This window comes from Nocardia sp. NPDC051787 (assembly GCF_040681325.1).
GTDB lineage: Bacteria > Actinomycetota > Actinomycetes > Mycobacteriales > Mycobacteriaceae > Nocardia.
In genome coordinates, this window is the sequence record NZ_JBFAYO010000003.1 from 1 (window position 1) to 57,671 (window position 57,671).

General features: G+C 67.3%; 49 protein-coding genes (1 of these 49 running past the window's edge). 24 read left to right on the forward strand and 25 right to left on the reverse strand.

Annotated features, from left to right (window positions below; all coding sequences use genetic code 11):
- On the reverse strand, positions 1-2,105 hold a 2,105-nt coding region (locus AB0M45_RS03825; protein ID WP_364323050.1), incomplete at its 3' end, for a DNA-directed RNA polymerase subunit beta.
- Positions 2,106-2,648: 543 nt separating this feature from the next.
- Positions 2,649-3,884, reverse strand: coding sequence for a hypothetical protein (locus AB0M45_RS03830; protein WP_364322606.1), 1,236 nt, complete (start codon positions 3,882-3,884; stop codon positions 2,649-2,651).
- A 233-nt stretch (positions 3,885-4,117) separates the two neighbouring features.
- Here AB0M45_RS03830 and AB0M45_RS03835 point away from each other — a divergent pair, with 233 nt between their 5' ends.
- The 5 genes from AB0M45_RS03835 (at position 4,118) to AB0M45_RS03855 (ending at position 9,050) form a co-directional block, all read left to right on the forward strand.
- Positions 4,118-5,035 (forward strand): DMT family transporter, encoded by a 918-nt coding sequence (locus AB0M45_RS03835; RefSeq protein WP_364322608.1) that lies wholly within the window; start codon positions 4,118-4,120, stop codon positions 5,033-5,035.
- Between the two features lie 77 nt (positions 5,036-5,112).
- Positions 5,113-5,550, forward strand: coding sequence for a nuclear transport factor 2 family protein (locus AB0M45_RS03840; protein ID WP_364322610.1), 438 nt, complete (start codon positions 5,113-5,115; stop codon positions 5,548-5,550).
- A gap of 13 nt (positions 5,551-5,563) precedes the next feature.
- Positions 5,564-6,229 (forward strand): class I SAM-dependent methyltransferase, encoded by a 666-nt coding sequence (locus AB0M45_RS03845; protein WP_364322611.1) that lies wholly within the window; start codon positions 5,564-5,566, stop codon positions 6,227-6,229.
- Between the two features lie 137 nt (positions 6,230-6,366).
- Entirely contained in the window at positions 6,367-7,704 is a 1,338-nt protein-coding gene (locus AB0M45_RS03850; protein ID WP_364322613.1) for a wax ester/triacylglycerol synthase family O-acyltransferase, read from the forward strand.
- A 221-nt stretch (positions 7,705-7,925) separates the two neighbouring features.
- Positions 7,926-9,050: a nitronate monooxygenase family protein gene (locus tag AB0M45_RS03855; RefSeq protein WP_364322615.1), complete on the forward strand. Its 1,125-nt coding sequence runs from the start codon at positions 7,926-7,928 to the stop codon at positions 9,048-9,050.
- A 440-nt stretch (positions 9,051-9,490) separates the two neighbouring features.
- Here AB0M45_RS03855 and AB0M45_RS03860 read toward each other — a convergent pair whose 3' ends face one another.
- The gene (locus AB0M45_RS03860; RefSeq protein WP_364322617.1) at positions 9,491-10,267 is read right to left on the reverse strand and encodes a GntR family transcriptional regulator; all 777 of its coding nucleotides are present in this window, start codon (positions 10,265-10,267) and stop codon (positions 9,491-9,493) included.
- Positions 10,268-10,372: 105 nt separating this feature from the next.
- Here AB0M45_RS03860 and AB0M45_RS03865 point away from each other — a divergent pair, with 105 nt between their 5' ends.
- Positions 10,373-11,863: an AarF/ABC1/UbiB kinase family protein gene (locus AB0M45_RS03865; protein WP_364322619.1), complete on the forward strand. Its 1,491-nt coding sequence runs from the start codon at positions 10,373-10,375 to the stop codon at positions 11,861-11,863.
- 1 nt (position 11,864) lies between these two features.
- On the opposite strand, the gene AB0M45_RS03870 is transcribed toward AB0M45_RS03865, so the two are convergent.
- Positions 11,865-12,458, reverse strand: a complete 594-nt coding sequence (locus tag AB0M45_RS03870) for a GDSL-type esterase/lipase family protein (protein WP_364322621.1) — start codon at positions 12,456-12,458, stop codon at positions 11,865-11,867.
- Between the two features lie 153 nt (positions 12,459-12,611).
- Between AB0M45_RS03870 and AB0M45_RS03875 the strand changes: the two genes are divergently transcribed.
- Positions 12,612-13,397, forward strand: coding sequence for a 2OG-Fe(II) oxygenase (locus AB0M45_RS03875; protein WP_364322623.1), 786 nt, complete (start codon positions 12,612-12,614; stop codon positions 13,395-13,397).
- Positions 13,384-14,166, forward strand: coding sequence for an SDR family oxidoreductase (locus tag AB0M45_RS03880; RefSeq protein WP_364322625.1), 783 nt, complete (start codon positions 13,384-13,386; stop codon positions 14,164-14,166). The genes AB0M45_RS03875 and AB0M45_RS03880 overlap by 14 nt, the downstream gene beginning before the upstream one ends.
- Positions 14,167-14,170: 4 nt before the next feature.
- Here the strand turns inward: AB0M45_RS03880 and AB0M45_RS03885 are convergent, their stop codons facing one another.
- Together AB0M45_RS03885 and AB0M45_RS03890 are read right to left on the reverse strand one after the other, a co-directional pair.
- Positions 14,171-15,028 carry an SDR family NAD(P)-dependent oxidoreductase gene (locus tag AB0M45_RS03885; RefSeq protein ID WP_364322627.1) on the reverse strand — a complete coding sequence of 286 codons (858 nt, stop codon included), beginning with the start codon at positions 15,026-15,028 and terminating at the stop codon, positions 14,171-14,173.
- A gap of 20 nt (positions 15,029-15,048) precedes the next feature.
- Positions 15,049-15,948 (reverse strand): polysaccharide deacetylase family protein, encoded by a 900-nt coding sequence (locus tag AB0M45_RS03890; protein WP_364322629.1) that lies wholly within the window; start codon positions 15,946-15,948, stop codon positions 15,049-15,051.
- Between the two features lie 263 nt (positions 15,949-16,211).
- Between AB0M45_RS03890 and AB0M45_RS03895 the strand changes: the two genes are divergently transcribed.
- The gene (locus AB0M45_RS03895; RefSeq protein ID WP_364322631.1) at positions 16,212-18,617 is read left to right on the forward strand and encodes a lysylphosphatidylglycerol synthase transmembrane domain-containing protein; all 2,406 of its coding nucleotides are present in this window, start codon (positions 16,212-16,214) and stop codon (positions 18,615-18,617) included.
- On the opposite strand, the gene AB0M45_RS03900 is transcribed toward AB0M45_RS03895, so the two are convergent.
- Positions 18,614-19,297 carry a class I SAM-dependent methyltransferase gene (locus AB0M45_RS03900; RefSeq protein WP_364322633.1) on the reverse strand — a complete coding sequence of 228 codons (684 nt, stop codon included), beginning with the start codon at positions 19,295-19,297 and terminating at the stop codon, positions 18,614-18,616. The genes AB0M45_RS03895 and AB0M45_RS03900 overlap by 4 nt on opposite strands.
- A 98-nt stretch (positions 19,298-19,395) precedes the next feature.
- On the opposite strand from AB0M45_RS03900, the gene AB0M45_RS03905 reads away from it, so the two are divergent.
- Together AB0M45_RS03905 and AB0M45_RS03910 are read left to right on the forward strand one after the other, a co-directional pair.
- Positions 19,396-20,022, forward strand: coding sequence for a helix-turn-helix domain-containing protein (locus tag AB0M45_RS03905; protein WP_364322635.1), 627 nt, complete (start codon positions 19,396-19,398; stop codon positions 20,020-20,022).
- 176 nt (positions 20,023-20,198) lie between these two features.
- Positions 20,199-20,984, forward strand: coding sequence for a hypothetical protein (locus AB0M45_RS03910; RefSeq protein WP_364322637.1), 786 nt, complete (start codon positions 20,199-20,201; stop codon positions 20,982-20,984).
- 50 nt (positions 20,985-21,034) lie between these two features.
- Here AB0M45_RS03910 and AB0M45_RS03915 read toward each other — a convergent pair whose 3' ends face one another.
- From AB0M45_RS03915 to AB0M45_RS03935, 5 genes are all read right to left on the reverse strand, one after another.
- Positions 21,035-21,217 (reverse strand): EthD family reductase, encoded by a 183-nt coding sequence (locus tag AB0M45_RS03915; RefSeq protein WP_364322639.1) that lies wholly within the window; start codon positions 21,215-21,217, stop codon positions 21,035-21,037.
- Between the two features lie 14 nt (positions 21,218-21,231).
- Positions 21,232-21,909, reverse strand: coding sequence for a DUF6596 domain-containing protein (locus AB0M45_RS03920; protein ID WP_364322641.1), 678 nt, complete (start codon positions 21,907-21,909; stop codon positions 21,232-21,234).
- Positions 21,864-22,394: a sigma-70 family RNA polymerase sigma factor gene (locus AB0M45_RS03925; protein WP_364322643.1), complete on the reverse strand. Its 531-nt coding sequence runs from the start codon at positions 22,392-22,394 to the stop codon at positions 21,864-21,866. The genes AB0M45_RS03920 and AB0M45_RS03925 overlap by 46 nt, the downstream gene beginning before the upstream one ends.
- A complete protein-coding gene (locus AB0M45_RS03930) occupies positions 22,391-22,738 on the reverse strand; it encodes a YciI family protein (RefSeq protein ID WP_364322645.1) in 348 nt (115 codons plus the stop codon). The genes AB0M45_RS03925 and AB0M45_RS03930 overlap by 4 nt, the downstream gene beginning before the upstream one ends.
- A 278-nt stretch (positions 22,739-23,016) precedes the next feature.
- On the reverse strand, positions 23,017-23,592 hold the full coding sequence (locus AB0M45_RS03935) for an alpha/beta hydrolase (RefSeq protein WP_364322647.1): 576 nt from the start codon (positions 23,590-23,592) through the stop codon (positions 23,017-23,019).
- A gap of 13 nt (positions 23,593-23,605) precedes the next feature.
- On the opposite strand from AB0M45_RS03935, the gene AB0M45_RS03940 reads away from it, so the two are divergent.
- Entirely contained in the window at positions 23,606-23,908 is a 303-nt protein-coding gene (locus AB0M45_RS03940) for a MerR family DNA-binding transcriptional regulator (protein WP_364322649.1), read from the forward strand.
- A gap of 9 nt (positions 23,909-23,917) precedes the next feature.
- Here AB0M45_RS03940 and AB0M45_RS03945 read toward each other — a convergent pair whose 3' ends face one another.
- Complete coding sequence (locus AB0M45_RS03945; RefSeq protein ID WP_364322651.1) at positions 23,918-24,520, reverse strand: cysteine hydrolase; 603 nt, start codon at positions 24,518-24,520, stop codon at positions 23,918-23,920.
- 67 nt (positions 24,521-24,587) lie between these two features.
- On the reverse strand, positions 24,588-26,159 hold the full coding sequence (fadD5, locus tag AB0M45_RS03950) for a fatty-acid--CoA ligase FadD5 (protein ID WP_364322653.1): 1,572 nt from the start codon (positions 26,157-26,159) through the stop codon (positions 24,588-24,590).
- Between the two features lie 343 nt (positions 26,160-26,502).
- Here fadD5 and AB0M45_RS03955 point away from each other — a divergent pair, with 343 nt between their 5' ends.
- A complete protein-coding gene (locus AB0M45_RS03955; RefSeq protein WP_364322655.1) occupies positions 26,503-27,477 on the forward strand; it encodes a nitronate monooxygenase in 975 nt (324 codons plus the stop codon).
- A 150-nt stretch (positions 27,478-27,627) separates the two neighbouring features.
- On the opposite strand, the gene AB0M45_RS03960 is transcribed toward AB0M45_RS03955, so the two are convergent.
- On the reverse strand, positions 27,628-28,599 hold the full coding sequence (locus AB0M45_RS03960) for an MBL fold metallo-hydrolase (RefSeq protein WP_364322657.1): 972 nt from the start codon (positions 28,597-28,599) through the stop codon (positions 27,628-27,630).
- Between the two features lie 178 nt (positions 28,600-28,777).
- Here AB0M45_RS03960 and AB0M45_RS03965 point away from each other — a divergent pair, with 178 nt between their 5' ends.
- Genes AB0M45_RS03965 through AB0M45_RS03975 form a run of 3 tightly spaced genes read left to right on the forward strand, consistent with a single transcriptional unit; the run spans position 28,778 to position 36,203 of the window.
- A complete protein-coding gene (locus tag AB0M45_RS03965) occupies positions 28,778-29,113 on the forward strand; it encodes an acyl carrier protein (protein WP_364322659.1) in 336 nt (111 codons plus the stop codon).
- A complete protein-coding gene (locus AB0M45_RS03970; RefSeq protein ID WP_364322661.1) occupies positions 29,110-34,209 on the forward strand; it encodes an SDR family NAD(P)-dependent oxidoreductase in 5,100 nt (1,699 codons plus the stop codon). The genes AB0M45_RS03965 and AB0M45_RS03970 overlap by 4 nt, the downstream gene beginning before the upstream one ends.
- On the forward strand, positions 34,206-36,203 hold the full coding sequence (locus tag AB0M45_RS03975) for a fatty acyl-AMP ligase (protein ID WP_364322663.1): 1,998 nt from the start codon (positions 34,206-34,208) through the stop codon (positions 36,201-36,203). Before AB0M45_RS03970 ends, AB0M45_RS03975 begins: the two co-directional genes overlap by 4 nt.
- Positions 36,204-36,246: 43 nt before the next feature.
- Here AB0M45_RS03975 and AB0M45_RS03980 read toward each other — a convergent pair whose 3' ends face one another.
- From AB0M45_RS03980 to AB0M45_RS03995, 4 genes are all read right to left on the reverse strand, one after another.
- Positions 36,247-36,807 (reverse strand): GNAT family N-acetyltransferase, encoded by a 561-nt coding sequence (locus AB0M45_RS03980; protein WP_364322665.1) that lies wholly within the window; start codon positions 36,805-36,807, stop codon positions 36,247-36,249.
- A 23-nt stretch (positions 36,808-36,830) separates the two neighbouring features.
- Complete coding sequence (locus AB0M45_RS03985) at positions 36,831-37,235, reverse strand: RNA-binding S4 domain-containing protein (protein ID WP_364322667.1); 405 nt, start codon at positions 37,233-37,235, stop codon at positions 36,831-36,833.
- Between the two features lie 3 nt (positions 37,236-37,238).
- Positions 37,239-37,832, reverse strand: coding sequence for an NlpC/P60 family protein (locus AB0M45_RS03990; protein ID WP_364322669.1), 594 nt, complete (start codon positions 37,830-37,832; stop codon positions 37,239-37,241).
- A gap of 424 nt (positions 37,833-38,256) precedes the next feature.
- Positions 38,257-38,514 carry a hypothetical protein gene (locus tag AB0M45_RS03995; protein WP_364322671.1) on the reverse strand — a complete coding sequence of 86 codons (258 nt, stop codon included), beginning with the start codon at positions 38,512-38,514 and terminating at the stop codon, positions 38,257-38,259.
- A gap of 168 nt (positions 38,515-38,682) precedes the next feature.
- On the opposite strand from AB0M45_RS03995, the gene AB0M45_RS04000 reads away from it, so the two are divergent.
- The 7 genes from AB0M45_RS04000 (at position 38,683) to AB0M45_RS04030 (ending at position 47,968) form a co-directional block, all read left to right on the forward strand.
- Positions 38,683-39,864, forward strand: a complete 1,182-nt coding sequence (locus AB0M45_RS04000) for an ATP-binding protein (RefSeq protein WP_364322673.1) — start codon at positions 38,683-38,685, stop codon at positions 39,862-39,864.
- Between the two features lie 165 nt (positions 39,865-40,029).
- Complete coding sequence (locus AB0M45_RS04005; protein ID WP_364322675.1) at positions 40,030-41,985, forward strand: acyl-CoA dehydrogenase family protein; 1,956 nt, start codon at positions 40,030-40,032, stop codon at positions 41,983-41,985.
- A gap of 346 nt (positions 41,986-42,331) precedes the next feature.
- Positions 42,332-43,294 (forward strand): alpha/beta hydrolase, encoded by a 963-nt coding sequence (locus AB0M45_RS04010; protein ID WP_364322676.1) that lies wholly within the window; start codon positions 42,332-42,334, stop codon positions 43,292-43,294.
- Between the two features lie 193 nt (positions 43,295-43,487).
- A complete protein-coding gene (locus tag AB0M45_RS04015; RefSeq protein WP_364322677.1) occupies positions 43,488-43,775 on the forward strand; it encodes a hypothetical protein in 288 nt (95 codons plus the stop codon).
- A 612-nt stretch (positions 43,776-44,387) separates the two neighbouring features.
- Entirely contained in the window at positions 44,388-45,254 is an 867-nt protein-coding gene (locus AB0M45_RS04020) for a hypothetical protein (RefSeq protein WP_364322679.1), read from the forward strand.
- Between the two features lie 24 nt (positions 45,255-45,278).
- Entirely contained in the window at positions 45,279-47,219 is a 1,941-nt protein-coding gene (locus AB0M45_RS04025; protein WP_364322680.1) for a fumarate reductase/succinate dehydrogenase flavoprotein subunit, read from the forward strand.
- A 2-nt stretch (positions 47,220-47,221) separates the two neighbouring features.
- Positions 47,222-47,968, forward strand: a complete 747-nt coding sequence (locus AB0M45_RS04030; RefSeq protein ID WP_364322681.1) for a succinate dehydrogenase/fumarate reductase iron-sulfur subunit — start codon at positions 47,222-47,224, stop codon at positions 47,966-47,968.
- Positions 47,969-48,015: 47 nt separating this feature from the next.
- On the opposite strand, the gene AB0M45_RS04035 is transcribed toward AB0M45_RS04030, so the two are convergent.
- From AB0M45_RS04035 to AB0M45_RS04055, 5 genes are all read right to left on the reverse strand, one after another.
- Entirely contained in the window at positions 48,016-48,213 is a 198-nt protein-coding gene (locus AB0M45_RS04035; protein ID WP_364322683.1) for a hypothetical protein, read from the reverse strand.
- A gap of 171 nt (positions 48,214-48,384) precedes the next feature.
- Positions 48,385-48,609 (reverse strand): DUF397 domain-containing protein, encoded by a 225-nt coding sequence (locus tag AB0M45_RS04040; RefSeq protein WP_364322684.1) that lies wholly within the window; start codon positions 48,607-48,609, stop codon positions 48,385-48,387.
- Positions 48,610-48,848: 239 nt separating this feature from the next.
- The gene (locus tag AB0M45_RS04045; RefSeq protein ID WP_364322685.1) at positions 48,849-49,310 is read right to left on the reverse strand and encodes a DNA-directed RNA polymerase subunit beta; all 462 of its coding nucleotides are present in this window, start codon (positions 49,308-49,310) and stop codon (positions 48,849-48,851) included.
- Positions 49,311-49,533: 223 nt separating this feature from the next.
- Positions 49,534-50,454: a DNA-3-methyladenine glycosylase 2 family protein gene (locus AB0M45_RS04050; protein WP_364323052.1), complete on the reverse strand. Its 921-nt coding sequence runs from the start codon at positions 50,452-50,454 to the stop codon at positions 49,534-49,536.
- A gap of 285 nt (positions 50,455-50,739) precedes the next feature.
- Positions 50,740-53,529, reverse strand: coding sequence for an FAD-binding and (Fe-S)-binding domain-containing protein (locus tag AB0M45_RS04055; protein WP_364323055.1), 2,790 nt, complete (start codon positions 53,527-53,529; stop codon positions 50,740-50,742).
- Between the two features lie 566 nt (positions 53,530-54,095).
- On the opposite strand from AB0M45_RS04055, the gene AB0M45_RS04060 reads away from it, so the two are divergent.
- Positions 54,096-55,976, forward strand: a complete 1,881-nt coding sequence (locus tag AB0M45_RS04060; protein ID WP_364322686.1) for an ABC transporter ATP-binding protein — start codon at positions 54,096-54,098, stop codon at positions 55,974-55,976.
- A gap of 179 nt (positions 55,977-56,155) precedes the next feature.
- Here the strand turns inward: AB0M45_RS04060 and AB0M45_RS04065 are convergent, their stop codons facing one another.
- Positions 56,156-57,671 carry the 3' portion of an alpha/beta hydrolase gene (locus AB0M45_RS04065; RefSeq protein WP_364322687.1) on the reverse strand. 5 nt of this gene lie beyond the right edge of the window, so the window shows 1,516 of its 1,521 coding nt (coding positions 6-1,521); the start codon falls outside the window, past its right edge; its stop codon occupies positions 56,156-56,158.

Here is a 57,671-nt window from a genome sequence, read left to right on the forward strand (position 1 = left end):
CCCAACGCCATCTCACCGTTATCGGTGCACGGACCATCCGCCAAGACCTGACCCGCCTCCACCCGCTGACCCTCGTCCACAATCGGACGCTGGTTGGCACAGGTGCCCTGGTTGGTACGAGCGAACTTGCGCATCCGGTAGGACTTGCGGGTACCGTCGTCGGCCATGACGGTGACGTAGTCGGCGGAAACCTCCTCGACCACACCGGCCTTCTCGTTCACCACCACATCACCGGCATCGATCGCGGCACGCAGCTCCATGCCGGTGCCGACCAGCGGCGCTTCGGAACGGATCAGCGGCACGGCCTGCTTTTGCATGTTCGCACCCATCAGGGCGCGGTTGGCGTCGTCGTGCTCGAGGAACGGAATCATCGCGGTCGCGACCGACACCATCTGACGCGGCGACACATCCATATAATCGACTTCGGCGGAATCTATGAGCTCGACCTCGGAATTCTTGCGACGCACCGCGATTCGCGCAGCAACGAAGCGTCCCTCGGCATCGAGCGGCTCATTCGCCTGCGCCACGACATGCAGGTCTTCCTGGTCGGCGGACAGGTAGTCGACCTCGTCGGTCACCTTGCCGTCGATCACTTTTCGGTACGGCGTCTCGATGAAGCCGAACGGATTGACCCGCGCGTACACCGACAGATAGCCGATCAGCCCGATATTCGGGCCTTCGGGTGTCTCGATCGGACACATCCGGCCGTAATGGCTGTAATGCACATCGCGGACTTCCAGACCGGCGCGTTCCCGGGTCAGGCCACCTGGCCCGAGCGCCGACAGGCGTCGTTTCTGGGTCAGGCTCGCCAGCGGGTTCCGCTGATCCAGGAACTGCGACATCTGCGAGGTTCCGAAGAACTCCTTGATCCCCGCGACGACGGGGCGGATATTCATCAGCGTCTGCGGCGTGATCGCCTCGATATCCTGTGTCGTCATCCGCTCGCGGACCACGCGCTCCATCCGAGACAGCCCCACCCGGAACTGGTTCTGGATCAGTTCGCCGACGGTGCGCAGGCGACGGTTGCCGAAGTGATCGATGTCGTCCACTTCCACCGGCACCTCGACACCGCCGGGGGCGGTCATGGTCTTGTCGCCCACGTGCAGGCGGACCAGGTACTCGATGATCGTGACGATGTCTTCCTCGGTGAGCACCCGTGATCCGATGCCTTCGTCGTTGTGGACGCCGAGTTTCTTGTTGATCTTGTAGCGGCCGACCCGCGACAGGTCGTAGCGCTTCTCCTTGAAGAACAGGTTCTCCAGCAGGGTCTGCGCCGACTCCTTCGTCGGCGGCTCACCCGGGCGCAGCTTGCGATGAATATCGAGCAGCGCCTCATCGGTGCCCGGTGTGTTGTCCTTCTCCAGGGAGGTCATCATGATCTCGGAGAAACCGAACCGCTCGGTGATCTGCGCACTGGTCCAGCCGAGCGCCTTGAGCAGGACTGTCACGGGTTGACGGCGTTTGCGGTCGATGCGAACGCCGACGGTGTCGCGCTTGTCGATGTCGAATTCCAGCCACGCACCGCGCGACGGGATGACGCGCACACCATGCAGATCCTTATCCGTGCCCTTGTCGACGGTGCGGTCGAAATAGACACCCGGCGAACGCACCAGCTGCGAAACGACCACCCGCTCGGTGCCGTTGATGATGAACGTGCCCTTGTCGGTCATCATCGGGAAATCACCCATGAACACCGTCTGACTCTTGATCTCACCGGTGTTGTGGTTCATGAACTCAGCGGTGACGAACAGCGGCGCCGCGTAGGTCATGTCCTTGTCTTTACATTCCTCGACCGAGGCCTTGACCTCCTCGAAACGGGCCCCGGAGAGCGTCAACGACATCGTCGCGGCGAAGTCCTCGATCGGGCTGATCTCCTCGAGCACCTCCTCCAATCCACCCGCGAGCGAGTCGCCGCGCGCCGCTACCCGTTCGTGCCAGGCCGGCGCACCGATCAACCATTCGAACGAATCGGTCTGGACCTCCAACAACTCCGGAACATCCAGGTGCTCACGGAGTTTGGCGAACGAGATCCGCTTCGACGCCCCCGACATTCCGGCACCGACCTTGTTCTGACTCGAGATTGCCAAGATGCATCCTTCCAGCACCTCTCGCCGCCAACGCATTCGCGCGGCCGTCACGGTATCTGCTTGTCTGTGGCTGTATTTCACATTGCGCACCGCGCCGGACGCTGCCCGAACATGACTCGACAACAACCCGTAGAGAGTGACACGCGGACAGTGCCACTTTCTACAGTCAGCCTTTTCGTATTTCGCGAGTTGGACAGCACGCGACCCGGAGCGAAGCTCCAAATTACACCCAAATTCAACCGATGTCGAGGGCGCAAAAAAACAGGCACACGATTTTCTGTGCCTTCCCGTATTGATACTGACATCTCGATATGCCGGTCGTCAAGTCTATTAGCGGTAATCCGCCAGCACATTCACACCGGCAGGGAAAAGAGTCCTCGCCACCGAGACCATCGACAGGGACCGCACCTATTCCGGCGGCGTTCGGCGGGGTGATCGCGGGGCATGCCGAAGGATGCGACGGGCTCGCCGCCCTAGGCGGGAGCGTCGCCCGAAGCAGCAGCAGTCGATAGCGTGGGAAGCGAACTGGCGCCGCACGGTGGCGTGCGCCGTCGGAACGTGTCAGGCGAGTACGGACCGGAGGTTGCGTTCCAACACTTCGATGCGGTGGCGTTGGAGGTCGGTGAATTCCGGCGGGTGGTGGATTTCCACGCTCAGGCGTCCGGCGAAGGTGCTGATGACGCAGGTGCCGCCGCCTGGTTGCTGGGGGCGGCGGCCGGTCAGATCCGGTTTCGCGAGCATGGTGGAGTGGAAGTCGTCGATGCGCAGTGCGTCCTGCTCCGGCAGCTGGGGGATGGTGCCCCAGTTGGTCGCGATCACCACGCCGGGGAGCGCTGGAGGGGGCGCGGCAGCCATGTCAGGAATGTTCAAGGGGGTCCGTTGCACGATGCCTGCGGACAGGGCCCCGTGCAGGGCTTCGCTGATGCCACGGGCCAGGTCGACCAATGTCACGTCGGCTTCGGGGGAGAGGTAATTGGCGAAGCCGAGGACGTTCGTCCCCCCGGTGGCGTCGATTTCGGGACTTACCCTGGTGCGTAGGTCAACCGAGTACAGGTAGAGCAGTCCGGTCAGGGGTAGTTCGCGAATCTCGGCCTCGGTCCGCAGCAGCGCCGCCGACACCAAGCCGTGCACCGTGACGTTCTCGCGATGGCCGAGTTCGACCAGCGCCGCGGTCTCGTCCCGGGTGAGCCGGCAACGGGTCGTGCGCAGCACGGGGTACTCGTCCTCGCGCGGCGGCGAAACCGGCGGCGGGGCGGTCGATTCGCCCGCGGGTGGCCCTCCGGGCAGCGTCATCTTCTCGATGCCGCGCGCCGCGAGCAGCTGCTCCACCGGCTCGGGAAACGCGTGCTCCGGCAGGCCGAGCGGGCGCCCGGCGACCGCGTCCCGGTACCCGGCCCACAGCGCGTCGACCACGGCGAAAGCGTGATAGGCGTCGGCGATGCTGTGGTGGATCATGAACGTCACGCTGGCGGTATCTCCGGCGCGCACCACGCACAGGGCGCACACGCCCCCGCGCTGATCGAATTTCGCGCCGGTGAGCGGGAATTCGGGGTCCGCGTCGGCGACGAAGATCTCGGGGGTGGCATCCGAGACAGCGAACGCATGCCCGCCGCCGTCGGCCACCTCGATACGGGCGCGCAGGATCGGATACGCGCGGGCGACGGCCTCGAACGCGGCCGCCAAAGCCGTCAGGTCCAATGGGCCCGATATCCGCGCCGAATAACCGATGAAGACCTCGCCCGCGGCGAACATCTCCTCGCTCGGGGCCAGCTGGCGGATCACGTCGACCACGATCATGCATTCCCTTCGCTTTCGGCGAGACTAGCTCGAACACCGTTGCCCGCGCCGACCATTCGGGAAAATGTGCGAAGGGGACAGTCGGACCAGCGGGAACTGGCCTTGTCACAACCGGGAACTGGATCTGTCGGATGATCGGATCATCTGTTTAAGCTCCGAGTGGTCGAAAGCGAGCGGAGCATGTCACCAACCGATCCGATCCTCATTCCCTGGCGCCGATCGGGGGTCGCGCGATGACGCGACGCGGGTGGGCGCTGTTCCTGGCGATGGGCGTGATCTGGGGTGTGCCGTACGCGATGATCCGGATCGCGGTGGAGGATCTCGACCCGATAGTGGTCGCGTTCGGGCGCACCCTGATCGGCGGCCTGCTGCTGTTGCCGATCGCGCTGTACCGCGATGTGCTGACTCCCGTGCTGCGGCGATGGCGGCCACTGTTGCTCTACACCCTCGTGGAGATCACCGGCCCGTGGTTCCTGATCGGGTACGCGGAGACCACGCTGAACAGCGCGACCGTCGGGTTGCTGATCGCCGCGGTTCCGCTGATCGCCGTGGTGATCGTGACCAAGCTCGGTCACGACCGGTTCGACGCGCGCCGGGTGACCGGCCTGCTCGTGGGATTCGCGGGTGTCGCCGCACTCGTCGGCCTGGATATCGACCTGGGGAATCCGGCGGCCATCGGCGCGATCGGCCTGACGACGATCGGATACGCGGTCGGGCCGATCATCATCAACCGCGCGCTCGCCGACCTGCCTCCGCTCGGTGTGGTCACCGGCTCCCTGCTGCTGGCCGCGGCGATCTACGCCCCGTTGGCGGGCTGGCTGTGGCCGTCGCACATCACAGCCGATTCGGCGTGGTCCGTGCTCGGCCTTGCGGTGATCTGCACGGCCGCGGCGTTCCTGTTCTTCTTCGCGTTGATCTCCGAAGTCGGTCCCGCACGCGCCACGGTGATCACCTACATCAACCCGGCGGTGGCGATCCTGCTCGGCGTCATGGCGCTGGACGAGCCGCTGACCGCCGGCATGGCGATCGGCTTCCCGCTGGTCATCCTCGGCTCGATTCTCGGCACCGCGCGCAGCCGCGGGAAGTCGGCCACTGATGATCCGCCCGTGCCCACTGCTCCCCACGCGGTCGCCCCATTACCGGAGAGGTAATCGCTCCGCGGCGCGTCCCGGCCGAGAATGAGAGCCCGCCGCACAATCCCGCGGCGTCGCTTCGAAAGGACCCGTCGTTGTCAGTCACGGAACCGACCACCCGTGCGGTGGTCGAAGAGCTGTTGCGCCGAATCGGTTCCGGCGATCCGGAGTCGGTCGCCGAGCTGTACGCCGAGCACGCGGATTGGCGGCTGAGTTGGCCGCAGGCCGAACACGGCCGGGCGGCGACACCCTGGATCCGGCACCGGTCGACCCGTGCCGACGCGGCAGCACATTTCCGCTCGATCGCCGAACACCATGTGCCCGAGGATGCCGCGACCCGCGTGGACCGTGTGCTCGTCGACGGTGACGACGCCGTGGTAATCGGGGAGATTCGCCAGACCGCACGCCCCACCGGCCGCGCATACCGCGCTCGCTTCGCTCTGCATCTCACGGTGCAGGACGGTCTGATCACCCGTCACCACGTCTATGAGGACAGTCTGGCCGTCGCTCAGGCCTTCGATCCCATCGCGTAATACGCTGCTGGGAATGCTCGACTCGACCGCAGACTTCGCCGGCGAATTCGCCGATGTGACCGCTACACGCAGCGCCTACGACGACGTTGCCGACCTCTATGCCGAGCTTTTCCGGCACCAGCTCGATGGCCAGCCGCTGGACCGGGCGATGCTCGGCGTGTTCGCGGAGTTGGTGGCGGACAACGGTTCCGGACCCGTGGCCGATCTCGGCTGCGGCCCCGGGCGGGTTACCGCGCATCTCGCGACCCTCGACATGCAGGTGTTCGGCATCGATCTCTCGTCGCGAATGATCGCGCTCGCGCGGGCCGAATATCCGCACTTGTCCTTCGACCAAGGTTCCTTGGAACAGCTACCGATCGGCGACGGGGAGCTCGGCGGGATCGTCGCCTGGTATTCCTTGATCCACATCCCGCCCGATCGCGTGCCGCAAGTGTTGGATGAATTTTCCCGGGTACTCGCGGGCAAAGGCCACCTGCTGCTGGCATTTCAAACAGCCGATCTGTCCGAGGCGGTACAGGCCTTCGACCACAAGGTGACTTGTGCCTATCGATGGGCGCCGAAACGGCTCGCCCGTCTGCTCACCGATGCCGGGTTCACCATGGTCGCCCGTATGGTGCGTGAGCCGAGGCCCGACGAGCGGTTCGGACAGGCCTACCTGCTGGCCGCGAAGGTTCGGTGATTCGCCTAACACGACTCGTCCGATGCGGGTAGTTTGATCGTGTCGCGGCGGTTTTCATGGGCTGCGCGGGCCCGCCGACAACGTGGTCGATCGCAAATCACAACACTTTCACCACTGTCGTCAGGGGGCGACTCGCCATGGAATTCATCGCGCCGGTCGATGCGGTCTTTCTGCTCGCCGAATCCCGCGAACAGCCGATGCACGTCGGATCGCTACAACTGTTCGAGCCGCCTGAAGACGCCGGCGCCGACTTCGCCGCGCAGGTTCATGAAGAACTCCTACGCTGCACCGACATCGATCCCACCTTCCGCAAGCATCCCGCAACGATGCTCGGCACACCCCAGATGGCGTGGACGTATGCCGATGACGTCGAACTCGACTATCACGTGCGGCGGCTGGCCGTGCCTGGTCCCGGACGGATGGACCAACTCATCGAGCTTGCCTCCGGGCTGCACGGCAGCCTGCTCGACCGGCATCGCCCGCTGTGGGAGATCCATCTGATCGAGGGCTTGGCCGACGGACGGTTCGCGCTGTATTCGAAGATGCACCACGCCTTGATCGACGGCGTTTCGGCACAACGCCTTTTACGTCGCACGTTGACCAGCGACCCATCCTCCACGGCGACGCGGGTGCCGTGGCATCTGCCCAGGACACGGCGCAAGCCGCAGCCGTCCGGTGTGCGTGCCGCGACGCGAAACCTGTTCTCGGCAGCCACTTCCGGTGCATCGCTACTGCGCGCCGCTCGCGAAGCTCTGCTGCGGCAGCAGCCTTTCGCCGCGCCGCGCACCATGTTCAACGTGCCGATCGGCGGCGCGCGCCGTTCGGTCGTCCGGTCCTGGCCGTTGGAGCGGCTGCAGCAGGTGACGAAGTCGACCGGTTCGACGCTCAACAATGTCGTGCTCGCCATGTCGGCGGGCGCGCTGCGCCGCTATCTGGTCGAACGGAATGCCTTGCCGGACAAGCCGTTGATCGCGATGGTGCCGGTGTCGCTGCGTTCCGAGGACGACAACGAGACCAACGGGGTGAAGGTCGGTGCGGCGCTGTGCAACCTCGCCACCGATCGCGCCGATCCGCTGGAGCGGCTGCGCGTGGTCAGCGCGTCGATGCACGACAGCAAAGAGGTCTACCGCGCGCTGTCGTGCAATCAGACGATGGCGCTGTCGGCGTTGATGCTCAGTCCGCTGGCCCTCAATCTCGTGCCCGCGCTGATCCCGTGGACCAATCCGACGTTCAATATCGTCATCTCCAACGTGCCGGGCCCGCGCGAACCCATGTACTGGAACGGTGCTCGTCTCGATGCCAGCTACCCACTGTCGATCCCGTTCGACGGGCAGGCGGTGAACATCACGCTGACCTCCAACGCAGGCAACCTCGATTTCGGCCTGGTCGGCTGCCGCCGCAGCGTGCCGCAGCTGCCCCGGTTGCTCGATCACCTGGAAGACTCCCTGGCCGAACTCGAGCGCGCCGCGGACTGACTCCGCGGCGGGGACTCCCCCACAAAACTAGAACGTGTTACTGTCGATGCATGGTGGGCGGTCCCGTTGCTGACGCCGCAGCCGCTTCATGGCGATATCTGCGGCCAGCGGCGGCAGCGACGCGCGGGCAGCCTGCCGGACCGCGCGACAATTATGTAACTCGTTCTATGACATCTGCGGCGCGCCGTTCGCGGCGGAGCAGTTAGGGAGACCAGCACGCCATGCGTACCGAAATCTGCGAACGGCTCGGGATCGAATTCCCCATCTTCGCCTTCACCCACTGCCGCGACGTGGCGGCCGCGGTCAGCAACGCCGGCGGGCTGGGCGTGCTCGGTGCGGTCGGCTTCACCGCCGAGCAGCTCGAGGTCGAGCTGGCTTGGCTCGACGAGCACGTGCAGGGCGTCTACGGCGTCGATCTGGTGATTCCGTCCAAGTACGAGGGCAAGGGGATCGACGGCCTCACCCCCGAGCAGTTGGAAGCCAAACTGGCCGAACTGGTCCCACAGGGTCATCGCGACTTCGCCGAGAAGATCCTCGCCGATCACGGCGTGCCCGCACTGCCCGAGGGCGAGCACCACAACCAGCTGCTCGGCTGGACCGCCACCACCGCGGGCCCGCAGGTGGAGGTGATTCTGCGGCATCCGAAGGCGAAGCTGGTCGCCAACGCGCTCGGCACCCCGCCGGACGACGTGATCAAGCAGGTGCAGGACTCCGGCAGGCTGATCGGCGCGCTGTGCGGGTCGGTCAAGCACGCGCTCAACCACAAGAAAGCGGGTCTGGACTTCGTGGTCTGCCAGGGCACCGAGGGCGGCGGTCACTGCGGTGAGGTCTCCTCGCTGGTGCTGTGGCCGCAGGTGATCGACGCCGTCGGCGACCTGCCGGTGCTGGCCGCGGGCGGTATCGGGAACGGCCGTCAGGTCGCCGCGGCCATGGCGATGGGCGCCGCGGGCGCGTGGACCGGCTCGCTGTGGCTGACCGTCGAGGAAGCGAACGTGCCGCCCGAGCAGATGCAGACCTACCTCGAGGCCACCAGTCACGACACCGTGCGGTCGCGCGCCTGGACCGGCAAGCCCGCCCGCATGCTGCGCAACGACTGGACCGAGGCATGGGAGCGGGCCGACACCCCGGACCCGCTGCCGATGCCACTGCAGATGATGGTCGCCCTGGACGGCGTGAAGCGCGGTCACCGCTACCCGGAGGCCGCCAAGGACGTCAACTTCAACCCGGTCGGCCAGATCGTCGGCATGATGAATCGGGTGGAGCGCTCCGCCGACGTGGTGAACCGGCTGATCGAGGAGTACGTGGCGGCGTGCGAACGTCTCAACAAGATCAACGGCGGCCTCTGAGTCGCCGGAACGCTACCCCGGAGCAGATCGGGTCGGGCAATGTCCGCAGCACGTCTGCGCGGCATCCCGCCCGGCCGGTCGGACCGGAACAACGGCCGTCAGATTCATGGAAGAACGCGGGCTATTTCCGCCAGGTTGAATCGGCCGCGTGGCGGGACCGTGCCTGCACTTGATGGCTTGCTGCGATTACTCGCGGGGCGCGGATACCACCATCTGCAGGCGGATTCCCAATGACCCGGATCGGACGTCGGCAGCTGTGGAGGCGTTCGCTGCGCACACGTCGCCGACGGGTCGACATCCGATCGGCGACAGATTGTCTGAGACATGCATGGCACCGCCCCCGCCTGCATCCTCCCGCCGCAGGCGCCACGCCGAGCATCTCTTCCGCGCGTGACCCATTCGCGTCTCAGACGCATTGTGCGGTGTACGAACGACAGCGGCTATGCCGTGGCGGCGCGCGTTTCGTCGACAGCCGGCTCGACCGCGCCCACCAGCTCTTCGAACCGCGCGACGACCTTTTCGTGGTACATGCCGAACAGATCCTCGAACAGCGCCAGCTGCGCCTCGCTCGGTCCGGAGCCGGAATCCCACACCGCGGCGAGCGCCCGCCAGACCAGGACGTGCAGATCGGGCGCACCCGCGAAGTACGCCTCGATCGCCTCGGGGACCTCGAGCACCATCTCGCCGATCGAGTTCAGGATCGCGCGCTGCATGGTGAGGCCGAGCGCGGTCAGCAACCTGCGCACCAGCGCGACTTCGAGTGCCAGGAGCCGGTGCAGGTCCGGATCATCCTGCCGGGCAATCGTTTCGAGTTCGTCGATCGAGGCCTTCCACTCGGCCGTGTCGATCTCCTGCCGGCCGCTGGTGTAGGCGAGCAGTGCCTCGAACACGAGGTTGCGCTCCACGTCCACGATGTCGCGGAACATCTCGATCGCGACGTCGGGCATGGGGATCGAGAAGCGGAACAGCTGGCGGTACACATCGACGCCGCCGGACTCCCGGACGTCCCGAATCGTGAATCCCTTGCCGCGCCGAGCTTCGACGAAGCCGTACGACTCCAGCCGACCCAACGTCAGCTGCGCCGTCGCGCGGTTCATGTCGAACTCCTCGGCGACCTGACGCACCGACGGCATGAGACCCCCCGGTTGATATTCACCCGCGGCAACCCGGCGCGCCAGCTCGTCGGCAACGTCGGCGACCACCGTCTGGGATCCCATCGAAGTCACCTTTCGACTACTTTCGAATACGTCCCAGACAGTCTAGGTCCTACTGTTCGGTACTGCACCTGTGTCACACTTGTCCGCGCAACTGTGAGGTGACTCATGACCTTCCGGCCCATCGGTGAACGTCCCGAGGAGCGGTTCGCAGGCAAGCGATCCTGGCTCTTCGCGTCGCGATCCTCCGATAAACCTCCAGTTCACAGCGCAATTCGCGGCGCCAAGCTCGCCACGCTCCCGGTGGCTTTCGCCGGACGCCAGGCGGCGGGCGCCGGTAAACGCGCACTCGGGAAATCGGCCGAAGAAGTCAATCGCGACATCCAGCTGCGCACCGCCCAGCACATCTTCGAAGTGCTGGGCGAACTGAAGGGCTGCGCCGCGAAGCTCGGTCAGCTGCTGGCCATCTACGAGCTGGCGCTGCCGCAGGAGCTCGCCGAGCCGTACCGGATCGCGCTCAGCAGGCTGCAGGACGCCGCGCCCGCCATGCTGCCGCACACCGTGCACGCCGCCATGGCGGCCAGTATGGGCGAGCAGTGGCGGTCGCGATTCCGCGATTTCGACGACCGGCGCGCCGCCGCGGCCTCGCTCGGCCAAGTGCACCGCGCGGTCTGGCACGACGGCAGGCAGGTCGCGGTCAAGGTGATGTATCCCGGCGGCAGACAGGCGGTAGCGGGCGATCTGGAACAGCTGCGCCGAATCTCCTATCTCGCATCGGTATTCCTGCCCGGCGCCGACGTCAAGTCGGTGACCGAGGCGATCTGCGCGTCGGTCACCGACGAACTCGACTACGCGGCCGAGGCCGACCACCAAAGGGCTTTCGCCGCCGCCTATGCCGACGATCCGGATTTCCACGTGTCGAACGTCGTGGCACAGCACGGCGACGTGCTGATCACCGAATGGATCGAGGGCACGCCGATGCCGCGGATCATCGCCTCCGGATCGCGGGCCGAGCGAGACCGGGTCGGCATGCTCATGGTCCGCTTCGTGACCTCGGGCTGGGGCCGGCACGGCTTGCTGTACGCCGATCCGCATCCAGGGAACTTCCGGTTGCTGTCCGATGGTCGGCTCGGCGTGGTGGATTTCGGCGCGTGCTGCGCTTGGCCTCCCGAGGGCTTCACCGAGCTGACCCTCGATTACTGCAAGGCGATCTTCACTGGCGGTCCAGAGGATCTGGCGGCCGCCACACGCAGGCACGGATTCGTGGAAGCCGGACGGGTCTTCGACAGCGCGGCACTCTATGCCGCGATCAGCCCGTGCGGGGAGCCGCTGCGGCATGCGACCTATCGGCTGACCACGCGGTGGTTGCGCCGGCAGGTGCTGCGTACCACGAACCCACGCTTGTCGAACGTGCTCCGGGAGACGACCATGCCCGCCTACTGCACGCCCTTCGCCCGCTCGTTCCTCACCCTGGTCGGCGTGCTCGGCCAGCTGGAGACCGAGGGGCGCTATCGCGACGAAATCCTGCGCTGGCTACCGGAATTGGCCGAGGCATTCAGCTCCGGCGAGGAGCCTGCCAATGCTGCGCGACCGGTGGATCTGGACGCGGTGCGCGGGCGTCGGTCCGCAGCGGGCGAGCGCAGCCGGTCCATCGGCTGACTCACAACCACTCCCGCCACCGCGGCATGATCAGCGCGGCGACCTCGTCGTAGCCCGCCGCCCCCGGATGCGCGCCGTCTCCCGCACGGACCTCGGCGGCCCACACCGCGTTGTCGCACAGTGGCTGATACACGCCCACGTAGGGCACGCCCGCGGCCGCACAGGTCTGTGCGAACCGCGCGTCGAGGGCGGCGGTGCGGGCATTGTGTTCGGCGTCCGCGATCGGCGGCGGTGCGACCACCAGCACCGGCCAGTCTCGCTCGGCGGCCTGCGCGAGCATGCGCTCCAGATTGGCCACCGACCGCGCGGGCGGCACTCGTGGACCGTCGTTCTCGTACATGGCGTCGTTCACGCCGAAAGACAGCACCACCCTGGCATCCACGGCCTCGGGCAGCCGCGGCGCACACTCGAGCAGCCAGCGGTCCAGGATCTCGGCCGAGGTCTGTCTGCGCACGCCCAGGTTGTACGCGGTCAGCGGCACCCCCTCCGCGTACGCCGCGGCCGCGAGCCGACCTGCCCAGCCCAGGCAGCGCTCGTCGCCGACACCGGCGACGAACGAGTCTCCGATGAAACACACACGCAGATCACGGCTCACCCGCCCGATCCTGGCAGGGCCGAGACTCGGCCGCGCGCAGCGGGTGCGGGCAATATGCGGCTGCCTCGCCTTCGCTCGGCCCGGCGCGGGCTAAGGACGGACTCCGTCCGACTGCGCCCTTTATGATCGCGATGGTCAGACCGGGAGGGAGCAATGGTGACAACCGAGTCGGCGCTCGCGATTCCGCAGTGGTTCGCGGAGTTGTTCGCCCATCGGCGCTGGGTCCGCCGCGGCCAACCGTTTCCCCACGTGTACGCCCGCGACGTCTTCGTTCCCGAGTTCTATCAGCGATTGACCGACGAACTGGACCGGGTTCGCCGCGAGCGTCCCGAACTGTTCGGTTCGGTCGCCGACGGCTACAGCGCGGACGGCATTCGCCTGGCCGACCTGCGCGACGGACCGCTCGCGATATTCAGCTCACGGGAGTGGCACGACCTGGTCGCCCGGGTCGGCGGCGTCGAGGCGACCGGCGATATCGAGGGATCGGTGCACCATCACGGTCCGGGCAGTCCGTTCGGCTGGCCACACAACGACCTCAACCCGGCCTGGTTCCAGGGACCGGCCCCTGGCCCCGACGAGGTACGGCTGCCCGACGGCACGGTGGACACCAAGACCGGGGCACGTGCGTCCGGCGTCGTCGCACGGGAAAGCGTGCGCGCCGTCGCGGTTCTGTTCTATCTGGGGAATCCGGAGTGGGAGCCTGGCGACGGTGGCGAGACCGCGCTGTACGACCACGTCGCCGACGACGCCACACTGCCCTCGGTGACCCTCGTTCCCCCGTTGGACAATTCGCTGATCCTGTTCGAGGTCACGCCGCGCAGCTGGCACACCTTCGCGGGCAACAACACCAAAGACCGCAACAGCGTGGTGATGTGGGTGCATCGCACCAGGGCGGATGCCGAACGGCGTTGGGGAGGAGACAAGATTGTCCACTGGTGAACGCCGCGTCTGCCTGCTCACCGGCGCGAGCGGCACGCTCGGCGACGCCTTCTGCCGTACCTACTATCGCGACTACGACATCGTCGCCGTGTGCCGCACGCGCACGCCCGCCGCGCCGTCACAACTGGAGTGGTATGTCGATCCGCTGGCTCCGGACGCGGCGGTGCCGGAGAACGATTCGCGCATCTTCGTGGTCCGGTCCGATTTGACGCAGCCGGGCGAGGTGGAACGGGTGGTCGACTTGGCGCTGGCCCGGTTCGGCCACGTCGACCTGCTGGTGAACAACGCGGCGCACATCCGGCTGCACCCGCGCGGCATCGTCGACGGAGACGCGGCGCTGGAAGACTTCGATCGCCATTTCGCGCTGAATGTGAATGTCCCCCTGCGCCTTTCGGCACGTTTGGCACAGCGCTGCTGGTTGCACGCCGGTTCGGAGAACCGGGCGCGCAACCGCAACATCGTCAACGTCTCGAGCATCTCCGGATCGGAGGTGTATCCGGGACAGACCCTGTATTCGGCGTCGAAAGCCGCGCTGAATCAACTGACTCGCAATATCGCCGCCGAGTTCGCCGAGTTCGGTGTGCGCGCCAATGCCGTCGCGCCCAATAGTTTTCCCGCGATCGTGCCCACCGAGCAGGTCGCTCGGGCGATCGTCGAACTCGACGCGAGCGACCGGTCGGGTGGGGTGTACGGCGTGGGCGTCGAGCTCAACCAGCCGGACGAGCCGGAGGGCGTCAACTCCCTCCGGCTCGCCGACGCCGAGCCGTAACCGCCTATTCCGCGGCCGCGATGCCGGTGGCCTGCTCGGACAGCGCCCACAATCGCTGTGCGAGGTCGGCGTCGATCGCCTGCTTGTTACTCGGCGGCTCCAGCTCGAATCGGTGGAAGTACTGCCCGTTGATCGCCTCGCCATCGGCGGTGGTGGCCAGGTGTACCAGCGGCTCGGCGCCCTTGTCCGGGCGGATGAAGAACGGGCGCGACAGCGGAGACCGGATGAACCAGCCGAGACCGAGCGGGGCGTTGTCGTAGACGTGGGTGGCCACCGCCCCGGGGTGGAACGCCGCGGTGGTGAGACCGGTGCCCGCGGTGCGGCGGGCCAGTTCCCTGGTGAACAGGATGTTCGCGAGCTTCGACGTGCCGTACGCGCCGAGCTGGTTGAACGAACCCGTCGGCGCATTGACCGTGTCCAGGTTCAGCTTGGCCATCCGGTAGGTCATGCTCGAGGTGTTGACCACCCTCGCCCGCGACTGCGTCAGGCGCTCCAGCAGGAGATTGGTCAGCAGGAACGGCGCCAGGTGATTGACCTGGAAGGTCAGCTCGTTGCCGTCGTCGGTGACGGTGCGCTTGGGCCAGGCGCCGCCCGCGTTATTGGCCAGCACATCGATGCGCTGATACCGGTCGAGCAACTGATCGGCCAGCTTGCGCACGTCATCGAGCCGGGCGAAGTCGGCGACGAACGGCTGCGCGCCCGCGTTCGCCGCCACCTCCGCGGTGCGTTCCGGTGAACGGCCCACCACCGCGACGGTGGCCCCGCGGGCCGCGAGCCGCTGCGCCGCCGCAGCGCCGATGCCGGAGCTCGCGCCGGTCACCACCACCGTCTTTCCGGTCAGATCCTTGTCCTGCACTGCCATTCCCGCCTCCCGAGCATCGGCTACGTGACCCGATCGTCTTCGGATCGCGCGGATTCGGCAAGTGCCGACGCGCCCGCGTAGTGCTCGGCGATCTCGTCGCTAGTCGTCAGCCACACCCCGGGATGGGTCGCCACGTAGTCGAGCGCTTGGTCCAGGTATTTGATCCGGAACGCCTGACCGATCACGAACGGATGCAGGGCGAGCGCCATGACGCGGCCGCTGTCGGCCGACTCGGCGTAGAGCTGGTCGAGTTGATCACGGACGATCCGCACGAATTCGGGACCGCTGGTGGCCTTGCCGAGGAACAGGGTGTTGTCGTTGAGTTCCACCGAGTAAGGGACACTGAGCACGCCCGGCACGGATAGGTGATACGGCTGATCGTCGTTGGTCCAGTCGAGCACATAGTCCAAGCCGAGTTCGGCGAGCAGTCGCGGGGTCTGGAAGGTCTCGGTGAGCGCGGGACCCATCCAGCCGCGGGGCCTGCGGCCGGTGGCGCGTTCGATGGTCGCGACGACGTCGGCGAGACAGGCGCGCTCCTCGTCCACCGACATGTCCGCCTGGAAGATCGAGTTGTTCTTCCCGTGTACCAGCCACGCCCAGTTGCGCTGCAGGCCCGCGGCAATGATCTGCGGATTGCGGCCGACGACATCGGAGTTGAGCAGCGCGCTGGCCCGGATACCGTGCCGGTCGAGCACCTCGATCACCCGCCAGATGCCGACTCGCGGCCCGTAATCGCGCCAACCGTAGTTCAGCGGATCGGGCGCCAGCGCGGCGGTGCCGGGAAAGATGCTCGTGCTGGGCCGGTCCACTTGATAGTGCTCGACGTTGAGACCGACATAGAACGCCACCCTGGCCCCGCCGGGCCAGCGCAGCGGCGCGCGCTCGACAATCGGGCTGTAGTCGAAGAGTTCGTTATCCATGCCCCCATGCTCGAACTTGACATTGATGTGAGGATCAACCTCGGAGGTGAGTGATGTACGTCACTGTCGGTCGCCGAGTCGATCGCACTGGCGGATATCAAGAACATCGCCAGGCGGGCTGGCCAGTATCGTGAACGCAAATCCAGCGCCACCCGACTGGTACGGCCTGAATACTCGGAGAGGCGGGGGAGCACATGGGTAACTCGTCGGGTACGCCCAGAACTCGAGCGGCACCCAACGCAGGATCTGAACGTAACTCCCGCGTGACCCGACTGGTACGGCCCGAAGACCCGGAGAGGCGCAGGAGCGGGCGGGAAATACCGGTCACGGGGAGCCTGCTGCAGCCGCTGATCCGCCGGACGAGCGACATCGTCCGGGTCGCCCTCGCGATGCTGGGGGTGGCGATCGTCGTCGCGGCCTCGCTGATCACCCGGCCAGAATGGCTGGCACTGGAAAGTTCGGTATCCGGCATTGTCAGTTTCCTGAATCCCGCCCAGTCGAATCTGGTGTATCTGGTCTACGGCATGGCGATCCTGGCCCTGCCGTTCGCGATCTTGATCGAGCTGATCATCGGCCGGCAGTGGAAGATGCTGGCCGGCTATGCCGCGGCCGGAGTGGTCGCCGGACTGCTGCTGTCCATCACCGGAACCGGACTGTCCGCGCCGAAATGGCACCTCCAGGTGCCGGACCGGTTGGACACCTTCCTGTCCCAGTTCCTGGACGATCCCCGCTGGATCGCGATGATCGCCGCGATGCTCACCGTGTCCAGCCCCTGGCTGCCCATCCGGCCGCGTCGCTGGCTGTGGTTCCTGCTGCTCGCCTTCGCGCCGATCCACTTGGTGCTCAGCACCGTGGTCCCGGCGCGGGCGATGTTCGGGCTCGCGGTCGGCTGGTTGGTCGGCGCGGTGATCGTGCTCGTCGTCGGCACGCCCGCGCTCGAGGTGCCGCTCGACGCCGCCGTCCGGGTGCTCGCCAGGCGCGGCCACGCCGTCACCGGGTTCACGGTGGTGCATCCGGCCGGGCGCGGGCCGCTGGTGCTGGCCGCCGCCGTCGAGGGGCCCGAGCGCGAGCTGGTCGTCGAGATGTTCGGCAAGAACCAGCGCAGCTTCGGCGCGCTGCGGCAGCTGTGGCGCTGGCTCACCTTCCGCAGCAGCGAAACCGCGGCCATACACGGTTCCATGCACCGCGCGGTCGAGCATCGCGCGCTGATGGCGATCGCCGTCGGTGACCTCGGCCTGGCCAGCTGTACTCCGGTCGCGGTCGCCGCGCTCTCCCGCGGCTGGATGCTGTTCGCGTACACCCAGCCGAGCGGCAAACCGATCATCGAGTCGGCCGACGACGTGCTCCCCGGTCTGTGGCAGGCACTCGACACCCTGCACCGGAAGCAGATCTCGCACGGGGACCTGCGACCTATCGATATACGCATCGAGGACGGGGTGACAGCTTTCGGCGGCTTCGGCAACGCCGAGTTCGGGGCCTCGGACGCGCAGCTGCAGTCGGATATCGCCCAATTGCTCGTGACTACCACCGCGGTCTTCGGTAAGGAGCCCGCGGTCCGCGCGGCCATCGGCACGCTCGGCGAATCGCGGGTGCTCGCCGCGGCGAGCCGGTTGACCAAGTCGGCCATACCCACCGGGATTCGCAAGTCGGTCCCGGACTGGAAACGCGCGCTGTCCGAGGCGCGCGAGGAGGTGCGCAAGCAGACCGGGCAGGACCGGATCGAAGCCGAGCAGATCACCCGGTTCTCGCGCAACCAGATCATCCAGTTGGTGCTGCTGATCGGGCTGGTGTACGTCGCCTATCCGTTCATCAGTGCGGTGCCGACCTTCTTCACTCAGCTGAGAACGGCGAACTGGTGGTGGGCGCTGCTCGGACTCGCGGTCTCGGTGCTGACCTACATCGGCGCGGCGGCGGCGCTGTGGGCCTGTGCGTCCGGCGCGGTGAGCTTCCGGAATCTGGTGATCATGCAGATCGCCAATACCTTCGCCGCGACGACGACCCCCGCGCGCGTGGGCGGGCTCGCGCTGAGCGTGCGCTTCCTGCAGAAGGCCGGTATCGGTGCGGTTCGTGCGACCGCGGCGGTCGCACTACAGCAGGCCGTGCAAGTGATCACGCACATCAGCCTGCTGCTCGCGTTCAGCATCGTGGCCGGCACTTCCGCGGATCTGTCGCATTTCGTCCCCGACGCCACGGTGCTGTACCTGCTCGCGGGTGTCGGCGTGGGTATCTTCGGCACCTTCATGTTCGTGCCGAAACTGCGCCGCTGGCTGAACAACGCGGTCCGGCCGCAACTGCGGGAAGTCCTCGGCGAACTCGCCGATCTGGCCCGCGACCCCAAGCGGTCCGCGGTGATCGTCCTCGGCTGCGCGGCGATCACACTCGGCATGGCGGGCGCGTTGTGGGCCAGTGTGGAGGCGTTCGGCGGCGGCACGACCTTCGTCACCGTCACCATCGTCACCATGATCGGCGGCACGCTGGCCTCGGCCGCGCCGACCCCCGGCGGTGTCGGTGCGGTCGAGGCCGCGCTGATCGGCGGTCTGGCCGCCTTCGGACTGCCCGCGAACATCGCGGTGCCGTCGGTGCTGTTGTATCGCGTGCTCACCTGCTGGCTGCCGGTGTTCTGCGGCTGGGCCACCATGCGGTGGATGACCGCGAAGGATCTGATTTAAGGCTTGGTGGCCAGCAGCACGCCGGTTGCACGCACCGCGATGAACTTCACGTCCTCGAATCCGCTGGCGCGCAGGGCATCCCGATACCGGCGGATATCGATGCTCGCCAAGGGATCATCGTGGTCGTTCGCGGCATCGTGCGTGCGGTGCGCGGCGAAACGCGCCATGACGCGCACGGCCGTGGAAAGGACCGGCCCGGTCGGGTGTGTGTCGGCGAGCAACAGCCTGCCACCCGGTCGCAACACCCGGAACATCTGCTCGACTGCGCGGGAGCGATGCGCAGCGGGGATGTGGTGCATGGCGAAAGTCGAGGTCACCAAGTCCGCAGACGCGTCGGGCAGCGGAAGCGATTGCGCCGTCCCGAGTTCGAATCGGCAGTTCGTAAGGTAGCGGGAGCGCGCGATCGCGTAGTCGATCATCCGCGGCGACGGATCCACGCCGGTGACCTGCCCGGCAGTGCGCGCCAGCACTCGAGCGAGATCCCCTGGACCACAACCGATATCGACGACCTCCGCGCCGGATGCCGGGCTGGACAGCTCGACGAGACGGGCGTTCAGCCGACCCGCGCGACCGAGGAGGAACGCGGCCTTGAATGCCCGGTAGCGGCGCGGCTGGGTGAGCAGGACGCCGATGTCGGCGTCGTGCGGACGAGTGGCAGACTTGGGTTCGTTTCCGGTCATATGTTCAGGATCAACCGTCGCCGCCCCGCCGAACAGGGGCAATACGACGGAAACGGTCCGCAACCGGACGCATACGAGAGATTTGTTCAGGAGGCATCGTGTCGGACGGTCAGGACACCACCGAAAGCGCGGATCGCCGGGTCCGGCGCACGAGGAACCTGCTGCACCGGGCGCTGATCGAGCTCATGCTCGAACGTGGCTACGACCGGATCACCGTCCGCGACATCTTGGACCGCGCCGACGTCGGGCGATCGACGTTCTACGCGCACTACCGCGACAAGGACGATCTGCTCCTGCGCAGCAGCACCGATTACCTGCACGCCGCCGTGGCAGCGGCGGAGACGGAGACCAACGCCGACGAACCGCTCGCGCCGGTGCGCACCCTGTTCCGGCTGGCCGCCGACAACCCCGAGGTATACCGAGCGCTGCTCGGCCGCAAGAGCGGCACCGTCCTGCTGCGAACGACCAGAGTAATGGTCGGGCAGATCCTCGCCGAGTGGCTGGAGGACCGGCTCGCGATGCCGGAAGACGAATTCACCACCACCGTGACATTCCTGTCCTGGGGCGTGGTCGGCATGCTCGGCGCCATCGCGGAGCCGCATCCGCCGCTCTCGGCCGAGGAGGCGTACCAGCATCTGGTCCAGCTGGTCGGCCCCGGCTTGGTCAGCAGGCCCCGCGACTCAGCCGAGCTTCCCGTAACAGTTGGGGAACTCCCGAGCCGATAAGCCCGGAAGTTGTGCGGCTATCCCGGAGACGGTCACGCCTTCCTCCAGGGTGCCGGAGTACACGCCCAAGGCGAGGCCGAGGAAGACCGTCCGAGTCGAAATTTGATGAATCCTTGCTGCACCACGGCTAATTCCTTGACGGTTCCCATGCAGCTGAACTCATAGGCTCGGGAATCATGCGTCCCACCCCCTGGCAGACCAGAGAAACTCGACATGATCAAGCTGACTCAGCAGGTGAGGCGCTTCGGCGTCGATGGAACGACGCGTGGCTGCGAGCCGTACTCGTAGGAAAGCGACTGCGGGCCGTACTCCACGAAAACTGGGGTTATCTGTTCGCCGCTGTCGGCTGCGTCATCACATTTGTCCTGCTGTTCCAGCCATGGCTGACCACGAACACAGGCGGAACCGACGGCACGATTCACGCGAACGCCTTCGGCCGACTCCATGTGACCACCTTCTGGATAGATCTCTGGGCGCGGTCATCGGTGCCCAGTCCGAAGGCCAGCGGGGCGTGGGGCATCCTCACCAGCGTCGCGATCGGTGTTGCCGTCTGCAGTACGGCCGTCAATAGCGTGGTCCGCGCCGAGGCGCTCACCTACATGGCCATCGTCGCCACGGTCTTCGTCGCGGTCTTCACGGTCGCCACCGCGCTCTACCTCAATAGCAAAGGCGACGAACTGACGCGCGTGGTTTCGTACGGGACGGCACGAGATCCGGGCACACAGATCGGATTGCTGATCCGATGGGCCAAGGACCACGACAACTATCCGGCACCCGGGCTTCGCCCGGTTTCCTACGTCACCGCCACCCTCACCTGGTATGCGATTCTCGCCAGCGCGATTTCGCTGCTTTCCACTGTGGCTGCTATCGCTCAGTGGATTTATGGACGCAAGAACTCCCCATACCGACAGAGATTGAAACTCGACGGACGCGGCAGCACCAGCGCCGAGGCAAAGTCATGATTCAGCGAATAAGCAGTAGTGCGACGGGATCGGTTGGCGTCGTAGGGATGCTATCGGTGTGCAGCTGCGATGTTGGCGTGGCAGTTCCTCGCACGTACGGCGACCGCATTGCGGCCGATGATGCACCGACGAACGCCAGGTATGCCACGCACCAGCGGAATATGCACTTCGCGGTAGTGGCGGTCGAACGCGACCGGGCCCTCCGGCGTGTCGTACAGGATGAGGAACCGCACGCCGGCGGATGTCGTCAGCGTTGCTCCAGTTCGGTGATGCGCCTGCGCAGCAGGCGTCGTTCCGGCTCGGCCGTGAGGAGTTCGAGTGCTCGCTGGTACGCGGCGAGCGCCTCATCGGTGCGGTGGAGTCGGCGTAGCAGTTCGGCGCGCGTCGAGTGCAGGTACGGGTAGTTGTCGAGGTCCAGGCCCTCGATGATGCGCAGCGCTGCCTGCGGTGCGCCCGCCTGGGCAACGGCGACCGCACGGTTGAGTTCAACCACCGGTGAACCCGTCAGCCGAGCCAGCTCGAGGTACAGAGCGGCCACCTGCGCCCAGTCGATCTCGGGCTCGGTGTGCAGGACGGCAATTGCCGCTTGGAGAACATAGGGGCCGCGAGCCCGGGCGATGGCCCGCTCGAGCAGGGCACGACCCTCCGCGATGAGCTCACTGTCCCAACGACCACGGTCCTGCTGGTCCAACAGAACGATCTCGCCATCGATGTGGCGTGCGGCGCGCCGGGCGTGGTGGCACAGCATGAGCGCCAACAGTCCGAGCACTTCCGGCTCGTCGGGCATCAATGTGACGAGCATCCGGCCCAAGCGGACGGCCTCGTCGGCCAGATCGTCCCGCCCGCCGTAGCCCTCATTGATGATCAGATAGATAACCTTCAGCACCACCCCGACGCGCTCGGGTAGCGCATGATCCGGTGGCACCGGAAGGGAATACCCGCCACCTTGATCTTGGTCTTCGCCCTTGTCAAACGCCGCTTCATCGTCCCTGGCGAGACCAGGAAGGCCTGCGCGATCGCATCGGTGGACAGGCCACCCAGCGCCCGCAGGGTCAGCGCGACCTGCGCGTCGACCGCGAGCGCAGGGTGGCAGCGCAGGAAGATCAGCTCGAGTCGTTCGTCCGGAATCGCGGTCTCGGCCATGGCGACCTCCTCGACCTCGGGTACACCGAGCAGCGGCGCCTTGGCTGCGAAGGCGCGGTCCCGGCGCAGCCGGTCGATCGCGCGGCGGCGGGCAGTCGCGGTCAACCACGCGCCCGGATTGTCCGGCGCGCCATCGGTCGGCCATTTCTCCGCAGCGATGACAAAGGCCTCCTGGGTGGCTTCCTCGGCGAGATCGACATCACCGAGGAAGCCCGCCAGCGAGGCGAATACCCGCCCCCACTCGGACCGGAAGACCTCGTCGATCACGCCGGTGGCGGCGTCACGATCGGCCGGATCTCCACCGACCCACCGAGCCGGGCGGCCGGGATCTTCGCAGCGACCTGGATAGCGGCGTCCAGGTCATCGGCCTCGAGCAGGTAGTAGCCGCCGAATACCTCCTTGGTGTCGGCGAACGGCCCGTCGGTCACCAGCGCATCACCCGCCTTGACCCGTACCGTCGACGCAGTGTGCGCCGGCGCGAGCTGGGCCCCACCCACAACCCGCGGGTCTGACCTGATCGCGAGGTACTCGGCGGACACCGCCTCCTGCTCCTCGGCGTCGAGCGCCTCGAACGCACCGGGCAACTGGTTGATCAGCAACGCGTACTGCATGACTCCTCCTTCAGGCTCGAACTTCACCGTCACCTACCCGACGAACACGACCGGCCCGAGGGGACACGCAGCCGGGAAACTCAGCAACATTTTTCTCGCCGAGCGGCGGGGCAACCGGCTCACCATGCCGGAGCTATCGCTCGAGAATCGAAAGCTCGAGCGTAGAGAAATGGCGGCGACTCGGGCACCCCTCTGCCACCATGTGCCTAACGCGACGGCCGCAAGCCGCAGCGTTCGCCTTGCGGACTTCTCCGTCCGAGCTGAACAAAAGCCGCTGGTTAGCGGGGCGAATGACCGAGGGCTACCAGCACTTCACGGAGGGAAATGACGCCGTCCGAAGCGAGGAAGTGACCGGCTCCGGAAACCACGAGCGCGGAAGTTCCGAGGAGGTCGGCAAGACGGTCGGTGTGACCGACGGGAACCAGCGGGTCCGAATCGGACCGGATAACCGTGAGCCGACCGATGTGGTTGCTGAGCCCCTCCACATCGCAGCCGTCGCCGATGTATGCGTTCAGTTCGGGGAGCGCGGGCAGTTGGTCGACGAATCCGGAGACCAGCACGAGGGTGTCGACGTGCCAGGGCTGCGGAAGTGAGCGCAGATAGCGCAGCACGGTCAGACAGCCCAGGCTGTGCGCGATGATAATCGAGTTCTCGTCAACAGTGCCCACCTCGGCGCGGACGGCTTCCGTCCACTGCACCTGGTCCGGCTGTTGTGGATTCGGGAGGGCCGGAACCGTGGCCGGAATGCCGACCGCGTCGAGTTGCCCGGCCAGCCAACCGAACCAGTGATCCTCGGGCGATGCAGAGTAGCCGTGGATGATCGAGGCCCGCCGCTGGGTTGTTCTGGTTGTCATACGACAGGAGGGTATGGGTTCACGTCAGCGTGAATGTCAAGCCGATGAGGAGGACCCGAGAGTGCTGATCAGCGAACTCGCCGAGTTGACCGGCGTGAGCGCGCGAGCGCTACGGCACTACGAGGATCGGTTGCGCCCGCACCGGCGAGCATGGAATCTTCCTCGAAATGTGCCCAGAACTGCGGGCGGAATTGGACGACGTGGCCAGACGCATCGAGGCCCGGCAAGCCGAACTCAGCGAGACACAGCGACGATTGAACAGGCTCGCATCGATCGGTGGAAGCACCTCGACACCATCATGACCCGCAGCAACTAGATCCGGCCGTCAGCCGCGGACGAGTTCCAGCGCCTGTGCGGCGGTCAGGCACTCAGCCGTGACGAGTTCGAGGTCGGCCAGCGCGGCGTCGTGCGCTTCCGGACTCGCAGCCGCCACGCAGTCGGACACCGGGTGCATGGTGAACCCGAGGTCGGTGCCGTGCCGCGCGGTCTGCTCGACGGTAAGGTTGGTCGCCACGCCGGTGAGGAAGAGCGTCCCGATGCCTTGATCCGCCAACCACTCGGGAAGCTTGCTGCCCGCGAGTCCGGACAGCTTCTGGTTGTCGAACACTTCCGTGGGTTGTGCCGCCATCTCCGGAATGATCGCGGCGCCGGGGGAATCGGGGCGGAATTCGGTTTGCGCCGCCCCGACCGAGCGCATGAAGCCGGTGTTGCGCACCAACTCGCCCTCGCCGACCGGGATGGTGAACCGAGTGAAGACCACCGGCACGTCCAGCGCGAGCGCCGCCGCGTGGAAGTCCTTCGCACGAGGCACCACACCGCTGGCCGCGACCGGCGCGGCCAACATGGGACCGAAAAACCCTTCCGGCCGAATGACATTCACCTGCCAGTGCAGCGCCAGCACGGCGGCGCGGATGCGTCGGATCGCCATGGGACGACCTTACGCATCGACGGCCGCTCGCATCCACCGATTCACGTGAAACGTACGCACCGCCAGCTCAGGACGAATACTGCTTGCGCAATTGCACTTTCACGACCTTGCCGCTGGCGTTGCGCGGTAGCTCGGGCATCAGCACCAGATCCTTGGGGTGCTTGTAGCGGGCCAGGTTCTCGTTGAGGAACGGCTCCAGCTCGGCCAGCGTGAGCTCATCGTCAGGGTTGTGCAGCGCGACCACCGCGACCGGTACCTCACCCCACTTCTCGTGCGCGCGGCCCAGCACCGCCGCCTCCCGGATCTTCGGGTGCGCGAACAGGACGTTCTCCACCTCGGCGCAGTAGATGTTCTCGCCACCGGAGATGATCATGTCCTTCTTGCGGTCCACCACGTAGACGAAGCCCTCGTCGTCCTGGCGGACCAAATCGCCGGAGTGGAACCATCCGCCTGCGAACGCCTCCGCGGTGGCTTCCGGCTTGTTCCAGTAGCCCTGCATGAGGGTGGGGCCGCGATAGACGATTTCACCCACCTCGCCGGGTGCGACGTCGTTCATCTCGTCGTCGACGACGCGCGCCTGAATGGTCGGAATGGGCTTGCCCACCGAGCCGATCTTGCGGTTCGCGTCCTTACCCTCCAGCACGCAGGTGATCGGCGACATCTCCGTCTGTCCGAACACCGCGACGCTGAACGCGTTCGGGAAGCACTCGGCCATCGCGCGGAGCACAGTGTCCGACGCAGGCGCGGCGCCCCAGCTCAGCACCTCGAGCGCGAGTTTGCGCTCCTTCACGGTCGGATGGTCGCAGACCAGCTGCCACTGCGCGGGCACGCAGAACGCGGAGGTGGCCTGCTCGCGCTCCAGCGCATCGAGGAATTCTCCGGCGTCGAAGGCGCCGAGCGGGTGCAGCACCGTCTTGGAACCGAGCAGGAAAGCCGGTGCGAGACTGCCGAGTCCGGCGATGTGGAACAGCGGCGAGGTACACAGTCCGATGGAATCCGGTTCCAAGGCCAGCGCCCGGATACAGGTCAGCGCTTGGGCGTTCATGTTCGCATGGGTCAGCACCGCGCCCTTGGGGCTGCCCGTGGTGCCCGAGGTGTACATGATCAGGCTGGGGGTGTCTTCGGGGATGTCCAGCGGAGTATGCGGTTCGCCGTCCTCGGCGAGCAAGTCGCCGAAGCCGACCGCGCCGTCGCCGGACACGCCGCCGATCACCACGCAGGTCTCCAGGACGGGAGCCTGCGCGCGCACCGCGGTGGCCAGCGGTTGCAGCACGGTATCGGTGACGATCGCCTTGGCACCGCTGTCGCTCACGATGTAGGCGACTTCGGGCGGCGTGAGCCGGAAGTTGACCGGGACCGCGATCGCGCCGAGCGCGTTGATGCCGAAGACGGCTTCCAGGTATTCGGGGTAGTTCAGCGCGAGGATCAGGACCCGATCGCCGAATCCGACGCCGCGGCGCGCCAGCCCGGCGGCGAATTTCAGCGACCGTTCGTGCAGTTGGCGCCACGTGGTGTCCACGCCACGGAACCGCACCGCGACCGCGTCCGGGCGCATCAGCGCATGCGCGGCGATCTGGTTGTTCCAGTGGTTGCGCCGCGACCTGATCGGCTCGGCGAGCGCTGCTGCCCCGGTGGTCATGCCACGAACTCCCTCTCGGACCGCCACCGGGACCGCCAGGATGTCCGGCGGCGGCGACGGGCTGAATCGGGAGCAGAATAGCAACTAACTTAATCGCTCGACAAGAGATGGGGGAACGAATCCTTGTTAAGCGACCGGGATTTGTACCTGGACTCCAAGTACGCGCCTCCACCTGGTTTTCCAGGCACAACTCGAACGCATCGAAGCGTAGAACGACTCCGCACAACCTTGTCGATCGTGCGAACCTCGGCTCACTTATGAGTTGAACACGAGGCGATTCTCATGTCACCATCGACGCCAACGGGCGAACCGGCACGCCCGCGCGAGACAGAGGAGAAGCGCAATGCTGCGGACCAGGTTCACCGAGAAATTCGGGGTGGAGCATCCGATCGTGCAGGGCGGCATGATGTGGGTCGGGCGCGCCGAACTCGTCGCGGCCGTCGCCAACGCGGGCGGGCTCGGCTTCATCACGGCCCTGACCCAGCCGACTCCGGACGACCTGCGCCGGGAGATCGCCCGCACCAGAGAGCTGACCGACAAACCGTTCGGCGTGAACGTCACCATCCTGCCGTCGATCAACCCGCCGCCGTATGCGGAATACGTCCAAGCGATCATCGACAGCGGCGTCGAGATCGTCGAAACGGCGGGCAGCAACCCGGAGCCGTTTCTGCCCTACTACAAGGACGCGGGCATCAAGGTCCTGCACAAGTGCACCAGTGTCCGGCACGCCCTGAAGGCGGAGCGGATCGGCGTGGACGGGGTGAGCATCGACGGCTTCGAATGCGCGGGCCATCCCGGTGAGGACGACGTCCCCGGCCTCGTGCTGATCCCGGCCGCGGCCCGCGAACTGAGCATTCCGATGATCGCCTCCGGCGGCATCGCGGACGCCCGCGGCCTGGTCGCGGCGCTCGCTCTCGGCGCGGACGGCGTCAATATGGGCACTCGATTCCTGTGCACGCAGGAGTCTTCGATCGATCAGAAGGTCAAGGAGCGGATCGTCGCGAACTCCGAGCGCGACACCCAGCTCATCTTCCGCACCATGCGCAATACCGCGCGCGTCGCGGACAACGAGATCAGCCGCAAGGTCGTCGAGATCGAAAAGTCGGGCGGCACTTTCGACGACGTGCGGGATCTGGTCGCGGGCGCACGCGGTCGGCGGGTATTCGAGGAGGGCGATCTGGACGCGGGCATCTGGTCGGTCGGCCTGTGCCAGGGCCTCATCCACGACATCCCGGCCTGCGCCGAACTGATCGGCCGGATGGTCACCGAGGCCGAGGAGCTGATCACCGCCCGACTCGCCGAGACCGTCGTCGGCTGACCGGGTTCGTCGGCCACGCGGGCGGTCGGGCTCCTGATCGTGGCTGGAGACGAGCCCGACCCATTACCTCGCCGCGCGGGCGGTCACAGGCTCATCGCCGTGGCCGGCGATGAGCGCGAAGCCGCTGAACCCGTCCTCGGCTGACCGGGGTTACTTGCTCGCGCGGGCGGTGACGGCCTCGTAATCGTGGCTGGCGATGAGTTCGATGTCGTCGGGCAGCGCGTGCAGGCGGTGGATCGTGGTGAACGCGGCGTCGCGGTCGGAGTCGAAGAGTTTGCCGGGCATCGGCGCCTTCTCGCGAATCAGATCGACCTGCAGCTTGCTCCAGACGGCGTCGCCCGCGAACAGCACGCGGCTGCCGTCGTCCACCGCGAGCAGCACGCCGATGCTGCCCGGCGTGTGGCCTGCGAGATCCACCAGCAGCACCGAACCGTCGCCGAACAGGTCTTTGCTGCGCGGAAACGTGAGTACCGGCGGTCCGTCCAGCTCGAACCGGTCGAAGCTACGGCCGCGCAGTGGCCCGCGCGCCACACCGGCCGGGGCGTGCGGGCCGCCCATCGCCCAGTCGTATTCGGCGGCGGGCAACCGGACCTCGACCGATGACGGCAATTCCAGCAGGCCCGAGACGTGATCCCAATGCAGGTGGGTGGGCAGCACGAAGTCGATGTCGGCGCCCGCGATGTGGTGCGCGGCGAGTGCGTCGGACAGGCCGAGCACCGGTTTGTCCGGCGCGACGAGCAGCGGGACAGGGAACGGTAATTCGGGTAGCACCCGGTCGTGCACGCCCGCGCACAGGGCGGGATCGACCAGGAAACGCGCCTTCGGATGCTCGACGAGGAACGCCGCCATCGACAGCGTCATCTCTCGCAGGCTGCGCACGCCCTCGGCCACGATGGTGGTCGGCGCCGACATGGTGGCCTGATTGAGCACGGTGAGCCGCACCGCGGCGCTCGCCGGGGGCAGCGGCCGCACCTCGAGGTTCGCCAGCAGTGCGGTGTCGGGGCGGCGCGGGCGCAGTAGCCGGCCCGGCGTCGCCGCCAGCGCGGCACAGCAGCGCAGCACAGTCGGCAGGATCGGAGTGCGCTCGGCACGGGTGGCGGCACCGCTGTCCGGTTCGGTCACCCTGCCACCGTAAGTGATCGCCGTGGTTCGCGAAAGGCTGGGCAGGCAGCGGAAATGCGGTTGCCTCGCCGTCGCTCGGCCCGGCGCGGGCTTCGGACGGACTACGTCCGGCTGCGCCTTCTACGCGACCTTGCTCCGGCCGATTTCTCCGGCATAATCGCGTGAGTACCGTTCGTCTGTGGGTAGCAGCAGCCGGGAGACGGGGAGGGAGGACGCGATGCCGCCCAGTCTTCCGGACGGGCACGGTGGTGCGCAGGGGAATGGCGGTTCGCTCGGCTATCGCCGACGCACCGCGTTGACTTGTGCCGCCGTCTCGGCCGTTGCGGACCTACTAGGGGTCGACGCTGCCACGGTGTCGACCAGCTCGCCCTTTACCGATCTCGGCCTCAGTTCCACCCAGCTTGCGAGGCTGACCGCCCATCTCGAAGACGCTATGGGAGTCGAGGTTCCGCTGACCGCGATCTACGACCATCCGGACATCGAGCAGCTTGTCGAGTATCTCGCGATGCGATGAGCAGCGCGGCTACCGACTCCGTCGGCTCGCATCCACCCGTCTCCATCATCGGCATCGGCTGCCGACTGCCTGGAGCGGCGAACGTCGCCGAGTTCTGGCGGCTGTTGCTCGACGGCCGGGACGTCACGTCCACACCGCCCGCCGGCCGCCTCGGCACCCGGCGCGGCGGCTATCTCGACGATGTCGAGTCGTTCGACAACGACTGGTTCGCCATCTCCGAGCGTGAGGCCGCCGTCATGGACCCGCAGCAGCGGATCGCGCTCGAGGTCGCGGTGGAGGCGCTCGACGATGCCGGAATCGGCTACCGCGCACGCGGTTCCGGCACCGCCGTGGTGTTCGGCGCGTCCGGGTACGACCACGGCATCGCGGTGCTCGGCCGGGAAGGCCACGACGCCCCGTACGCCGTGACCGGGTCGGCGCTGAGCATCATCGCCAATCGGTTGTCGTATGTGCTCGATCTGCACGGGCCGAGCCTGGTGCTCGACAGCGCGTGCTCGTCCTCGCTCGCCGCGGTGGACTTCGCGGTCCGGTTGCTCGCCGACGGCACGGTGCCGTTCGCCATCGTCGGCGGCGTCAATCTGGTGCTGTTGGAGCACACATCGAACTACCTGGCAGAGAGTGGTTTCCTGTCGCCGGCCGGGCGAACGGCGCCGTTCGACGCCACCGCCGACGGCTATACCCGCGGTGACGGCTGCGCGGTGGTCGTCCTGCAACGGACCGCGGACGCGCAGCGCGAGGGCAACCGGGTGTACGCGGAGATCATCGGAACGGCCGTCGGATCGGACGGGCGCTCCAACGGTCTATACGCACCGAACGGCCGCGCGCAGCAGGAGACATTGCGCACCGCGTGGTCGCGCGCCGGTAGCACGCCGCTCAGCATCGGCTACATCGAATGCCATGGCACCGGAACTCCTTTGGGCGACGCCGTGGAAATCGGCGCGCTGGCCGCCGCGCTCGGCGATGGCACTCGGCGTTGGAGTGAGCGGTCGCGCATCGATGCCGGCGATCGGATCTGGATCGGCTCGGTGAAGTCCAATATCGGACATCTGGAAGCCGCCGCCGGAGTCACCGGGCTGGTGAAGACTGCCCTGTCCATCCACCACGGCGTGATCGCTCCGACGATCAACCTCCGTACCGAACACCCGTTGCTGCACCTGGCCGAGCGCGGTCTGCGTGTGCCGACCGAGCCGGTGGACTGGAGCCACGTGCCGGCACCACAGCGCATGGCGGGCGTCAGCTCGTTCGGATTCGGTGGCACGAACGCGCACATCGCGGTGCGCGGGGTCGCCGCGTCACAGCACGCCCGGAGCGATCAGTTTCCGGTACTGCTTGCACTGACCGCCCGCGACGACGGGGAGCTGCGCGAGCACGCACTGCGGCTGGCCGACGAGCTGGACCATGCTCGCCCGCCGCTGGGCGAGTTCGCCGCGGCCACGGCCCGATTGCTTCCCGAGACGACGCGAGCCGCGGTCCTGGCACACGACCACCGGGACGCGGTGCACCGGCTGCGCAGCCTGGGCCGCGGCGACGCCGACGCCGTCATCGGCCCCGCGCGGAACCGCCGTCCTGGCGGACTGCTCTTGTTGTTCTCCGGTCAAGGTGGCCAGCATCCGAAGATGGGTCGCGCGCTGGCGGCGCGATATCCGGTCTTCGCCACCGCGCTCGCCGAGGCGACCGACGCGATCGTGGCGGCGGGTGGACCGCGGATCTGGACGCCGCGGCACGGTTTCACCTTCGCCGACACCGGTGCGCACGCCACCGAATTGGTGCAACCCGCGCTGTTCGCGTTCCAAGTGGCGGCGGTGAAACTCTTGGCAGCGTTCGGGATCCGGCCCGACGCGGTGGCCGGGCACAGTCTCGGCGAGATCGCCGCGGCTACGGTCAGCGGCGCGCTGTCCCTGGGGGACGCGGCGCGCATCGTGGTGCTGCGCAGCGCGAGCCTGGCCCACCTGGACGGCCACGGCGCGATGGCGGTGCTGGAGGCGGCCCCGGACGAAGCGGCGAAACTGGTGGAGCCGATGCACAGGGAGGTGAGCATCGCGGCGGTCAACGGCCCCAGATCGGTAGTGGTGTCCGGTACCCCGCGCTATATCGACACGCTGGTGCGCCGAGCCACCCGCCGCAACATGTTCGCGCGTCGGCTCGCCGTCGACTTCGCCGCGCACGGCCCGCAGGTCGCCACCGTGCTCCCGTCGTTCGTCGGGGCGCTGAGCGAGATCACTCCGCTGGCGCCGCACGTACCGGTGTACTCGACGGCACGGCGCGGCGCGAAGATCAGCACAGCGGCCATGGACCGCGACTACTGGGCCGAGAACGCCGCGGGCACCGTGGAGTTGGCGGCGGCGATGGAAAGCGCGATCGAGGACGGCATCTCGACCGTGCTGGAGATCAGCCCGCATCCGGTGCTCACTTCAGCCGTGCGGGAGTACCCGGATTTCCGTGCGGGCACGCATCCGGTGACGTCGCGCGAGGACGAGGCGGGCGGGTTTCTCGCCGGTCTGGCGCGGCTGTACCTGGAGGGGCGGCCGGTCGACTGGTCGGCGCTCGGCCCGTTCGGCGGAACATCGCCACGGCAGTGGCGCAAGCGGAGGTTTCCGCTCCTGGTGTCGGAACCAGCGAACGGGCACACCCCTGAATCCGCCTTCCTCGCCGAGGATCTCACCGATCACGTGGTGCAGGGCGACAGCACGGTGCCCGCCGTGTTCTGGCTGCGTAGGCTGCTGCACCTCGCCCGAACGACCGCCGGGGTGACCAGGCTCGCCGACTTCGTCGTACACGAGAGGACCGATTCGAGAACACTTCCCGAGGTGGTCTATCGCGGCCCGGGAGCCGAGGAAAGCATGCGGGCGGAGGTCACTGGCACCGAGACGCTGGCTTCGGCCCGGCCCGCCGGTGACCCCACACCCGCGGATATCGTCGCATGGATGCGGGTGGTCGACGCAAACCGGGCCGCCCGCCACCACATGCGTGTCATCGCCACCGGCACTTTCTACGAGGAACTGCGCCGCAGGCGGTTGGAGTACGGACCGCGTTTCCGCGCGCTGCGCGGCATCGCGGCGGGCACCGGGCGGGCGCTCGGCCTGTTCGACGCCGCCGAATTGCACCACACCGCAACGCTGGATGGGTGTCTGCAAGTGCTCGCCGCGGCACTGTTCGACGAGCTGCCCGCCGCGTCGATGCCATTGCCGATCGGCATGGACTCCGCTTGGCTGTCGAACGAACCGAATCGACATGTGCTCGAGGTGCACGCCCTGATCCGGGAGCGGACCGACAACGGATTGGTGGGCGACGTCATCGCGACCGATCAGCACGGCGTGCCCTGTCTCGCCTTCTCCGGCGTGCACATTCGCTACATCCAACCCGGTGACGCGGATGGGATCGGCGCACTGCGAACGCCGCGCGCCGGACAGGACGCGCCGTTCCGTCAAGAGGCGTGGATATCGCGCGACCCCGAGTCGCTCGGGCTCGGCGACGCGCCCGAAGCCGAAGCGTTCGGGCGGCGCGCGGTAGTGGTGGGTGCCTCCGACCTCGCGGTCCGGCTCGCCAGGGCATTGGATGCCAGCCTTCCGACCGAACGCATCGCGCGTGAACCGGACGACGCGGGGCCGCTCGCCACTGCGGTCCTCACCGGGCGCGGTGACGGTGGGACCGCCGTGGTGGTGGTCTGCCCCGGGGACGGCGGCGGGAGCGATGCGCAGGCAGGCATCGCGTCGCTCGGGCAGGTCCTCGATCTGCTGCAACGGGTCTGCGCCGACGACGCCACCGCGTCCATGACGGTCGTCCTGCCGCGGCCCGATGCTGCCCACGCGCGGCACGACGAACTCGCCATGCGGTCCGCGGTCGAGTCAGCGGCGATCGCGGGTCTTGTGCGCTCGGTCCAGCTCGAGTCGGGCCGGACGGTGCGGCTGGTCTGGGCCGATACCGATCCCAACAGCGTGCCGCTGCTCAGCCGTCTGGTGATCGCTGCCGATATTCCCTACGAGCTGCGCCTGTCCGCGGGTGCGGTCGCGATCCGGCGATTCACGCCCGCCCGGGCCCGGGCGCTCCCGGTCGCTGGTATCGACACGAACGGAACCTATGTCGTCACCGGCGGGCTTGGGACGCTCGGCTCGGTCGCCGTCCGCTGGCTGCTCGACGCGGGCGCACGAGACGTGGTGGTGCTGACGCGCGCACCCCGCCCGGTGCCCGCACTGCTCGACGGCTTGGAGGACCGCATCGTCGTGGTGCGCTGCGATGCGGCCGACCGGGACGATCTGGCGAACGCGCTCAGCGATATCCGGGCCTGGGGAGCGGCCATTCGCGGTGTCGTGCACGCCGCAGGCGCGCTGGAAGACGCCGCGTTCGACGCGATCACGGCAAGTCAGCTGGCCAGGATGTGCGCCCCCAAAGCCACCGCGGCGAGCAATCTGATCGAACTCACCGCGACCGACGCGACCGACTTCGTCCTGCTGTTCTCCTCGGCGACCGGAGCGCTCGGGGCACCCGGCCAAGCCGCCTACGCCGCGGCGAACGCGGCCATGGACGCCTTGGCCTCGCGCGACCCTGGCAGGCGGATTCTCAGCATCGGCTGGGGCCTCTGGGATTCCGGGCTCGCCGCCGCGGCCGGTGGGGCGAGCCACTTACGGCGCGCAGGCGTCGGGGCGTTCGACGTGCGCCGCGGTAGCGCCGTGCTGTCCCAAGCCCTCCGCTACGAAGGTCCGTATCTGCTCGCACTGGACTACACCCCAACCGCCGACACCTCACCGGTAGCCGGGCGGCTGGCCACTTTACTTGTGCCGGTGGCCGATTCAGCGCTCAGCCGGGAAAGCGCACCGGAGCAGCCGCTCGCCCTGCCGGACCCCGCCGAGCCACTGACCACCACCATCCGCCGCGTACTGGCGAGCACACTCGGCCTGCCCGCCGAGCACATCGACCCCGCCGCCGACTTCAACGACCTCGGGCTCAGTTCCCTGCTCGCGATCGAGATGCGCCGCAATCTGGAAGCCCGGCTGCACGTCCGGATCGCGACCGCGGAGCTGTTCAAACACCCCACCATCACCGCACTCGGCGCCGCCCTGCTGGACCGGGTCGCGGCGAACACCAGCGAGGCGTCGTGACCGCAAGTGACCACGCACCGGGCACTATCCTCGCGGCCCAAGTGGCCCACTGCGCGGCGGCCCGGCCGGACGAGCCCGCCTACACCGAACTGCGCTTCCGCCTGCAAGATCGCGTGCCCGTCACGGTGACCTACGCAGGGCTGCACGCCGCCGCGGGGACACTCGCCGCACGACTGCGACGCGAGAGCCTGCCCGGTGATCGAGTCGCCATTCTGTGCGCCCACGGAATCGACTATGCGGTCGCCTTTCTCGCCTGCCTGTACAGCAATCGCATAGCGGTACCACTGTTCCCCGCGGTCGGCACGCGCAACCGAGACCGCCTGCACGCGGTTCTCGCCGACGCCCGCCCCACCCTGACCCTGCTCTCCGCCCACGACGAGATCACCGCCGCAACCCTCGGACCAGCGTTGGGTCGCGTATTCATCGTGCCGCCCGAACCGTCCGCGCCGATAGTGGATTCGGTCGCATCAGCCGCGAACACACTCGCTGCGACCACGCGTTCTGTACTGCCGATTACGAATACGGCCGCGCTGACGACCGCAACGGTAGGTGATCCCGCCACGCCAACCACACCGCCGCCGAGCCTGTCCGCGCCTAGGGCGGCCTCAGCCGCACAACGTGCGCGACCAAGCACACCGAAGGCGGTTCCCGCGAGCAAGCATGAAGCTGCACCGGGTGGCAGGCGTGCGGCCGCGCGGATGACAGTTCGCGCTGCGTCGAAGACGGATCCGCCCGTCGTCGCCCCGGTGCGCGGCGAGCTCGCGTATCTGCAGTACACCTCAGGGTCGACCAAGTCACCCGCCGGGGTTCGGGTCACGCATGAGAATCTGGCCGCGGCGCTGACGCAGTTGCGGGACGCCTTGTCCGCGGCCAGGGATCGGCCCATCGTGACCTGGCTGCCGTTCTTTCACGACATGGGGCTGATCCTGGGTCTGGCGCTGCCGCTCTGGCTCGGCGTGCACGGCGTCACCCTGGCGCCGGCGGAGTTCGTGAAGCGACCCATCCGCTGGCTGCGCGCGATCGCCGACTACCGCGCAGGCATCACCGGATGCCCCAATTTCGCCTTGACGCTCGCGGTGTCGGGCACGACGCCGCAGGAGCGGACCGGTCTGGACCTGTCCGGGCTGGACATCTTGCTCAACGGCTCCGAACCGGTCCGCGCCGACGCGCTGGAGGAATTCACCAGGACCTTCGCCCCCTACGGCTTCCGCCACCACGCGCACACACCCGGGTTCGGCCTTGCCGAGGCCACGCTCACGGTCACCGTCTGCGACTCACGCGAGGAACCGGTGTGGCACCACTTCGAACGCGCCGCGCTCGCCGAAGGCCGCGCGGTCGCGCTACCCGACGACGCGCGAGAGTCACGAAACGGCACGCCACTCGTCGGCTGCGGCGCACCCGCGGGCCAGGCGATACGTGTGGTCGATCCGGCCACTGGGACGGTGCTGCCACCGGGGCGCGTCGGCGAGATCTGGGTGGCCGGAAACAACGTGTGCGACGGCTATTTCGGCAGGCCCGACGCCTCCGAGGAGACCTTCGGCGCCACGCTGGCCCAGGACGACGTCCGCTGGCTGCGCACCGGTGACCTCGGCTTCCAGCACGAGGGCCAGCTCTACATCGCCGGACGCCGCAAAGACGTCATCGTGGTCGACGGACGCAATCACTATCCCACCGACATCGAGACGACCGTGGAAGCATGCTCGCCGGATATCCGGCCCGGCCATGTGACGGCGTTCGGGCATGATGACGGGCGTCGGGAAGACTTGGTCGTGGTCGCCGAACTCGTCACCATCGGCGCGGCCGAACCCGCCGAACTCTCCGCGCTGGCCCGTCGCATTCGCTCCGCGGTCGCGTCCACGCACGAGGTGATGCCCGGCGCGGTAATGCTCGTCGAGCCGGGGAGGATTCCCAAGACCAGCAGCGGAAAGCTGCGGCGCGGTGAGTGCAGGGCGCGCTACGTCGCAGGCCACCTACGCCCCGTCGCGATGATCTGAGACCGAACATCCGGCCGCTGCCACGCCGCCGACATCATCTCGCTCAGGCTTTGAATGTGTGCAAGCTGGCGGTTGCGAGGGTCTGTTGTGCGTCGAACGCCTCGAAGGTGCTGACGGGCTGGAATCCGAGGCGAGCGGCGAGTTTCAGCGAACGCAGGTTGGCTGTCTGGGTGATGATCAGGACCGGTTGGTCGGGAAGTTCGGCGGCGGCGGTGCGCAGCGCGGCCATTGCCGCTTCGAACGCGAGCCCGGCACCCCAGGCATCGCGCCGCAGAAGATAGGTCAATTCCAGTTCTTCGCCATCCGAGGTGAGGTGTCCGGGCTGGTCGGCGGAACGCCGGTTGAGCATCAGCGTTCCGATGAGCAGGTTCGTCTCCTTGGCCGCGATGACATACACGCCTGGACCGGCTGTCACGTTCGCGATGCCGACAGCGTCGAGGTACTGCTCCACCGTGCCGCGGGGCCGGGGTCCGCCGAGATATGCCCGCACCTCGGGATCGGTCTGTAACTCGATCAGTCCCTCACGGTCGCCGTCGTGCGCTTTGCGTAGCACCAGACGATCCGAGGCGATTTCCGGCGCGGACAGCGTGGGCAGTGGACTCATGGAGGTCATTGGACCGGCCTGTTTCAGTGATCAGCCCGGCCCATGAGGCGATCGGTCTCGCGCCGCTCACGCTTGGTGGGTCGCCCAGCACCGCGTTCTCGACGGGGCATGCTCGCCAGGATTTCCCGTGGCGGGGGCGGCGGACTGCGATCGATCAGACACTGCGCGGCGATCGGAGCGCCGACGCGCTTGGTGACGATTCGTTCCACGATGACGATGCGCTCGTGACCACCTGACCGGATGCGCACCTCGTCACCGGGGCGCACTGGCTGTGCGGGCTTGGCCGTCGAGCCGTTCACCCGCACGTGCCCACCACGACATGCTTCCGCGGCGGCGGATCTGGTTTTGAACAGGCGCACGGCCCAAGTCCACGAATCGACGCGGGCCTGGGTCGCGCTGCTCTGGATGCCGGTTTCGGCGCGGGCCACTCGTTAGACGATACGGCGTGCGGTAACCACCATGTCGGGGCGCAGCGGGGTGTAGGACACCGGCGTACCCGACTGCACCGCATTCAAGAGCTTGTTGTCGCCCGCGTAGATGCCGACGTGACCGCCGCCGTTGGTGACGACGATGTCGCCCGGCTGCAGCTCGTGGTAGGCGACCGGGGCGCCGACGTGCGACTGCTCGAAGCTGGTGCGGGGGAGTTCGATGCCCGCCTGGCGGAACGCCCACTGGACGAGGCCGGAGCAGTCGAAGGACCTCGGACCCGCGGCGCCCCACGAATACTGTGCGCCGACTTTGGTCTTCGCGGCGTCGAGGGCGATGTCACCCGGGGAGGTCTGCTGGGCGAACAGACCCGGCAGCATCGGCGCGAGACCGGGAAGCTGGGGAGCCACCTGCGCCTCGGGCGCGGGGGCCGGGGCGGCGGGAACGGCCGCGAGCGCCTGCTGGATCTGCTGATTGAGCTGCTGGACCGGCTGCTCCCATTCCTGCGGAACGTCGAAGTTACCGACACCAGGAACGTTGATGGTCGCGGCCATGGCCGGAATCGCGGGCATGGCGCCGGTCGCGGCGACCGCACCCATGACAATCGCACCCTTGACGGAATTCGGAACCCGAGAATCCCGTTGCAAGCTGTGTTTACCCACCGAGCTACGTCTCCGATCTTGCTGCGCTCCCGCCGACCGAGTTCGGACCGGGAGAACGGCCCTACCCAGACGATCCTCTGAGTCCTCGGCACGACTGCCGAGACCGGTTGGCCTCGACTGCCGCTTAGGCGGTAACTAGTGGCGCCGTTTCTCTTACGAAACGACTGGTTCCACTAAGTCACGAAGAGATTACGACGTTGGCGCGGTGTTGTCCAGCGCACAGAGCTGCTTGTTCTCGATCACCGCGCAAACCCCTGCATGCCCGCGGGAAAGCAAACGTGCGCCACTAGGTCACAACGAGATCTCGACCGACCGCGCGGATCACCGAATGGACAACGCCAGCCTGGATCCCGGCACGTACTCAGGATCGGCCGCCGCGGATCAGGCGCTCCAGTTCGTCGATTCGGCGCCGCGCGTCGGACAGCTCCACCTCGAGCTTGCCGAGCGCCATGACCAGCGGACCGACCGCGAGATCCGCGACCAACTGGGGATCGTCATAGCCGCGTTCGATCGCGACGAGGATGTTCGATCTGATGCGCTGGGCCACCGTGGCGCCCGCAGGAACGTTCCACGACTCGACCACCTCGGCGGTGCCGGCCGGGTTTGGTTCGTCGGACATGGCCCTCCCTTCTCGCGCGCCGTGCCGCGCGACCGTTCTGGCGAACCGCCGCCCGGCCCGGAGGGCCGACGGCGAGAGCAATAGTGCAATACGGACCGCTAAGGCTCTCTAGGACACGCCGTAGATGTGCCCAGATTATGCGGACCTGACGCGCTACGGTGTCGGGGCATGGACCCCGTGCGGAATCCGTATGCACCCGGAGCGGGACAGCGCCCACCCGAATTAGCCGGGCGCGACAAGCAACTCACCGCGTTCGACATCGTGCTCGAACGCGTGGCGCGTGGTCGCCCGGAACGCAGCGTGATGCTCACCGGCCTACGCGGTGTCGGAAAAACAGTGCTGCTCAACCAGCTTCGCTCGGCAGCGATCTCGCGCGGATGGGGCACCGGGAAGATCGAGGCGCGGCCGGATCAGGAATTGCGCCGCCCGCTGTCCTCGGCGCTGCACATGGCGGTGCGCGCGATCGCCATGGCGCACCGCAATCCGGAACGGGTAGACGACTTTCTCGGCATCCTCAAGGCCTTCGCCCTGCGGGCCACCGCGGACAAGGGCATGCGGGAGCGCTGGCAACCCGGCATCGACGTGCCTGCGGTAAGCGGGAGGGCCGATTCCGGCGACATCGAGATCGACCTGGTGGAGTTGCTGGTCGAGGCGGCCGCGCTGGCCGGCGACATCGGCATCGGCATCGCGATCTTCATCGACGAGATGCAGGATCTCGGCCCCGCCGACATCTCCGCGATCTGCGGCGCCTGCCACGAATTGAGTCAAGACGCCGCGCCGCTGATCGTGGTCGGCGCGGGCCTGCCGCATTTGCCCGCGGTACTGTCCGCCTCGAAAAGCTATTCCGAGCGACTATTCAGTTATCACCGCATCGATCGGCTGGACCGAGAACCCGCCGACCAAGCGCTGATCGCGCCCGCACAACGCGAGAACGTGAAGTTCACCGACGGGGCACTGGATGCCCTGTACCAAAAAGCTGATGGTTACCCCTATTTCGTGCAGGCTTACGGCAAAGCCGCATGGGACCAGGCACCGGAGAGCCCGATCACGGCCGAAGACGTTGAGGTCGCCTCACCCGCCGCGGAAGAGGAGTTGGCGGTGGGGTTCTTCGGTTCCCGCTATGAGCGAGCAACGCCCGCTGAACGCGAGTACATGCGCGCCATGGCGGACCTGGCCGGCGACGATGGTCCGGTGGCGACCGCGGCGGTGGCCAATGAACTCGGCCGCAAGCCCGCCTCACTGTCGCCCGCCCGCGACGGGCTGATCAAGAAGGGCCTCATCTACTCCGCGGAGCGCGGCACGATCGGCTTCACGGTGCCGCACTTCGGCCGCTATCTGCGCTCGGTCTGAACGCCGCCCGGCAGCCAGGAGGGACAGCGGTCGATTGCCCACTATTCGCCCCTCTTCCAAGATCAATAGATATTCATAGATTTCTCTCGACCAAGAGCCCTACCGACGGGTAACAAACTCTCCTACACTCGAATGTGATCCTGATCACGTCCGAGGGAGGACATCATGGCGACAGCCGCGAAAGTCGACGCCACCGAAGAACAGGCCCGCGCACTGGTCGAGGAGTCCCGCGAAACAAGCTGGGCCAAGCCCTCATTCGCCAAGGGGATGTTCCTCGGACGGTTCCGGCTGGACCTGATCCACCCATACCCGCAACCCGGCCCCGAGGACGCAGCGCACACCGAGGCGTTTCTGTCCCGGCTACGGACGCTGTGCGAGTCCATGGACGGAGCGGTGATCGAGGCCGAGGGCCGGATTCCGGACGAGTACGTCAAAGACATGGCCGAACTCGGCTGCTTCGGCCTGAAGATCCCGCAATCGTATGGCGGCCAAGGACTTTCCCAGTTCGGCTACAACCGGGCGCTGATGCTGGTCGGCTCCACGCACCCCAGCCTCGGCGTCCTGCTCTCGGCACACCAGTCCATCGGCGTGCCGGAACCGCTGAAGCTGGCGGGCACCCCCGAGCAGAAGGCGGAGTTCCTGCCCCGGTGTGCGGCGGGCGCGGTCAGCGCGTTCCTGCTCACCGAGCCCGACGTGGGCTCCGACCCGGCCCGGATGGCCAGCACCGCGATCCCGACCGAGGACGGCGAGGCCTACATCCTGAACGGCGTCAAATTGTGGACCACCAACGGCGTCGTCGCCGAGCTGCTGGTCGTCATGGCACGCGTACCCAAGAGCGAGGGGCACCGCGGCGGCATCTCGGCGTTCGTCGTTGAAGCGGACTCGCCGGGCATCACCGTGGAGCGGCGCAACGCGTTCATGGGTCTGCGCGGCATCGAGAACGGCCTGACCAGGATGCACAACGTCCAGGTGCCGAAACGCAACCTGATCGGCCGTGAGGGCGACGGCCTGAAGATCGCGCTGACCACGCTCAATGCGGGCAGGCTCGCCATTCCCGCGATGTGCACCGCGGCCGCGAAGTGGTCGTTGAAGATCGCGCGGGAGTGGAGCGCGCAGCGGGTGCAGTGGGGCAGGCCGGTCGGCGACCACGCGGCGGTCGGCCAGAAGATCTCGTTCATCGCGGCGACCACGTTTGCGTTGGAGGCGTCGCTGGACCTGTCGGCCACCATGTGCGACGAGGCGCGCAACGACATCCGGATCGAGGCGGCGCTGGCCAAGCTGTGGGCCAGCGAGATGAGCTGTCAGATCGCCGACGAACTCGTGCAGATCCGCGGCGGCCGCGGCTACGAGACCGCGGCCTCGCTCGCCGCCAGGGGGGAGCGTGCCGTCCCGGCCGAGCAATTGGTGCGCGATCTGCGGATCAACCGCATCTTCGAAGGCTCCAGCGAGATCATGCGGCTGCTGATCGCCCGGGAGATGGCCGATGCGCACATGGCGGCCGCGGGCGCTCTGGTGGACCGCAAGGCCGAGTTCAAGGACAAGGCAAAGGCGGCGGTCGGCGCGACCGGCTTCTATGCGAAGTGGTTCCCGCAGCTCGCCGTCGGAGCGGGCACGGTGCCGGCCGCCTACACCGAGTTCGGCGTCCTGGCGCGTCATCTGCGATTCGTCGAACGCAGTGGGCGCAAGCAGGCCAGGTCGCTGATGTACGCGATGGGTCGCTGGCAGGCGGGCCTGGAATACCGGCAGAACTTCCTCGGCCGGATCGTCGACATCGGCGCGGAGCTGTTCGCCATGTCCGCGGCATGCGTGCGCGCCCAGTCGTTGCGCACCGCGGGCGCGCCGGAGGCCAAGGCCGCCGAAGAGCTGGCGGACACCTTCTGCAGGCAGTCGCGGCTGCGCGTGCGCAAGCTGTTCGACGAGCTGTGGGAGAACACCGACGACGACGATCGCACCCTCACCCGCGGCGTGCTCGACGGCCGCTACCAGTGGCTGGAGGAGGGCGTGCTCGATCCGAGCGAGGGAACGGGGCCGTGGATCGCGGAGTGGCAGATGGGTCCGTCGACCGAGGCGAACCTGTTGCGCCCGTTCCTGTCCTCGACCCGCAGCCGCGCAGAGGCGTGACCGCGCGGTAGGCCGCCGTCGTCACGGTCGGTAGCCCAGGGACCGACCGTGACGACGGTTGTCGCCCGGACAGTATTCGGCAGTATCGGATTATCCGTAGAAAGTGGCAGATTCTTCGGACCAGTGCCGGACCGACCAGCGATCGGGGTATCTACCAATATCTACTGTCAGACCAATCATTTCGTAGATTTTCCTGTAGCGCGGGGCCGCGACCACCGGATCGATCGGCAGCCTCAGTTGGGCAACGTGTCCATAACGGCAGGTATGGGCCGTTAACGATGCGGAAAATCCCATCGACAACTGGGCAGGAGGCGGCAACGAAGCCCCTCGCTCACAGGAGAGTGCCATGTCCACGACCATCGCTCGCCGAGCCGCCGACTACGACGGCCACCACGTCACGGTGTCGGCCGAAGACGGTGTCCCTCTCGCGGTCCGCGTCTTCGGCGCCGACGACGCCCACGCCACCGTCGTCTTCGTGCATGGCCACTGCCTGCGCAGCGAATCCTGGTGCTACCTGCGCGACCAGCTGCTGCGGCAATGGGGAAGCGACACCAGGATGGTGTTCTACGACCACCGCGGCCACGGCGAATCCGGCGAGGGGCATCCGTCGAGCTACACCATCGACCAGCTGGGGCAGGACCTGGATACCGTGCTGCGGACGGTCGTCCCCACCGGTCCGGTGATCCTGGTCGGCCACTCGATGGGCGCGATGGTCGTGCTCGCCTACGCCCGGCTCTACCCGGAAGCTATCGGCACACGGATCGCCGGCGTCGGCCTGCTGGCGGGCGCGGCCAACGGCATCACCGAAGTGGGGCTCGCCCGCTTGCTGAACCGGCGCGCGGTGAGCTCGCTGCAGGCCGCCGTCACCCGCGCACCACGCGTGATGCAGGCGTCCAAGCGGCTGACCCGCCTCTTGGTCGCGCCCATTCTGCGCGAGGCCAACTTCGGCACCGGGAAGGTCAACCCGCGCATGGCCGCGCTGGCCACGGCGATGCTGAACGACACCCCGCTGCTCACCATGTGCAGCTTCCTGCACTCACTGATCACCTTCGACGAGACGGCGACCCTGCACCGGCTCGGCGCCATCCCCGCGCTGGTGCTGGCGGGCTCGGCGGACATCCTCGTCCCGTTCGCGCACTCGGTGGCGCTGGCGTCCCAGCTGGCCGGTTCCGAGCTGGTGCGCCTGGAAGGGGCCGGACACAGCGTCATGCTGGAGCGGGCCGACGACGTCGCGCTGTCCATCGTCGGACTGGTCGAACGAGCCTTCGCCGCGGTGCGGGCGACCGCCGACTACGCCTCCGCGAGCTGACCGACAGGCAACCGGCCGGCAATCACCGCTTTTCGGCCGCATACGAGCCAGAACTCAATTCTTTCGGTACTGTGTTGTAGATCACGTTGTGTGGTGGGTCACACAGCTCGGTGGTGCACGGTCCGAGGCAGACGGGCAAACCGCGCGCCGGCCACCGAGTTCGCATGTCCGCCAGGGAATACAGGAGGTATCGATGACACGCAGCGAATTTGCGGAACTCCGCTACGCGGTCGGCCAGCTCCGGCAATCCATCGGCGTACTGCGCGACCACTACGGCGACGCCAGCCCCGTGCGCCGGCTGGAGAACGACCTCGAGCGCCTGGTCATCGACGCCGAGGAACTCGAGCAGTCACCGCCTCCGGAGGTGCGGCGCCAGGCGCAGGACGTCATCTACGTTCCGGACAGCAAGTCCGACGAGGCCGCATGGATGGGCGCGCAGGACGAGGGGCTCGGCTTCCACTCCCGCCCGCGAACCACGTAGGACGCGGCACTGAATTCGCGGGCCCCGCGATAACCGGCGTGGGCCCGCGAATCGGCATGTGTGGCGGATCGGCATGCCTGTGCCCCGCACCCGGCGCCAACGCGGTTCCGGAGCGGTTGCCCACCCACCTTCGGTGCGGGTCCGGGGCGCCAGCCCGATCCGAATCGGATCGGCACACTGCCGCTGGGAGGCCGAGCCACTCCGATCACCTCTCGAGGCCACCCTGTCGCTGTGCCGATTCGCGGCAACTACCTGCCGAGCGTTTCGCTACGTCGGCGATCACCCGAGCAGGTCCAGGTCTGACGCCGTATAGGCAGACCGGGGGTCGATCTCCGCACCAGACGACACCAGGCTCAGCACACCCGGCACAGACCTCGGTCGCCGCGAATCCGAGCCCGATTCCGTGCCGCGCACAGGCGCCGAACCCTTTCCGGCTCAGCCGACTTCGACCCATTTGCGGTCCGTTCACCGCGCGCGACCACGAGCTGATCCCACCTCGAATGTGGCGCAAATCACTGGCATCTCCCCCGGCCCATATTGCCGGGACCCTGCTCATGCCATAGCAGGGGTGTCGTATGGTGCTCAGCATCACATTCGATTGCGGAGGTAACGATGGCCACCCGCACACAAGATCAGCGAGGCATCCCAGTGAATGCCGCACCCACCGCCGCCCCGGACACGGGCACCGGCGTATTCAGCAAAACAAGGGCCCGAATCTCGGAACGCACGTTGCGCACCGACCGATGGTGGATCCCGCCACTGTTCACGGTGCTCGGACTCGCCGCGTTCGTCATCTACGCAACGATCAGATCGTATGTGCGCACGGCATATTGGGTTCCGGACTACCACTACCTGACCCCGTTCTACTCACCATGCCTGAGCACCTCGTGCGTCGAGGGATCCAGCCATTTCGGCACCCCGTTGGGCGAGCTGCCCGAGATCCTGCCGCTCGGGTTCGTGGCGCTGCCTTTCCTGCTCGGCTTCCGGCTGACCTGCTACTACTACCGCAAGGCCTACTACCGCGCGGTGTGGTTCTCCCCGCCCGCCTGCGCCGTGGCCGAGCCGCACGCCGAGTACACCGGCGAGACCAGGCTGCCGCTGATCATCCAGAACGCCCACCGCTACTTCTTCTATGTGGCCCTGGTGGTTTCGGTGATCAACACCTACGACGCCATCGTCGCGTTCCACGGCAAGACCGGCGGATTCGGTTTCGGCCTCGGCAATATCGTGCTGCTGGGCAACGTGATCTTGCTCTGGGCCTACACGCTGTCGTGCCACTCGTGCAGGCACATCGCGGGCGGGCGGCTCAAGCACTTCTCCGCGCACCCGGTGCGCTACTGGTTCTGGACCCAGGTCTCCAAGCTCAACACCCGGCACATGGCGCTGGCCTGGACCACCCTCGGCACGCTCGTGCTGACCGACTTCTACGTCATGTTGGTTGCCAGCAACACGATTTCGGACCTGCGGTTCATCGACTGACCGCCTCACTGAGGAGTTCTCTGCATGGCAGAAGTGGAACGGCACAACTACGACGTCGTCGTGATCGGAGCGGGCGGCGCCGGACTGCGTGCGGTGATCGAGGCCAGGGAGCACGGGCTGTCCGTCGCGGTGGTGTGCAAGTCGCTGTTCGGTAAGGCGCACACCGTGATGGCCGAAGGCGGCTGCGCCGCGTCGATGGGCAATGCCAACGAAAAAGACAACTGGCAGGTCCATTTCAAGGACACGATGCGGGGCGGCAAGTTTCTGAACAACTGGCGCATGGCCGAACTGCATGCCCAGGAGGCGCCCGACCGGGTGTGGGAACTGGAAACCTATGGGGCCCTGTTTGATCGGACTCCGGACGGCCGGATCAGCCAGCGCAATTTCGGCGGCCACACCTACCCCCGGCTCGCCCACGTCGGCGACCGGACCGGTCTCGAGATCATCCGCACCATGCAGCAGAAGATCGTCGCGCTGCAGCAGGAGGATTTCGCGGCGACCGGCGACTACGAGTCGCGGATCAAGGTGTTCGCCGAGTGCACCATCACCGAATTGCTCAAGGACGGCGACCGGATTTCCGGCGCGTTCGGCTACTGGCGCGAATCCGGCCGCTTCATCTTGTTCGAGACACCGGCGGTGGTACTGGCGACCGGCGGCATCGGCAAGTCGTACAAGGTGACCTCGAACTCCTGGGAGTACACCGGCGACGGGCACGCGCTCGCGCTGCGCGCCGGCGCGACGCTGATCAACATGGAGTTCCTGCAATTCCACCCGACCGGCATGGTCTGGCCGCCCAGTGTGAAGGGCATCCTGGTCACCGAGGGCGTGCGCGGCGACGGCGGAGTGCTGAAGAACACCGAGGGCAAGCGGTTCATGTTCGACTATATTCCGCCGGTCTTCAAGGGTCAGTACGCCGAGACCGAGGAGGAGGCCGATCAGTGGTTGCGCGACAACGATTCCGCGCGCCGCACTCCGGACCTACTGCCGCGTGACGAGGTCGCGCGCGCGATCAACGAGGAGGTCAAGGCGGGCCGCGGCACCGAACACGGCGGCGTCTACCTCGATATCGCGTCCCGGATGGCCGCCGAGGAGATCGTGCGGCGGCTTCCGTCGATGCATCACCAGTTCAAAGAGCTCGCGGACGTCGACATCACCAAGGAGCCGATGGAGGTCGGGCCGACCTGCCACTACGTGATGGGCGGAGTCGAGGTCGATCCGGACACCGGCGCGGCCACGGTGCCCGGCCTGTTCGCCGCGGGTGAGTGTTCCGGCGGCATGCACGGGTCGAATCGGCTCGGCGGCAACTCACTGTCGGACCTGCTGGTGTTCGGCCGCCGGGCCGGACTCGGCGCCGCCGCTTACGTGGAGGGCCTCGCCGACCGGCCGTCGGTCTCCGAGGACGACGTCTCGAAGGCCGCGAAGGACGCCTTGGCGCCCTTCGATCCCCCCACGGATGGCAACGGCGAGAACCCCTACACCTTGCACACCGATCTGCAGCAGTCGATGAACGACCTGGTCGGCATCATCCGCAAGGAACACGAGGTGCGCGAGGCGATCGGGAAACTCGCCGAGCTGCGCGACCGATTCCGGCACGTGACCGTGGAGGGCCATCGCCAGTTCAATCCGGGCTGGCATCTCGCGCTCGATATGCAGAACATGCTGCTGGTCAGCGAATGCGTGGCACAGGCCGCGCTGCTGCGCACCGAGAGCCGCGGCGGGCACACCCGAGACGATCACCCGTCGATGGATCCGGACTGGCGCAACAAGCTGTTGGTCTGCGCGGTGGATCCCGGCACGGCTGGCGACCCGATCCCCAACGTCACAGTGACGCGCAAGGATCAGGTTCCGATGCGTCCGGATCTGCTCGCCCTTTTCGATCTCGGCGAGCTCGAAAAGTACTACACCCCGGCGGAACTCGCCGGGCACCCGGCCACTGCCGGGAATTCGACGGAGCGAGAGGCGTAACGATGGGTTACGACGCCAAATTCCGCGTATGGCGCGGCGATCTCGATGGTGGGGAACTGCACGACTTCACCGTGCTGGTGAACGAGGGCGAGGTGGTGCTGGATATCATCCACCGGTTACAGGCCACGCAGGCGCCCGACTTGGCCGTGCGCTGGAACTGTAAGGCAGGCAAGTGCGGTTCCTGTTCGGCGGAGGTGAACGGGCGTCCGCGTCTGCTGTGTATGACACGGATGTCCACCTTCGCCGAGGACGAGGTGATCACGGTGACGCCGATGCGCACGTTCCCCGTGATCAAGGACTTGGTGACCGACGTGTCCTTCAACTATGAGAAGGCGAGGGAGATACCGTCGTTCACGCCGCGCGCGGATCTGAAGCCGGGCGATTACCGGATGCAGCAGGTCGACGTGGAGCGTTCGCAGGAGTTCCGCAAGTGCATCGAGTGCTTCCTGTGCCAGAACACCTGCCACGTGGTGCGCGATCACGAGGAGAACAAGAAATCCTTTGCGGGACCGCGTTTTCTGATGCGGATCGCCGAGTTGGAGATGCATCCGCTGGATGTCGCCGACCGCAGGGACTTGGCGCAGGATGAGCAGGGGCTCGGCTTGTGCAATATCACCAAGTGCTGCACCGAGGTCTGCCCCGAGCACATCAAGATCACCGACAACGCGCTGATTCCGCTGAAGGAACGGGTTGCCGATCGGAGATACGATCCGCTGGTGTGGTTGGGCAACAAGCTGTTTCGTCGTTGATACCCCGTGGAAGACCGGCCGGGATCACCCCGGCCGGTCGGCGCACCCTATAGCATTGCCACTACACCGAGGGCCACGATCCAGACCAGCAGACCGACGAGCAACGCCGTCAGGACCGAGCTGGTGAGGATGAAAACACCGATCGCCGATACCGCGAACAGCAACGCAACGATCAGCCATTCCACCCAATCGCCCGGCTGTAGTTTCTTGTACCGGGGATGGGAACTCTTGAGCCCACGGTCCACAAAGAAGGTCTACCCGTAATCAGGCGGGGCAAACGTGGTTTCGTTGTCGAATCTGTGTCATTTCGTGATCTTTAAGTGCAGATTCGATCACTTCACGCGGCACGACCTGGATTTTTGGGGAGATGTGACCGTGGGCCCGGCAGCTCTTCGGTCGCCGCCGGGCCGCGGTGATCACTTCGGGCGATCGAACTCACCGTCGTGCACACCAGCGGTGAAAGCGGCCCACTCGCCCGGCGTGAAAACCAGCACCGGTCCGTCGGGGTCCTTCCCGTTGCGGAGACCCACGTGCCCATCGGCGAGCAGCGCAACCTCCACACTGTCGTTGCCCGAGTCTTCCCCTGCCTTCCGCCACACGGCGTTGGTCAGATCGATGTTCGCGTTGCCTTGAATACTCATGACGTCACCTCGCCAGCGCTCCGCGCCGCCGTGCGCATGGCGCGCTGTGTCGATGGTTCGCTCGCAAGCTCGCTCACGACATGGACTCCTTCGCTATCTACCAGGGCAGAGGTCTACGGACCGGAAATCTCGGTACACCGCGCTCGACGCGCGCCCGATCGTACCGCCGCCACCGGCACTGTCCGGTGTACAACCGAGCAGATCTCCGGTCACCTGGCCCCACCTGCCGAACGCACACTTCACCGACGGTGCCGGGCCGGATCCGCCCAAGCGCGGATGGCCGCGACCACCACATGACCGGACGGGCGGAAATGATTGCGCGGCGGCACTATCCAGCGGCGTATGGAGCCGACCGCCGCCGTCGGAGACGGCAACGCGATCGTCGATCCGGTGCGAACGACCGATACGTCCAACCGGAACAGCTCGGCGAACAGCCGCGTATCGCTTTCGGGCAGGTCCGGAGTGATCAGGAACGTCCACCGGTTCGAGCGCGGATGCGCGAGGATCGGGCCGAGTGGGATGCTCCTGCTCTGCATATGCGCCTTGACCGCTTGGCCCAAACTGCTCGGCATCGTCAACGCCCACACCGATCCGGCACGCATCACGATCCGGCCGAGTTCGGGAGGGTCGACGACGGCGGGCAGATCACACTCCCGCCGATAGAACTGGCATCGGGACCGCGGTGTATCCCCGAGTGGCATCTGATCCACTGACAACCCCCTGCTGCTGTGTGGTTCGACAATGTGCGCCGGCCATACCGAATCCGTATGGCGGCTTCATGCGATGCACCAGTGCGGGGATTGCGGTGGTGGTTTCAAACGTGGCGCGGGTCACTCCAGTGTCCATTGTTCATCGTGAGAGGAACCGATAAAGAATGGGCAAAACTGGGGAAAATGAAGAACGCCGATATGCAGACGGGCTGGCTCAGTGCCAGCTGTGGTCGGTGAGGGGAGTGCGGGGGGCGAACTTCGGTTTGTGAAAGTGGCCGCCGATCTCGAGCAGGCGGATCGCCCGATAGCGATGCGGGCGTAGCGGTTCCAGGTATTCCACCATCGCGTCGTCATCAATCGGTCGGCCGAGCAGGGTCCAACCGACTGTGGCGGCCAGGTTGTAGTCGCCGACCGACAGCGCGTCCGCGTCGCCGAACGCCCGCTGCGCGATCTCCGCGGCGGTCCACACCCCGATACCTGGAACGGTGCGCAGCATGCGCTCCGCCTCGGCCGGATCCACCCGCGCCGCACGCTCGAGTGAATCGGCCACCCTGGCCGCGCGCACGATGGTCTGCGCCCGCTGTGGGCCGACATTCGCCCGGTGGTAGGTCCAGGACGGAATCCGCCGCCACGTATCGGCGTCCGGTGCCAGCCGCATGCCCTCAGGCGCGGGACCCGGTGCGGGTTCGCCGAACTGCCGCACCAGTTTTCGCCATGACGCCCGCGCTGAGATGCTGTGCACTTTCTGTTCCAGCACGGCGGGCACCAGGGCCTCGAACACCAGGCCCGTACGCAGCATGCGCAGACCTGGGAAACGACGGTGCGCCTCGACGAGCTTCGGATGATCCGGGGCAAACGTCGAGATGTCCTCGTTCACACACAGCATGTGCTCGAGTCCGTCCAGGAACTCCGCCGCGCCGGAGCCCCAGGCGCGGGCCTGCACCGTGCACGGACCTGACTGGGTCAATCGGTAGGTGACCGGCCCGGTCGGCAGGCGAGAGGCGTGCCAGTGCGCGCCATCGCCCGTCACCCGGTGACATGGGTCGCCGCTGCCCCGGCCGAGCGGAGCGAGGGTGCTCGCCAGATCGATCGGCCGATCCGCCGTCACGGTCCGGCACGCTCCCGGCTCGGCCATCGCAGTGCGCACGGCATCATTCTGCCCCTATGCGCGCGCGTGTCGGCGTCCGCCTCTGTGTAACGGCGCTGATGGTGCGGCGATACTGATTTCGATCGGCAAATAGCTGGCAGTCGCCATGACGGAGGTTCCCGATGATCACCAACGTGCTCAACTGGTTGCTCAACGCCTGGGGCAATGTTTCCGCAGGTAGCTCGGGTTACCAGATTCCGCCTGGCACCCTGCCGTTCGGCAGCTGAGCCGAGCGGCGCACGCGCACCGAGCTCCGACGGGCACGCGAAAGGCTCACTGCCCCAAGATGAATTGCGCGAGATGCCGCCCTCGTCGCCCGGCCAGGGCAGTGGCCTGGGTACGGCAGGAGAAGCCGTCGGCGAGGACGACCGCGTCCTCGTCGGCGGCGCGCAGCGCGGGCAGCATGCCGTTCTCGGCTACCGCGACCGAAATGTCGTAATGGCCGAGCTGCATGCCGAAGTTTCCTGCCAGACCGCAACATCCGATGATTTCCGTCACCAGCACCCCCATGCTGGCTAATAGTTGGCGATCAGCCTCGAAGCCGAGCATCGCATGCTGGTGACAATGCGGCTGGACCACCACGGACTGTCCGGTCCGAGCCGGCGGGCGCCAGCTCGGCTGCTCGGCGAGAAATTCGGCGAGGGTGCGCACCGCGGCGGCGATCGCGGCCGACCGCGGGTCGTCCGGCAGCAGTTCCGGCAGGTCGGCACGCAAGACCGCGGTGCAGGACGGTTCGAGACCGACGACGATGCCGCCCGCGGCGACGTGTTCGGCCAGTGCGGCCACGGTGGCGCGCAGCCGTGCGCGGGCACTGTCGAGCTGCCCCGTGCTGATCCAGGTGAGCCCACAGCAGACGCCGCGCTCGGGGATCCGGACGCGGTAGCCCAGAGCGGTCAGCAGCCGCGCTGCGGCCAGCGCGATCTCCGGGTCGAAGGCGTTGGTGAAGGTATCGATCCACAGCATCACGTCGCCGGAGCCGGTCTCGGTGCCCGGTTCCTCGGGCGCGTAGGCGGACTCGGCGAGCAAGGCGCCCTCGTCCAGATCACGCCAGATCCGGCGGAAGGTGCGCTCGGCCAACCGCGGAACGGTGCGGCGCGGGTCGATGCCCGCAACACGCAAACCCATGCGACGCAGCGCGGACCGACCGGCCAACGCGTTGACCAGGCGCGGCATCCGAGTCGCGACGGTCAGCCACCGAGGCAACCAGCCCAGCGAGTAGTGATCGATCGGACGCGGCCGGCGACGGTAACGGCGGTACAGCGTCTCCGACTTGTAGGTGGCCATGTCCACCCCCGCCGGGCAGTCCGACCGGCACGCCCGGCACGACAGGCAGAGATCGAGCGACTCGGCAACGGCCTCGGATGACCAGGGCAGTGCGCCGCGCACCACCTCCTGCAGGACCCTCGCCCGTCCGCGCGTGCTGTCCTTCTCATCCCGGGTGGCCTGAAAGGACGGGCACATGAAACCACCGTCGGCGCGGCACTTGCCGACGCCGACGCAACGATGGACCGCCACGCCGATATCGCCGTCGTCGTGTGGGAAGGCGTAACCGTCCGTCGTTCGGACCGGGGGTAGCCCGGCGAGTCGCAGATCGGCGTCCACCGGGCGCGGCGCGACGAGCACACCGGGATTCAGCACGTGGTCGGGGTCGAACAGCGCCTTGTATCCGGCGAAGACGTCGAGTGCCGCAGGGGAGTACATCACCGAGAGCAGCTCCGAGCGGGCCCGGCCGTCACCGTGCTCGCCGGAGAGCGAACCGCCATAACGGACGACCAGCTCCGCCGCGTCGAACAGGAAAGCACGAAACCGCCGCGGCGCGTCCACGATCGGAAGATCGAGCCGGACGTGGATGCAGCCGTCGCCGATGTGCCCGTAGAGCAACCCGTCCACGCCGTGGTCACGGGTCAGCGCGGCGAAATCGCGCAGGTAGGCACCGAGCCGCTCGGGTGGGACGGCCGCGTCCTCCCAGCCGGGCCAAGCGGGGCGGCCATCGGGTGTGCGACCGGCCAGCCCGGCTCCGTCGGCACGGATCTGCCAGAGCGCGGCGGCGGTACCGGGATCGGTGACGATCCTGCTGTCGAGCGCGCCCGCCGTCCGGCACAACCGCTGCGCGATGGCCACCGCGTCGGCCTGCGTCGCGCCGGCGGTCTCCACGAACAGCCATCCGCCGCCCCTTGGCAGGTCCGGGACGAAACCCCGGTGCGCGCGGACGACATCGACCAGGCGCGCGTCGATGCCTTCCACCGCGATCGGCACGCAGGACATCACCGCGGCCACGTCATCGGCCGCGGTGGCGATATCGGGGTAGCCGAGCACCGTGAGCACGGTCGCCGGAGGCAGCGCGACCAACTCGACCGTGGCGTCCAGCAACAGGCCACAAGTGCCCTCGCTACCGACGAACGCCTTGGCGGCCGACGCGCCACGCTCGGGTAGCAGATGCTCCAAGCCGTAACCGGACGCCTGGCGGTCGAACCGCCCCAGATCGGTGCGCAATACCGCCAGATGCGCCCTGGTGAATTCCGATAGGCCCGGTACCGCGGACAAATCCGCTGCCAGCGTGCGTTCGGTGCCGATGCCGTCCAGGATGCGCACTTCGCGCACGGTGTCGGCGGTGCGGCCCCAGGCAACGGCCCGCGGTCCGCAGGCGTTGTTGCCGATCATGCCGCCGAGCGTGCAGCGACTCTGCGTCGAGGGATCGGGTCCGAAGCGCACGCCGTGCGGGCGAGCGACGCGCTGCAACTCCGACAGCACCACGCCCGGCTGCACCGTGACGACGCGCGCGTCCGGATCGATGGCCCCGATCCGGTTCATGTGCCTGCTGAAATCGAGCACGAGCCCGGGACCGATAGCGTTCCCCGCCACCGAGGTTCCACCGCCGCGCGCGGTCACCGGGAAGCCGTGCTCGCGGGCGAATTCCAGGGTGGCCACGACGTCCTCATCGATGCGCGGGAAGACGACCGCGGCCGGGCGAACCCGATAGTTCGACGCGTCCGAGGAGTACTCCGCGCGACGGCGCTCGGAGGTGTCGACCTCACCCGCGATCCTGCCGCGCAGTGCCGCCATCCGGTTCTCGGTCACCTCGCCAAGCCTAGGCTGTGTTCGATTTGCAGCGCCTGCGGCGCTGCGGGTTCGCGGCCCCCTTGTGGCTCGCGTCCGAGCGACCGCCGCTGGCGACTTCGTCGCGCTTCGCTCGAAAACGGCAGTGGGTCCGAGTGGTGGCGCAGAGCCCTGACCGGCCCGCCTTCGTGTTCGCGGCTCCTGCGCGGCCAGGACCAGCGACCGCCGCTGGTGGCTTCAAGACCCGCGCGGGCAGTGCGGGGCAGGGGTAGTCGTGGCCGCGACGGTCGCTCGCACGCGAGCCAGGCCGCGACCAGGCAATGTTCGCTCTCGATTCGCTCCGGGTCGTGCCGGTGCGTTTCGGATAGGGCCGCAAATGCGGCACCAGGTGTCCGCGATGCTTTGACGACTCGCGATTGGGTGACTGGTATTTGCGAGTTCGTTGCGGTCGAGGCGGTCGCGATCCGTCGGCGCAACCGGCGCGTGGGGAATCGACTTGAACTCAACCATTGTTGAGTTCTTAGTGTCGGTGGCCAGGTCTTTGATGGGGTGGGAGTGAGAGGGAGAACAACGTGAGCATCGAATCCGTGGCGTGGAGTCAGATGTACCGGCGGGCGCACGCGCCGCGGGAACAGCGACCGTTCCGTCTTGCCACCGCCGAGCGAATCATCCGGTTCGCCGCGCCGCATCGCCGCCGGATCGGCGCGTTTCTGCTGTTCAGTGTCGTGTCGGCGATGCTGGCGGTGGCCACGCCGGTACTGGCGGGCCGGGTGGTCAACGACATCGTCGGTGGTGCGGCGCCGCGGGTCGTGGTCATCCTCGCGCTGGTGATCGGCGGGCTGGCGGTGTTCGACGCCGGGCTCGGGCTGGCGATTCGCTGGATGTCGGCACGGATCGGCGAGGGATTGATCCTCGACCTGCGCACCGCCGTGTTCGACCACGTGCAGAAGATGCCGGTCGCGTTCTTCACCCGGACCAGGACCGGTGCGCTGGTCAGCCGCTTGAACAACGACGTGATCGGTGCCCAGCGCGCATTCAGCGACACCTTGTCCGGCGTGGTGGCCAATCTGGTGACCCTGGCGCTGACGCTCGGCGTGATGGTCAGCATTTCCTGGCAGATCACGCTGCTTGCCCTGGTGCTGCTTCCAGTGTTCGTGGTGCCGGCGCGGAGGATGGGCAACCGCCTCGCCGACCTGCAACGGGAAGCCGCCCGGTTGAACGCGGCGATGAGCACCCAGATGACGGAGCGCTTCTCCGCGCCGGGCGCGACGCTGGTCAAGCTGTTCGGCCGTCCGGAGCAGGAGTCCGACGAATTCGCGCTGCGGGCGCGCCGGGTACGGGACATCGGTGTGCGCACCGCGATGCTGCAAACCGTGTTCGTCACCTCGCTCACGCTCGTGTCGGCGCTGGCGATCGCCCTGGTGTACGGCCTGGGCGGCTGGTACGCGCTGCGCGGGCAGTTGGACGCGGGCGCGGTCGTGTCGCTGTCGCTGCTGCTGACCAGGCTCTACACACCGCTGACCGCGCTGGCCAGCGCCCGAATGGAAATCATGGCCGCACTGGTGAGCTTCGAGCGGGTCTTCGAAGTGCTCGACCTGAAACCGCTGATCGAGGACGCGCCGAACGCGAAACCAGTCCCGGCCGGCCCGGTTTCGGTGGAATTGGACGAGGTGAGCTTCGGCTACCCGTCAGCCGACAAGGTGTCGCTGGCTTCGCTCGAGGAGGTGGCGAACCTGGACACTCGCGGCGGGGTGGAAGTGCTGCACGGCGTGTCATTGCGCGCCGAGCCAGGACAGCTGATCGCCCTGGTCGGCTCGTCGGGCGCGGGCAAATCGACCATCGCCCAACTGGTTTCCCGGCTCTACGACGTCGACGGCGGAGCGGTGCGCTTGAACGGCACCGACGTGCGCGAGCTGAGCACCCGGTCGCTGCGGGAGACGGTCGGACTCGTCACCCAGGACGGTCATCTGTTCCACGACACCATCCGGGCCAATCTGCTGCTCGCCCGGCCGGAAGCGACCGAGGACGAACTCTGGGACGCGCTCGGGCGCGCACGGCTGCGCGAGCTCGTCGCATCGCTGCCGGACGGGCTGGAGACGGTGGTCGGCGAGCGAGGCTACCGGCTCTCCGGCGGTGAGCGTCAGCGCCTGACCATCGCGCGTCTGCTGCTCAAGCAGCCGCACGTGGTCATCCTGGACGAGGCAACGGCGTCGCTGGACTCGACCTCGGAAGCCGCCGTGCAAGAGGCACTGTCGGAAGCACTGGACGGCAGGACCGCGTTGGTGATCGCACATCGCCTGTCCACGATCCGCGCCGCCGACCAGATCGTGGTGCTGGAGGACGGCCGGATCGTCGAGCGCGGCACGCACACTCAACTGCTGGCCGCCGACGGCCGCTACGCAGAGCTGTACCGGACCCAGTTCGCCGACGAGCCCGTTACCGTCGCGGCGTGACCGCTACCGCGCGGCGTGACCGCTACCGCGCGGCGTGACCCGCTACCGCGCGGCGTGACCGCTACCGCGCGGCGTGACCGCTACCGCGCGGCGTGACCGCTACCGCGCGGCGTGACCGCTACCGCGCGGCGTGACCGCTACCGCTGACCCGCGCTCATCGCCGGGTCAGCGGTCCCGGATTATTGGGCGGACGGATTCGCGTAGCAGGTGATATCGGTGGCCGGGAGTGTTCCCGCACCGAAGTAGGCGTTGATCGCGCTGTTCACACAGCTGCTGAGATCGGGCCGGAATGTCATGTGGATGCGGACGTCCTGCAGCGTGACCATCCGCGACTCGGAGAGATACTGATGCAGCCGGACGCCGTGGGCATAGGGTGTCCGCGGATCTCCGCTCGCCTGCACGATTAGTGCGGGAACCGAATTCCGGACGACTGTCGGAGGTTCGACGGGCCGCGGCCAGAAGGCGCACGGCTGGGTATTGCCGGCCAGCGCGCCGAACACCGGTTGGGTGGCACGGGTCTCTTCGATGTTGCGCCAGTACCAAGTCGGATCGATCGGTGCGCCGACATCACCGCAGGCGATCTGCGCCAGAGCCGAGTTCTCGTCGTCGCGCAGTGCCTGCACGATCGCGCGCAGCCGAGGCGTGCGCGATGTCGTCGGCGGCCCGCCCGCGGCGTCGGCGATCTCCCGCACGGTGGCGGCCAGCGCTTCGTTGAGCCGGAAGTTGGTCAGCAGGGCGTGCACGATGAACGGCAGCCAGTGATCGTTGATCGCGAATCCATCGATGACGATCGGCTGACGGGCGGCGAGCCGTACGAGTTCCTCGATCTTGGCTCGCACCTGCTGCGGCGTCGCACCGAGGTGGAATTCGTCATCCCGGACGGCGACCCACCCGGCCCAGTCGTCGAGCGCGATCTCGTCTGCCGGACCCCAATCCTGCACCAGGCCGGTCCAATACCGGTCTGGATCGATCGCGCTGTCGAGCACCACTCGATCACTGCGCTCCGGGAACATCTGGGTGAACACGGCACCGAGGTAGGTACCGTAGGACAAGCCGTAGAAGTTGATCGTGCGCTCACCGAGCGCTGCGCGCACGATATCGATATCCCGCGCGGTGTTGCGCGTGGTGAACTGCCGCATCGTGATCGGATCACGAATCAGGCAGGACGCGGCCATACCCGCGGACTGCACGGTATCGTGGGCGAACCCCAGCACATCCAGCCCCGCGGATCGGACCATCTCGCCGACCGGCCATCCGCACCGCGGACTCCTACCGGACGCGCCGACTCCGCGCGGATCCATGCCGATCAGGTCGTAGCTCGCCAACACCTCCGGCGACAGCACGTCACCGAGCAGATCCACACTGTCCAGGCCCTGTCCACCGGGGCCGCCCGGATTGGACAGCAGAATGCCACGGCGCCGCGCCGGATCCGCGGCCTTTACCCGCGAAATCGCCACGCTCATCGTGCGATCTCCGGGCTTGCTGTAGTCGAGCGGCACCAGCACATCCGCGCACTCGCCACCCGCCTTGTCGAGGTTCTCGACACCGCAGGGTTTCCACTCGAGCCGCTGCTGATAGAACCGGTCCAACTCGACGGGATGCGTTTCGTCAACCGGCTCGGCCTGGCTGTAGGCGGGCACAGCCACCAGCACGGACACCGCCAGTACCGCTACTGAACGCCAGAACAGCTTCGCT

What these genes read in the sequence shown, in the direction of transcription:
- AB0M45_RS04050 (WP_364323052.1), bottom strand. Translation starts at nt 50,454, where the DNA reads ATGGCCGAGCCGGGAGCGTGCCGGACCGTGACGGCGGATCGGCCGATC.
- AB0M45_RS03980 (WP_364322665.1), bottom strand. Translation starts at nt 36,807, where the DNA reads ATGAGTCCACTGCCCACGCTGTCCGCGCCGGAAATCGCCTCGGATCGT.
- AB0M45_RS03855 (WP_364322615.1), top strand. Translation starts at nt 7,926, where the DNA reads ATGCGTACCGAAATCTGCGAACGGCTCGGGATCGAATTCCCCATCTTC.
- AB0M45_RS03865 (WP_364322619.1), top strand. Translation starts at nt 10,373, where the DNA reads ATGACCTTCCGGCCCATCGGTGAACGTCCCGAGGAGCGGTTCGCAGGC.
- AB0M45_RS03910 (WP_364322637.1), top strand. Translation starts at nt 20,199, where the DNA reads ATGCGTCCCACCCCCTGGCAGACCAGAGAAACTCGACATGATCAAGCT.
- fadD5 (WP_364322653.1), bottom strand. Translation starts at nt 26,159, where the DNA reads ATGACCACCGGGGCAGCAGCGCTCGCCGAGCCGATCAGGTCGCGGCGC.
- AB0M45_RS03845 (WP_364322611.1), top strand. Translation starts at nt 5,564, where the DNA reads ATGCTCGACTCGACCGCAGACTTCGCCGGCGAATTCGCCGATGTGACC.
- AB0M45_RS04010 (WP_364322676.1), top strand. Translation starts at nt 42,332, where the DNA reads ATGTCCACGACCATCGCTCGCCGAGCCGCCGACTACGACGGCCACCAC.
- AB0M45_RS03850 (WP_364322613.1), top strand. Translation starts at nt 6,367, where the DNA reads ATGGAATTCATCGCGCCGGTCGATGCGGTCTTTCTGCTCGCCGAATCC.
- AB0M45_RS04030 (WP_364322681.1), top strand. Translation starts at nt 47,222, where the DNA reads ATGGGTTACGACGCCAAATTCCGCGTATGGCGCGGCGATCTCGATGGT.
- AB0M45_RS03930 (WP_364322645.1), bottom strand. Translation starts at nt 22,738, where the DNA reads ATGCAGTACGCGTTGCTGATCAACCAGTTGCCCGGTGCGTTCGAGGCG.
- AB0M45_RS04025 (WP_364322680.1), top strand. Translation starts at nt 45,279, where the DNA reads ATGGCAGAAGTGGAACGGCACAACTACGACGTCGTCGTGATCGGAGCG.
- AB0M45_RS04005 (WP_364322675.1), top strand. Translation starts at nt 40,030, where the DNA reads ATGGCGACAGCCGCGAAAGTCGACGCCACCGAAGAACAGGCCCGCGCA.
- AB0M45_RS03990 (WP_364322669.1), bottom strand. Translation starts at nt 37,832, where the DNA reads ATGGGTGCGGTCGCCGCGACCGGCGCCATGCCCGCGATTCCGGCCATG.
- AB0M45_RS04055 (WP_364323055.1), bottom strand. Translation starts at nt 53,529, where the DNA reads ATGGCGGCACTGCGCGGCAGGATCGCGGGTGAGGTCGACACCTCCGAG.
- AB0M45_RS03835 (WP_364322608.1), top strand. Translation starts at nt 4,118, where the DNA reads ATGACGCGACGCGGGTGGGCGCTGTTCCTGGCGATGGGCGTGATCTGG.
- AB0M45_RS03885 (WP_364322627.1), bottom strand. Translation starts at nt 15,028, where the DNA reads ATGGCAGTGCAGGACAAGGATCTGACCGGAAAGACGGTGGTGGTGACC.
- AB0M45_RS04045 (WP_364322685.1), bottom strand. Translation starts at nt 49,310, where the DNA reads ATGCCACTCGGGGATACACCGCGGTCCCGATGCCAGTTCTATCGGCGG.
- AB0M45_RS03875 (WP_364322623.1), top strand. Translation starts at nt 12,612, where the DNA reads ATGGTGACAACCGAGTCGGCGCTCGCGATTCCGCAGTGGTTCGCGGAG.
- AB0M45_RS04015 (WP_364322677.1), top strand. Translation starts at nt 43,488, where the DNA reads ATGACACGCAGCGAATTTGCGGAACTCCGCTACGCGGTCGGCCAGCTC.
- AB0M45_RS04020 (WP_364322679.1), top strand. Translation starts at nt 44,388, where the DNA reads ATGGCCACCCGCACACAAGATCAGCGAGGCATCCCAGTGAATGCCGCA.
- AB0M45_RS04040 (WP_364322684.1), bottom strand. Translation starts at nt 48,609, where the DNA reads ATGAGTATTCAAGGCAACGCGAACATCGATCTGACCAACGCCGTGTGG.
- AB0M45_RS03940 (WP_364322649.1), top strand. Translation starts at nt 23,606, where the DNA reads ATGGGTTCACGTCAGCGTGAATGTCAAGCCGATGAGGAGGACCCGAGA.
- AB0M45_RS03860 (WP_364322617.1), bottom strand. Translation starts at nt 10,267, where the DNA reads ATGGGATCCCAGACGGTGGTCGCCGACGTTGCCGACGAGCTGGCGCGC.
- AB0M45_RS03995 (WP_364322671.1), bottom strand. Translation starts at nt 38,514, where the DNA reads ATGTCCGACGAACCAAACCCGGCCGGCACCGCCGAGGTGGTCGAGTCG.
- AB0M45_RS04000 (WP_364322673.1), top strand. Translation starts at nt 38,683, where the DNA reads ATGGACCCCGTGCGGAATCCGTATGCACCCGGAGCGGGACAGCGCCCA.
- AB0M45_RS03955 (WP_364322655.1), top strand. Translation starts at nt 26,503, where the DNA reads ATGCTGCGGACCAGGTTCACCGAGAAATTCGGGGTGGAGCATCCGATC.
- AB0M45_RS03945 (WP_364322651.1), bottom strand. Translation starts at nt 24,520, where the DNA reads ATGGCGATCCGACGCATCCGCGCCGCCGTGCTGGCGCTGCACTGGCAG.
- AB0M45_RS03900 (WP_364322633.1), bottom strand. Translation starts at nt 19,297, where the DNA reads ATGACCGGAAACGAACCCAAGTCTGCCACTCGTCCGCACGACGCCGAC.
- AB0M45_RS03970 (WP_364322661.1), top strand. Translation starts at nt 29,110, where the DNA reads ATGAGCAGCGCGGCTACCGACTCCGTCGGCTCGCATCCACCCGTCTCC.
- AB0M45_RS03890 (WP_364322629.1), bottom strand. Translation starts at nt 15,948, where the DNA reads ATGGATAACGAACTCTTCGACTACAGCCCGATTGTCGAGCGCGCGCCG.
- AB0M45_RS03830 (WP_364322606.1), bottom strand. Translation starts at nt 3,884, where the DNA reads ATGATCGTGGTCGACGTGATCCGCCAGCTGGCCCCGAGCGAGGAGATG.
- AB0M45_RS03935 (WP_364322647.1), bottom strand. Translation starts at nt 23,592, where the DNA reads ATGACAACCAGAACAACCCAGCGGCGGGCCTCGATCATCCACGGCTAC.